Here is a 57048-nt window from a genome sequence, read left to right as displayed (position 1 = left end):
TTAATATGGCGAACGATCTGCTGCTGTTCAGCCAGCTGTGCGCCAGCGGGTGGATTCGCCGCGATGGCGGGTGTGATGCTGCTGCTCAGGCTGATTGCTGCCAGCGTCATGCGAAAGGTCTTGACCATTATCACTCCTTTACCCCAAAGAAGCGCTGCATCAGTCTGTTGCCGATGCAACTTGTGCAGGGCACTTTAGCGCAAATGGCTGACAGATAAATAGCTATTTTCCGCACACGGCTTTTCCGCTACTTTTAGTAAAACCCTTTGAGGAAATAACTATGTCGCCACTCCATCCACGTCCCCTGCGCGGCAAACTGGACGTCCCCTATCAGCAGTATGGCCGCTCAGTGCTGGGTGCGCCTCTGCTCTGGTTTCCGGCGCCGCTGGGCGATCCCGAGAGCGGGTTGATTCTGGCGGGTACCCACGGTGATGAGAATGCGGCCATCGCCACCCTCTCCGCCGCATTACGGACGCTGCCTGATGGAATGCGGCGGCACCACGTGGTGTTAGCGGTCAATCCTGATGGCTGTCAGCTCGGACTGCGCGCGAACGCTAACGGCGTCGATCTCAACCGCAACTTTCCGGCGGCGAACTGGCAGTCAGGCGAGACGGTATATCGCTGGAACAGCGCTGCCGATGATCGTGATGTGGCGCTCTCGACCGGCACTCATCCGGCTTCTGAACCGGAAACCCAGGCGCTCTGTGCGCTGATTCATCAGCTGAAACCACGCTGGATCGTCTCATGGCATGAACCGCTGGGCTGTATTGACGACCCGCATCAGGCAGAGATTGGGGGCTGGCTGGCCAGCCACACCGGCCTTCCGCGGGTCAGCAGCGTTGGTTATGACACGCCAGGCTCATTCGGCAGCTGGTGTAAAGATCTCAGTCTGCCCTGCGTGACTGCTGAAATGCCGGTGATTTCAGTGGATGAAGCCACTGAAACCTACCTGGAGATGATGGTTAATCTGCTGCGCTGGCAGCAATGATCAGCTGACCGTTTCGCACTTTAATCGCCGGTTCTGCATCTACCGCCAGCCAGGTCGGCCCGTCGAGATCGGCAAAGCGGGTCTGCGGCACCAGTGGCAGTGCGGCGCGTATCGCCCGCGAGGTGCAGAGCATGCAGCCGAGCATTACCGCAAAACCCTGCTGCTGAGCCGCATCGGCCAGCGCCAGCGCCTCGGTCAGCCCGCCCGCTTTATCCAGCTTGATGTTGACCATCTCATAACGACCTCGTAGTGCCGCCAGACTTTCGCGGGTGTGACAGCTCTCATCGGCGCAGATCGGTAATGGATGGATAAAGTTCTCCAGCGCCGCATCCTCACCCGCTGGCAGAGGCTGTTCCAGCATCGCCACATTGATGTCCGCCAGCAGCTGACAGCGCGCCGCCAGACCTTCGGCGTGCCAGGATTCATTGGCATCCACAATCAGGGTCGCGTCCGGCACGGCGGCGCGAATCGCCATCAGCCGTTCGGTAATGAAATTATCATCCAGCTTAATCTTCAACAGGGTTGCACCATGCTGCCACAGCGCCAGCGCACTGCTGGCCATCGCCTCGGGGGTATCAATGCTGACGGTCTGCGCGGTCACCACATCCTCAGGTACAGTGACGCGGCTAAGCTGCCAGAGGCTGCTCTGCTGCTGGTGTGCGGCGAGATCCCACAGTGCGCTGTCAATGGCGTTGCGCGCAGCCCCGGCGGGCAGCGCCTGTTGTAACGCCTCGCGCGTCATGCCCTGTTGCAGCGCGGGCAGCAGCGCGGCGATTTGCGCCAGCACCGAGGCCTCGCTTTCACCATAGCGCGCATAAGGCGTCGCTTCGCCAACGCCTTTTACTCCGTCTTCCTCAATTTCCACCACCACCACTTTGACTTCAGTCCGGGTTCCACGGGCAATGACAAACGGCGTATGCAACGGCCAGGCTTCGGGATAACTTTTTACCGTTCTCATTTCCACTCCACAATGTGCGACGCAGTGGCAGACCGCCACGTTAAATTCCACAATTGAACTCGTAAACCCTTAACATTTATGTCATAAACAACGGCTATCTTTAGCCGTTTTGTGTCAGATCTTTTTTATCATTAAAAGGAATCACTATGTCTCAGACTGTTCATTTTCAGGGTAACGCCGTACCGGTTGCGGGTCAGTTTCCTCAGGCTGGCGATAAAGCCAAAGCTTTCACGCTGGTAGCGAAAAACCTGGTCAACGTCGCGCTCTCTGAGTATGCAGGAAAACGCAAAATTCTGAACATTTTCCCGAGTGTTGATACCGGTGTCTGTGCTTCATCGGTGCGCAAGTTCAATCAGGCTGCAAGCGAACTGAATAACACCGTGGTGTTATGCATCTCTGCCGATCTGCCGTTTGCCCAGTCGCGCTTCTGTGGCGCAGAAAACCTGAACAACGTGGTGACGTTGTCGACCCTGCGCGGCTCAGAGTTTAAATATGATTATGGCGTGGAAATTGCCGATGGTGCGCTGGAAGGTCTGACCGCACGTGCCGTAATTGTGCTGGATGAGAACGATAAAGTGATCTACAGCCAGCTGGTTGATGAAATCACCACTGAGCCTGATTATGACGCTGCGCTGACCGCGCTGAAGTAATAAAAAAAGCGGATAACCAGGTTATCCGCTTCCCATCTTCTGTTTGCCGTTTACTCGCTTTCGGTGCGCTTCTGCCCCAGACCATACTCCCGCAATTTATTAGCAATCGCTGTATGCGACACACCAAGGCGTTTTGCCAGTTTTCGGGTACTGGGATAGGAGAGATAGAGCCGCGTCAGAATAGACCGTTCGAAACGACTGGTGATCTGATCCAGCGTCCCTTCCAGCGCCTCATCGCCCAGTGACACATCCAGAGCCTGTTCAGGCAACACGATATCCTGCGGACGCAGTTCGTAACCTTCCAGTTGGGTTAACGCCCGATAAAGCGCATTTTTCAGCTGACGCACGTTGCCAGGCCAGGCGTAGCGGGTCAGAAAAGCGTTAAGCTGCGGTGAGAGTCGCGGACGCGCCATCCCCTGCTCATCCGCAAAGCGGGCAACAAACATCTCGGTCAGCGGCAGAATATCCTGCGGACGATCGCGCAGAGGCGGCAGTTGCAGCGTCAGCACATTGAGCCGGTAAAAGAGATCCTCGCGGAACTCCCCGCGCTGCACCAGTTCAATCAGGTTTTTCTGCGTAGCGCAGATTACCCGCACATTGACATGCACTTCATGCTCTTCACCGACGCGGCGGAAGGTGCCATCATTGAGAAAACGCAGCAGCTTGGTCTGCATTCTCGGCGACATCTCACCAATCTCATCCAGCAGCACAGAGCCGCCATTAGCCTGCTCAAAAAAGCCCTTCTTACCTTCCAGCGCATTCGGATAGGCTCCGGCGGCATGACCAAACAGCTCGCTTTCGGCGACGTCGTCGGGCAGAGAGGCACAGTTCAGCGCCAGGAAGGGATTCTTGCCACGGGCACTGCGCAGATGGCAGGCGCGTGCCAGCATATCTTTCCCGGTGCCGGTGTCGCCAACAATCAGTAAAGGCGCGTCGAGCATCGCCAGTTTACGCGCCTGATCCACCACCTGACGCATCTTCGGCGTGACAGCAATGATATGGTCAAACTCCGATTCATCGGTGACCACCAGATTCTGCAACTGACGACCCATGCGGGCTGTCGACTTCAGCATCACCATCGCTCCCACCGGCCTGTCGTTCTGGCCCTCTTCGCCCGGCAGATAAATAGGACGCGCTTCCATCAGAAAATCGCGGCCCTCAATGACCACATGCTGCGCCTGCGCTTCAACCCGATCGCTCTCCAGCCAGCGCATGAAGTTGAAGCCGTTAATCAGATTACCGGCGCTGAAGTTGCGCATCTTCTCTTCATCGAGATTAAACAGGTTCTGTGCGGCCGGATTAGCCAGTTCAACCTTGCTTTTCAGATCGATGGAAAAAACCGGATCCGGCATCGCCACCAGCAGCGCGCTCAGCGCACGATGCTCGCGTTCAGAGGGCATGTACGCTACCGTGCGCACATCTGTTACGCCCGGTGTACGCCGGATTTCAGCCATCAGATTGCTGAAGGCGTCAAATTCCAGTGCAGAAAAGTTGAGGTAGATGCGGCCCAGCGCCGTGATTTCGATACCGCGTAAATCAATGTTGCGGGCCACCAGCAGATCGAGCAGTTCACGCGTCAGACCGAGTCGGTCCTGACAGAACACTTCCAGACGCATTGCGTTCGCCTTAATCAGGTTCAGATAAGACAATAATACGCTAAGTCGCGCACCTGCAGAAAGAGATCTGTCAGGAAAAGTTGACAGTTCCGACGCGTATGGCGGACTTTTGTACTGCCCTGCTGAATCATACGAACCCCCACTGATTGTCAGCCTTTGTCAGCACCACACTGTTGATTGATGGCGGATTGCTGTATATTTTTCCCAACCGATTAGAAATGATTATAAAATGCTGACTTTCTTCGCAAAATATCTGACTGTGGGTCTGGTAAATACCCTGATTCATTGGGTGACCTTTTTTATCTGCCTCAGTCTGGGGCTGTTCCAGTCGACCGCGAACCTGATTGCTTTTTGCCTGGCCGTTACCTTCTCTTTCTTTGTTAATGCGCGCTGGACATTTAAACAGCAGGCGACAGCGTGGCGATATATTCTTTACGTCTTTTTTATGGGCGCGATGGCATTCAGCGTCGGTTATCTGGCTGATCGATTCGGCCTCTATCCGATTATTACGCTGATCACCTCATCGGCTATCAGTCTGGCGTGTGGCTTTCTTTTTTCCCGCTTTATCGTATTTAAAGGAGAATAATGAAAATCTCTCTGGTGGTACCGGTATTTAATGAAGAGGAGGTCATCCCTCTTTTTTATGACGCGGTCAGAAAATATGAAGCGCTGGCAGCCTGGCAGGTTGAGATTGTTTTTGTTGATGATGGCAGCACAGATGCAACGCATGCGCTGATTACCCAACTGAGTCAGAGCGATCCGCTGGTACGTAGCCTGTCGTTTATTCGTAATTTCGGCAAGGAACCCGCGCTGTTTGCCGGCCTGGAAGCCGCAACCGGCGATGCTGTTATCCCGATAGATGTGGATTTACAGGACCCCATCACTGTTATACCTGAGATGATCAGCAAGTGGCTGGCGGGTGCTGATATTGTTCTTGCCAAGCGGATGGACAGAAGTGCCGATGGCCACCTCAAACGCAAAACCGCCCGCTGGTTTTACAAACTGCATAACAGCATCAGCCATCCGCAGATAGAAGAGAATGTCGGTGATTTCCGTCTGATGTCGCGTGAAGTCGTCGAAAATATTAAGCTGCTGCCCGAGAAGAATCTCTTTATGAAGGGGATTCTGAGCTGGGTCGGCGGAAAGACTGATATCGTAGAATATGTGCGTACTGAGCGGATCGCGGGCCATAGTAAATTCGGCGGCTGGAAGCTGTGGAATCTTGCGCTGGAGGGACTGACCTCATTCTCTACGGTTCCACTTCGCATCTGGTCATATCTGGGTTTTCTGGTGGCCTCGCTAGCTTTTCTATATGGACTCTGGATGATCCTGGATAAGCTGCTGTTTGGTAACCCGGTGCCAGGCTATCCCTCTATCCTGGTTTCCGTGCTGTTTCTTGGTGGCGTTCAGCTTATTGGGATTGGCGTGCTGGGTGAATATATCGGCCGCATTTACATGGAAACCAAAAATCGTCCTCGCTATATTTTGCGAAAATCCGCGCCGAAAAAAATTACCCCCCTCAGAATACCGACTAAATGCCCACTCAGGGGCAGAGAAGATGGACAGATTAATAAGGATGACAGATGATCGCCACTGATACCGGCATAACCCGCCGTCAGGTCTTTTTGCTTTTTGTGATAGTTTTCCTGATTGCTTACAGTCCTGCTTATTTAACCCATTACGCCTACACCGATGACTGGACAAACCTCTACTGGGCTAATTTTGACAAGCTGAGTATTTTAAACTGGGACACGTTATCCGGCAGGCCGGTATATGGCATTATTCAGTACAGCGCCTCTTTTCTGGTGGAAAGCGTAGAACGCCTGGCGCTGCTGCGTTCTGTCGCAATTGTTCTGCTCATCTTTACCGGATACTACATCTATAGCCTGTGTCAGAAATATGCGCTGCTGGAGAATCAGGCTCAGCGGATCACCTTTGCGTCATTGCTTTGTCTGCTGCCCTCCTTCCAGGTTTATATTGCATGGGCATCCTGCTTTCCCTATATCGCTGCAATTCTGCTGGCAGGTGCCAGCTACCGCTTCTCGATAAAACCGGGCATCACAGGTCGCATTATAGCGGTCTGCCTGCTGACCATAGCCTTCTGTCTTTATCAACCGGCTGCGATGAGCTTTACCTTCTTTGCCGCACTGGATTTGTGCCTTTCAGAGCGAAAAATCGATAAGAAGCGTGCGGTAATCTCTCTGATGGTGCTGGGCGCAGGAATGTTCGCAGCGCTCATTGCCTCGAAGGTACTGCCTGTCCAGATTTATGGCCATTCGCTGCCGCGTTCCGCATTCAGCTACGACGTCCCGGTTAAACTGAAATGGTTTTTCAGCGAATACCTTAAGAACGTTATCTGCAACTTTGACCTCGGCGCAAAATCCGTGTCGGTGATCATTTCATCGATCATTATTGGCTTTGGGCTTAAGAAAATTAAAGCAGCAGGCAACGACAAATTTTATCTGATGTTTATCTTACTGCTGATTGCCGCGCTGCCTAATCTGATTGTCAGTGAAAGCATGGCGGCCTACCGGACCCTGATTGCCGGTGCGCTGATCACCACCAGCGCGTTTATCCTGGGCCTTTTTGAAATCAGCAAAAAGTTAAAATGGAAAAAAACCTTTTATGCACTGCTGGTCATAGCTGCCGCCTCGCTGTCGATAAGTCACCTGATTAATGGCTACTCGGTACCCGCCCGCAAAGAATTTGCCCTGCTTGAGCAGGCAATCACTCAGCAGGTGCCTAAAGATTTTCAGGGTGCGCTCTATTATCGGCTGACCGGCGAGTATCTGCCGAAAGTTGCGACGTTAAGAAAATATGACGACTTCGGCGGACTGGGGTTAAGCATGTCATGGACATTCGGCGGGATGGCGCATTTTATCAGAGAGAAAAATGGAATGGCCTACACGCTGCCAGCGGATCCGGTGATCACTGATGAGTCGGGCTGTCCGGGTGAGTGTCTGGTCATCGACTCCCGACAGGTGCTGCGTCAGGCCCACTAATGAATAAAGGCGGCAATGCCGCCTTTAATTTGTCACGAGAGCGTCAGGCTGACTTATTGCCGCCCTTCTGCAACGCCTCTTTCAACTGGCCCAGCAGCTCACGACGGAAATCGCCGAGCCGTGGTTTATCCTGATCCAGCCACGGCAGTGGACGGCACAGCTCCATCGCTTTGATGCCCAGCCTTGCGGTCAGCAAACCTGCGCCAATGCCCTGCGCGGCGCGCGTGGAAAGCCGGGCGGCGATATCCTGCGACATCCAGTCCATACCCACTTCCCGCACCAGTTCGGAAGCTCCGGCAAAGGCCATATTGAGCAGCACCAGACGGAACAGCCGGATGCGGCTGAAGTAGCCCAGCTCAATGCCGTAAATAGCCGCGATGCGATTGACCAGCCGCAGATTACGCCAGGCGATAAACGCCATATCCACCAGCGCCAGCGGGCTGACCGCAATCATCAGCGTGGCTTCCGCAGCATGACGGCTGATTTCGCGCCGCGCCTGCCGATCCAGCACCGGCTGCACCAGTTGCGCATATAAGCGGACAATTTCACTGTCATTGTGGGTTTCGTGCAGCGAGGCATGCCAGCGCTGCAGGGCCGGATGCGCCTGATCCAGCTCTGCCTGCTGCGCCAGTTTTTCGCAGAATGCCCGGCCTTTGCCGATACCATGACTGTGCAGCAGCTCACGGCCCACATCCCGCTCCTCGGCGCGCTGACGCAGCTGATAGAGACGACGCCACTCGGTAGTCAGCGCACCCACACCCGCCAGGACGATCAGACCACCCGCCACGCCGCTACCCAGCGAAAACCAGTCGCGGGCCAGCCAGGCGTCATGTGTCCACTGGACACCCTGCGCAATCACGCTGACGCCAAACAGCAGCACGCCAGCGGTCACCAGTTTGCGCCACAGGCTGCTCTTAGGTTTCAGCGCAGCTTCCACCGCCCGTTCACCAGCGCCCTCCTCTTCGATAGCGACTTCTTCATCCTGCACCGCCAGAAACGCCGCCTGCGCTTCCGCTTCAAAAGTCTGCGCCGGGCGCAGCGGCGTGGTGCTGCTCTCATCCAGCGGACGGGCAAAATCGATACGCGGCTTTAGCGGATCACTCATCGCAATTTATCTCCCAATAAAAATTCCAGCGCGGCATCCATGCGGATATGTGGCAGCGGGCGATCGACATCAAGCTGCTGCGGCCGGAACTGTTCAAACTGAAAACCCTGCTGCTGCCAGAAGGCATTACCGGGCAGACGCGGCGGGACTTCGCCCGGATAGACGGTGAGCGGCTCACCATCATCCAGCCGGTTTCCGCGCAGGGCCGGGATCTTCTCGCCGCGGTGATCGACCAGTCCGCTCTGCGTCGCCTGCACCGACGCCAGTCCGATGCAATCCATGCTAATCCCCTCAAACGCCGCGTTCTGCCAGGCATCCTGCACCAGCTGCTGCAACAGTGACACCATATTGCCGTGCTGATCGCTGGTGATGTGATCGGCCTTGGTGGCGGCAAACAGCAATTTGTCGATTACCGGTGAAAAGAGCCGCCGAAACAGGGTTCGCTGACCGTAATGAAAACTCTGCATCAGCTGCGTCAGTGCCAGCCGCATATCGTTAAACGCCTGGGGTCCGCTGTTAAGCGGTTGCAGGCAGTCAACCAGCACAATCTGGCGGTCAAAGCGCAGAAAATGATTTTTATAGAAACCTTTCACCACATGCTGACAGTAGTAGTTAAACCGCTGCTGCAGCATGCTGAAGTTACTGCCCTTGTCCGCCTGCGCCAGCTTAGTAAGTTGCGTTTCATCAGCCGTCGGCCAGGGGAAAAACTGCAGCGCGGGGGCGCCCGCCATATCGCCAGGCAGCACGAAGCGACCGGGCTGAATAAAGTGTAAGCCTTCAGATTTGCAGCGATGCAGATAGTCGGTCCAGGCAGCGGCAATCTCTGCCAGCTGGGTTTCATCGGCGGGTGCAAGCGGGTCGAGTTTTTCGCAGAGGGTACGCCAGGGCTTTGCCCACTCAGCCCGATCGCCCTGCAGCAGACCGTTCATCTGCCGGGACCAGGCGAGATAATCCTGCGCCAGCATCGGCAGATCCAGTAGCCATTCGCCGGGATAGTCGACAATCTCCAGATAGAGTGTCGCGGTCTCTTTCAGGTGACGCAGCAGCGAATCATTGGGACGATAACGCAGCGCCAGACGCATTTCGCTGACGCCGCGTGTGGGGGTGGGCCAGGCAGGCGGCGTGCTATAGAGCTGTGCCAGCCCTTCGTCATAGGTGAAACGGGCCGTGCCCATGTCACGCTGGGGCACCCGCTTTACGCCTAACAGGCGCTCATCCCGCACCACGGAAAACAGCGGCAAACGCGCGCCGCTGTGAACGGTTAAAAGCTGATTAACCAGTGAGGTGATGAAGGCGGTTTTGCCGCTGCGGCTTAATCCGGTTACCGCCAGCCGCAGGTGGCGATCAACGCCACGGTTCATCAACGCCATCAATTCAGTTTGCAGTCTTTTCATCTTTCTCCCTGATGAAGCGCGATGCCACCCGGTTCATCACGCGTTTCAGCAATGGCTCAAGCGCCACAGCCAGCAGCAGACGTAACGGGCGTCGCGCTACCGATTTCACTGCCCAGCCAGTGACACCGGCGGGACCGTAGGTAACAGCATTAATAATGATGAATTTAGCGGCCGACTTCAATGCAGGTGCCGCGCGGTGACGAAAAGCAGTGGATCGCGAAAAAGACATCAACACCTCCATTGAGTGAGCGAACGGGCCTGAGACAGGCCCGGCAATAACAGTAGCAGAATCAAATCTGGCGGAAGCGGCTGCGCACGCTGAAGGTTTCAGACGTCACATAGCGTTCCAGGTCGCGCACGCTGCGCTCATCCCGTTGCAGGGTACTCTCCAGCTGATCCAGCAGCTCACTGGCGCTGGGCTGGTGCTCAGTCCGGGAGGCAGAGGCGGGTTTCACATCCAGCACAAAACCCAGCACAAAGTAGGCGATCACCGTAAAGAGAAACAGGCCAAAGAACAGTGATAACACCACGATGACACGCAGCAGACGAACCGGAATATCGAGATACTCTGCCAGGCCTGCGCAGACACCCATAAATTTCCCTTCATCTGGCTTGCGCCACAACTTGCGTCCTTTAATCATGGCTGCCTCCAGTTTGGATGTTCAGCGTCCAGAATCGCTTCCAGCGCGTCAATACGTTCGCGCATCCGCTGCGCGTCCTGGGTCACGCGCTGCAGGCGCTGGATTTCGCTTTGCGACAGTTCCGAACCGCCGTTGCGTTTGTTGTTGTAATGCAGCCATAACCAGATCGGTGCGACAAACAACACGAAGATCGTTAACGGTATGGCGAAAAAAAGTGCGCTCATTGACTCTCCTTAATCACTTATCGCAACGTCGATGATTACTCACTGCGGTTCATTTTGGCTTTCAGCGCATTAAGCTGCTGGCTGATTTCATCGTCCGCTTTCAGGTCAGTAAACTCCTGGTCCAGCGTTTTTGGTTTACCAAAACCGTGGCTTTCTGCTTCCGCTTCCATATGGTCGATACGACGTTCAAAAGATTCAAACCGTGCCATTGCTTCGTCGATCTTACCGCTGTCCAGCTGACGACGAACATCGCGTGATGAAGAGGCCGCCTGATGACGCAGCGTTAACGCCTGCTGACGGGCACGTGTCTCACTCAGTTTTTTCTCCAGCTCGCTGATTTCGCCTTTCATGCGCTCCAGCGTCTCTTCAACATGGCCCACTTCCTGTTTCAGAGAGGCGATAAGATCGGTGAGTTTCTGTTTTTCAATCAGCGCGGAACGGGCCAGATCATCTTTATCTTTGCGCAGCGCCAGCTCCGCTTTTTCCTGCCACTCAGCCTGCTGAATCTCCGCCTGCTCAATACGGCGTGACAACTGTTTCTTTTCAGCCAGTGCTCGTGCAGAGGTGGAGCGCACTTCAACTAAGGTGTCTTCCATTTCCTGAATCATCAGCCGGACCAGTTTCTGCGGATCTTCCGCACGCTCCAGCAGGGAATTAATGTTGGCATTAACGATGTCGGCGAAACGAGAAAAAATACCCATAATGATGTTCCTCTTTTAATGTTTTAAAACGTGAAGTCCTGCTGAGTTAATACAAAATGCGTGCCAATTTTATAATTTATTGATTTTTATGATATTTTAAATTTTACAGCCCTTCCCGCTTGTTTTAAGATAGTCAAAATGATTAAGGGGTGGCGAAATTCATCATGACAGGCACTAGCGATAATCTCCTGGGGGAGTCGAACAATTTTCTTGAGGTGCTGGAGCAGGTTTCCAAACTGGCTCCCCTTGAGAAACCGGTACTGGTGATTGGCGAGCGTGGAACGGGCAAAGAGCTGATCGCCAGCCGATTGCACTATCTCTCTGACCGCTGGCAGGGGCCGTTTATCTCGCTGAACTGTGCCGCGCTGAATGAAAATCTGCTCGATTCTGAACTGTTTGGTCATGAGGCTGGCGCCTTTACCGGCGCGCAGAAGCGCCATCTTGGCCGTTTTGAACGTGCTGACGGCGGCACGCTGTTCCTGGATGAGCTGGCAACGGCACCGATGCTGGTTCAGGAAAAGCTGCTCAGGGTAATTGAATATGGACAGCTGGAGCGGGTCGGCGGCAATCACTCCCTGCAGGTAAATGTGCGACTGGTCTGTGCGACCAACGAAGACCTGCCCGCGCTGGCGGCAGCGGGAAAATTCCGCGCCGATCTGCTGGATCGTCTGGCCTTTGATGTGGTGCAGTTACCGCCACTGCGCGAACGACGCAGCGATATACTGGTGATGGCCGAGCATTTCGCTATCCAGATGTGTCGCGAGCTCGGCCTGTTACTGTTTCCCGGCTTTACCCCACGGGCACAGCAGGCTCTTCTTGATTACCACTGGCCCGGCAACGTTCGCGAACTTAAAAACGTGGTGGAGCGCTCGGTCTATCGTCATAACAGCAGCGAGCAGCCTCTGGATAATGTCATTATCAACCCGTTTGCTTCACGCCCTGAACCGATTGCTGTCATCCGGACCAGTCATGACGCGGATAGCAGCGCGCTGCCTGCCCTGCCGCTGGATCTGCGTCAATGGCAGAATCAGCAGGAGCGGGATCTGGTGGAAGCCAGCCTGCAGCAGGCACGTTATAACCAACGCCGTGCGGCTGGCTTATTAGGTGTCACCTATCATCAGTTGCGCGCAATGATGAAGAAGCACGATATAAAAGCAGAGAGTTAATTAACGCCACCCCAACCTATGATTTTTTCCGGGCCTTGTGAATTAACAACCCGGTATAAACCGGGCTGTTTTTCACGTTGAGCCGCCTGTCCATTACGCATTGTGCGACTTAGTCCCCATTTTTTCAGGTTGCCGGATAGCAGGAACCAGACCGACGCCAGCGGTAGCCATCACCACGGCCAGTGCTGACATCAGCAATACAGCACTCATACCAAAGTGTGTTGCCAGCGGACCCGCGACCAGTTGTCCAAAGGGAATGGCGATAAAGGAACCCATTGCATCATAAGCGTACACGCGAGCCAGCTTATCCGGTGGGATATGTGTCTGTAATGAGTGCGCCCAGGTTACGCCGAACAGGCCCAATGACATGCCAGCAATGAAGAACCCCACTATCAGCAGTGCTGCTGACGCATCCTGGCTCAGCATAAATATTGGGAGTGCGTAAAGACCTGCCAGCATCGCGCCAATAAAGAGATCACGACGTGGATGCCATTTCATAGCCAGAAACGAACCTGCAATTAGACCCGCGCTATGGGCGGCCACAATAATCCCCCATCGCGCCCGTCCGAAAGAGACGTCGGCAATCATCGGGCCAAGTACCACCACAATACCATTGAACGCGACGTTGATAATGGCGAACTGAAGGACTATCGACCAAATCCAGCTTCGTCCGGCGAACTCTGCCCATCCCTCTTTGATATCGCGCAGGATATTGCCTTGCGAAGCCGCGGTTTTATTCGATTTCACACGGATCAGGAAATAGAGCGGTACGGAAACGGCAAAACCCAGCGCATCAATTGCCAGCCCCCAGCCCGGCCCGACAGCGCTGGTGATAATCCCCCCCAGCGATGCCCCCATCACCGTACCGCCATAAATCCCCAGCTGAATTAATGCGTTAGCCTGACGCAAATCCGTTGCTGGAACCACCTGCGGAACCAGCGCAGACGATGCAGGCAGCGCGATTCCTGCCGCCGCACCATTCAGGGCACCCAGCAAAGTCAGGCTAATTACAGTTGCTGAGCCATCAAGTACAGACCAGGCGACGATAGCCTGTGAAACAGCGGCAACCACTGCCGATGAAACTAATACCCGACTGCGTGAGTAGCGATCGGCGACAACACCGCCCACCAGCAGGAAAAGCACGTTACACAGTGAACGGGATGCAACCACTATTCCTAAATCAGAAGCAGACCCGCCAATATCCAGTACCGCAAAAGCCAGCGCAATGGGTGCAATCCCATTGCCCAGCACGGTGAACAGGCGCCCAAAAAAGAGATAGCGAAAGGATGTATGCTGAAATGCCTGAACGTTTTTTTGGAATTTATTCATTGCCAGGAAATGGATGACCAGAAGATGAGCTTATAGTACCTGCGTTTTTGTAATAGTTAAGTGCGGTTTAATTCAGGACCCGCTTAGCTAAACGGGAGGCCAGCAGAGATAACATCATCATTAACTCACTTTTCTCTCCCGTTTTTTCATCGCCACACCGCATTCAAAGCGCCGGCTCTTTCAGCAGCTTTCCCTTCCCCGTCCAGGCAGGCATGCCACTCTATAAAAACCAAAAAAAAGCCCGCCAAAAGGCGGGCAACAATACTGGAAGCAATGTGAGCAATGTCGTGCTCTTCTACGGCAGAGCCACCGTCGAAGCGCAGATGAATAATAATCATTCTTATTATCATCTGTAAACAAGTTATTGAGAATTTTTCTCATTACCACACCTTCTGTGCGCTCTTTTTACCGCCGCGATGATGAAAATCAGCCTTGCAGCGGTTGCAGGTTTTGGGACAATGCCCGCTTTGCGATACACTCTGTTTAATGCCTCAAAATCGTTGAGTTCTATGTCAAAACTAATATGTTCGCTGTTGCTAAGTCTCAGCGTGTTGAGTGCCCCTGCGTGGTCAGCGCCTGCGGGTGATATCCGCCAGACCGGCTTCGTCTATTGCGTCAGCGGCACGCTGAACACCTTTAATCCGCAGATGGCCAGCAGCGGGCTGACTGTCGATACGCTGGCGGCACAACTCTATGACCGCCTGCTGGATGTCGATCCTTACACCTATCGTCTCAAGCCCGATCTGGCGTCCAGCTGGGAAGTGCGCGATAACGGCGCAACGTATCGCTTTCATCTGCGCAGCGGCGTGCAGTTCCAGCAGACGAATCAGTTCCGCCCCACCCGGGCGCTGAACGCCGACGATGTCGTGTTCAGCTTCGCCCGGATGTTTGACCGCAATCACCCCTGGCACAACGTCAACGGCGGCAACTATCCCTACTTTGACAGTCTGCAATTCTCCGACTCCGTGCAGAGCGTGAAGAAAATCGATAACAGGACGGTTGAGTTCAGGTTAAACAGCCCGGATGCGTCTTTCCTTTGGCACATGGCGACCCACTATGCGCCAGTGCTGTCGAAAGAGTATGCCGACCAGCTTACCGCGCAGGGCCGGCAGGAAGAGATGGACAGACAACCGGTTGGCACCGGTCCTTATCAGCTCAGCGAATACCGCACCGGTCAGTACATCCGCCTGGCGCGCAATCCTCACTACTGGAAAGGGGTGCCGCGTCTGCAACAGGCGGTGATCGATCTCGGCTCGGGCGGCACCGGGCGGCTTTCCAAGCTTCTGACCGGTGAATGTGACGTGCTTGCCTATCCCGCGGCCAGCCAGCTCACCATCCTGCGCGATGACCCGCGCCTGCGGATGACACTGCGTCCCGGCATGAATATCGCCTATCTGGCCTTTAATACCCGCAAGCCGCCGCTCGACCGCCCTGAGGTACGGCACGCGCTGGCGCTGGCGATCAACAATGAGCGGTTGATGGAGTCCATCTATTACGGCACCGCCGAAACCGCCGCCTCGATATTACCTCGCGCCTCATGGGCATATGATAATGATGCCCGCATTACCAGCTATGATCCGGCGAAGTCCCGTGCCGCGCTGGCGGCTCTGGGCATCAGCGATCTGCATCTGCGGCTGGTGGTGCCTGCTGCGTCGCAGTCGTGGAATCCCAGCCCGCTGAAAACCGCCGAACTGTTGCAGGCGGATCTGGCGCAGGTCGGCGTCCGGCTGACCATAGTGCCGGTAGAGGGCCGTTTTCAGGAGGCGCAGCTGATGGCGATGAATCATGATCTGACACTGTCAGGCTGGGCCACCGACAGTAACGATCCCGACAGTTTCTTCCGGCCGCTGCTCAGTTGTGCAGCGATTCGCTCGCAGACCAATTACGCGCACTGGTGCTCGCCGGCCTTTGACGAAACGCTGCAGAATGCGCTGTTATCACAACAACTCTCTGGCCGCATCGACAGTTATGACAAAGCGCAGCAGATTCTGGCGCAGGAGTTGCCGGTGCTGCCGCTGGCATCCTCTCTGCGACTGCAGGCGTTTCGTCATGATATTAAAGGGCTGGTCCTGAGTCCGTTTGGCAACGCTTCGTTTGCCGGGGTTTATCGTGAAAACGATAAGGAAAAGTAAGTGATTATCTATATTTTGCGGCGCCTGCTGCTACTGATTATTACCCTGTTTCTGCTGTCGCTGGTGAGCTTCAGCCTGAGCTACTTTACGCCTGACGCCCCGCTGGAAGGCGCGGCGCTCTCGGACGCCTGGTGGTTCTGGTTTAAAGGGATGCTACAGTTTGATTTCGGCGTCTCCAGCACCAACGGTCAGGAGATTGACCTGCAGCTGCGTGAGGTTTTCCCGGCCACCATGGAGTTGTGCATCCTGGCGTTTCTGTTCGCGCTGCTGGTCGGGATCCCGCTGGGGATCTGTGCCGGCGTGATGCGCAATAAATGGCAGGACAAAACCATCAGTGCACTGGCGCTGATTGGCTTTTCTGCGCCAATTTTCTGGCTGGCGCTGCTGCTGACGCTGTTCTTCTCGCTGACGCTGGGCTGGCTGCCGGTGTCCGGTCGTCACGACCTGCTCTATCCGGTGCAGAGTGTCACTGGCTTTGCGCTGATTGATGCCTGGATGAGTCCTTCGCTCTGGCGACATGAGATGATAATCAGCGTCCTGAACCACCTGATTTTACCTGTGCTGGTGCTGGCGATGGCACCGACGACGGAAGTGATCCGCCTGCTGCGCAACAGCACCAGCGACGTGATGGACAAAAATTATGTCAAAGCGGCGGCTACGCGGGGTCTTTCGCCGTTTACCGTGATCCGCCGCCACGTGCTGCATAATGCGCTGCCGCCGGTGATCCCACGTCTGGGCCTGCAATTTTCCACGATGCTGACGCTGGCGATGATCACCGAGATGGTCTTTAACTGGCCGGGTCTGGGGCGCTGGCTGATTAACGCGATTCGTCAGCAGGATTACGCGGCGATCTCCGCTGGCGTGATGGTGATTGGCGGGCTGGTGATTCTGGTCAATGTGATTTCTGACGTGATTGGTGCGGCCATGAATCCGCTGAAACATAAGGAATGGTATGCCCTGCGCTAACGCTCAGGGCGCTAAGGCAGACACAAAATAAACATATGAATTTTCTCTTTCAGAAGTCGTTCTGAAAGCAGGCATTGATGTACACAAATAATTGTCCTGCAGAAAGCGATTTAAGTTCGAAGCGAAAAAATCGATGAGGTGATGAACATTTATGGATGAAGTTGATCTGGCACAGGAGCGTGAAGAAGCGCATCTCGCAGCCTCTCTGGCAGCTCGTAAGACCAGACTTAAAAGCCCAAACGGCTTATGCATCTGGTGTAAAGATGAGCCCGTAGTGGCTGAAACTGCTTTCTGTTCAAGCGAGTGTGATGAGGATTATCACAAGCATCGTCGGGAGCAAAGCCAGCGGATTGTCTGAGAGAGAATGAAGTCACCGGGTCAGGCTATTAGGCGGGTGACTCAGATAAACTTGATATAAATGTCAGACAGCCCTCACAAATATAAAGCAATTAAAACGACATCGCTTGATAGATTCTTGATATTTCCTTGCCTTTACGTTGATAAAAAAAACGCATAATGCCCTGACTAAAACGTCACAGCAGAGATATCTGCCCGGAGTTAGTGACAGAAAAAAATATCCCAGGGCGGCTGACATTCAGGAGCCATCTTTTTAACTCGGTTTATCAGAACAACTATCAGGTTTAACATTTTATATGAGCCACTTCAAAAGAATACTTTACGGCTGGGAAAAATCCGACGCTGACATTTATGAGCACTGCTTTAACCGTTTTGGCGGGAGTGTTAATATGCATCCTGACGTGATCAGGTTTTTCTCATCTCGCACAGGTCATGAGACAACGTATTTTCATAAAGAAAAGCAAGGTGGCTATACTGCCGCGTATGCCCTGCTGGATCACTCACGGATAGGTGTCGATCAATGGAAACAATTCCCGCTATCCTATGATGAGATCATGGTGCCGGCGGCTAAAAATGCCTCGATGCTTTTCCCTGAAAAAACCAATAAAATGTCACATTTCAACAAGCACAACTTCATAAATTTTAACTTTTCTTTTGCCCGAAAAAATAAAATATGCTTTGTAAAAGAGAGCTATTCAGTTAAAACAGAAAAAAATCGCCGCAACGAATACAACCGGTTCATACGTGCGGGTGGCCGCTGCTGTGATATGAATCAATTCAGCCCTGAAGAGCTGGCAGACTATTATATCTTCCTTTTTAAATCCCGTTTTTCTGACAGCGTAACCTGTTATTCCAGGGAGAACCTGATCACGCTTATCAATGCCATGAAAAGGATGCTCTTCGGCTATATTCTTTTTGTAGGGAACGAGCCCTGCGCGATGGATCTGCTCTTCATGGCTGAGAGTGAACAAATCATCTATTTTGATGTGCCAAACGGCGGCGTTAACACGAAATATTCGGATCTTAGTCCGGGTAGTTTACTTATGTGGAAAAACATTGGTGCGGCAAGGGACTACTGTAAGCAGACGGGCAAGGAGATGAGGCTTTCCATCGGCTCACTTGATAAAGAATGGACGTATAAGCTTCGCTGGGCGGATGCGCACTCTACGGGAAAAACAATTTTTTAATCTTTCAGTAGAGGCTGGCTTATTTTTTGCAACGGAGCGGCTGGAAATAAGCACAAAACCGCCGAATTATGAAATGCCAGGCACCAACGAAGGCTGTTTGAAGATAAAACGTTTAATCTCAGGGCCGATTTTAATTTTTATGCATCACTCTCCTCCCAGCCGTCCTGTTGATAATACTTCTCTGAGGATGCAATCAGGTAAACCTACGGCATTATGTAAGCTATCAACCGCTGCCTCAAATGGCGTCATCGCTGGGGAAACAGAGAGAGTTTTTATCTGATTTTTTTTGCAGCATCAGTAATTCGCCAGATGCCAGGAGGCATACCAAAATGTCGTGAGAAGGCGCGAGTGAACGTTTGCTGTGAGTCGTAGTTGAACTGATCAGCCACCTCTGCAATAGTGGCTTCAGTAAACCTTAAGCTCAGCGAGGCCGCCTGCATTCTGGTGTTATTAATATATTTCCCGAGGCTGACTCCGCAATGTTTTGTGAACATTCTGTTGAGGTGCCATTTTGAATATCCACTTTTTTTAGCCACTTTATCCAGGCTTATTTTTTCATCCGCATGATCATCAATCCATTCTGTTAATGCATTAAAGAAGTTTTTATCTGTCATGCCATTCCCCTTTTGCTTTTATTGCAGTACCTTTTAAAGGTAACTCATTGCCGCACTAAATTTAATTATAAACTGATCGTTTACACGTTTCTTTTCTAAGCTTTTTTACTCTATTCTCGCCACCGATTTATCTCCTTTAGTAAAGAGTTCCCACTCAGGACGCGACTATCCCACCAAGTCATCAATGAACAATCAGGAAATGATGAAGAATCTGTCAATGCTGCACAAAAAGTGATCTCTGTTAAGGCGAACCTCTTAGGTGTTGAATTATCCGTCTTCTGTGGGTGATCTACGGTGTATTACTCATGCAGCATCATGAACAATTTCCTGTGCAGGTTGCGGCAGGGTTTCAGTACTGAGCTAATCGCGTAGCTAGTCGCGTAGAGCGTCTGCACCTGAAACCGCCAGGCGGGTATGCGTCCATAGCGGTCTGAACACCGGGACACCTGAAGCCAGCCGGTAATCGCGGATAATATCGGCATGAAGTAATCCACTGAGATGTCTGATATTTTCAGGATAGGCTAAAATTCTTTATGTAAGCGTCAGCAACAAGCCTCGCGGTAACGACGCGGTTTATCAGAAAGAGGACGAAAAATGAAATTCGCTGTAATTTTTGAAGATACCGGCGTTGAAGAGGAACATGAGTTTGACACCAAACCTGTTGCCGGAGATTTAGTGACGTTAACGCGCGATGGGGTAGGTAAAGATTATATCGTTATCATTGAGCCGGATCCTGACCACACCCATGACGACGGGCCTGATGGACACCCGACAAAGGCCAGGGTCCGGCCAGCATAGCCTCCGCTAAGATCTAATCCGCCGCCCAACAGGGCGGTTTTTATTGCCTGTTATCCGGAGGTGAATATGACTTTTTTCACTCTGTTCAGGATGATATGCCGACGCGGATCATAACCCTTTGCAATCCAGAGTTGAAATTGCTGACGCCGTTTCCTTGCCTGTAACAGGGATATCGACGGATAATCCCCTGTAGTCAGCTGACGGGCTAAGCCTCCCAGCGCTAACGGTAGAAAAATATCACGTTGCCTCAAAGGGAGAGCCTGACATTCAGTCCGGACGAGTCGAAGATAACCTCTGCTTTGTCGCGGCGCTTACCCAGCGCTTTCCTGAGCTTAGTGTCTGTCTGCAATGTGGACATCTTCTTTGCGTCTACGCAGAGAAGCACACAAAACACATAAATTACCGCTACTCAGAGTCAGCCATGATAAAGAAACATAAAGCATATCCTCAGGATAACCCTCTGATATGAGTGATTTTTATAAAGAAACGTTATCCGAACTCAAGCACAATAAAGTGAAAGCGTATGCCCTCCGATAATATCTACGCCGAAAAACGCCTGCCCAGCGCGTTTCGTCAGAGCTGGCACCATTTTTATGGCAACCCGATTTCGATGGTCGGGCTGTATGGCTTTGGCGCACTGCTGCTGCTCTGTCTGTTTGGCGGGCTGATAGCGCCATACGATATCGATCAGCAGTTCCTGGGTTATCAGTTGCTGCCGCCATCCTGGTCACACTACGGCGATGTCTCCTTCTTTCTCGGCACCGACGATCTGGGTCGGGATGTGCTGAGCCGCCTGCTGAGCGGTGCGGGCCCGACGGTGGGTTCGGCGATTCTGGTGACGCTGTTCGCCACGCTCGGCGCGCTGGTGCTGGGCGTACTGGCGGGCATGACGCATGGCATACGCTCGGCGGTGATGAACCACGTTCTGGACACCCTGCTCTCTATTCCGTCGCTGTTACTGGCGATTATCGTGGTGGCGTTTCTCGGGCCACGACTCGAGCACGCATTGCTGGCGGTCTGGCTGGCGCTGATTCCACGTCTGGTGCGCGAGATTTACAGTGCCGTGCATGATGAGCTGGAAAAAGAGTATGTGGTGGCGGCACGTCTGGACGGTGCCAGAGGCCGCAACATCCTGCGCTACGCCATTTTGCCTAATATTTTACCGTTGCTGATCACCGAAATTACCCGCGCGCTGTCGATGGCGATTCTGGATATTGCCGCACTCGGGTTTCTCGACCTGGGCGCGCAGCTGCCTTCGCCCGAATGGGGAGCGATGCTGGGTGATTCGCTGGAGCTGATCTACGTCGCCCCCTGGACCGTTATGCTGCCGGGTGTGGCGCTGATGGTCAGCGTATTAATTGTTAACCTGCTCGGTGACGGCATCCGTCGCGCCGTCGAAGCGGGAGTGGAATAAATGCCGTTACTCGATATCCGTAATCTGACCATTGAATTTATGACCGCTGACGGGCCGGTCAAAGCGGTCGATCGCGTCAATCTGACGCTGGGCGAAGGTGAAATCCGTGGTCTGGTCGGTGAGTCCGGCTCCGGTAAGAGCCTGGTTGCTAAGGCGATCTGCGGCGTGACTAACGATAACTGGCGTGTCACCGCCGATCGCATGGTGTTTGATGATGTGGATCTGCTGCGCCTGTCGTCGCGCGAGCGCCGCCGCATTATCGGGCATAACGTCTCGATGATTTTTCAGGAGCCGCAATCCTGTCTGGATCCCTCTGAAAGCATCGGTCGTCAGCTGATGCAGGTGATCCCACGCTGGACGTATAAAGGTCCGTGGCTGAAACGCTTCTGGTTCTGGCGCAAAACCCGCGCCATCGAACTGCTGCATCGCGTCGGCATTAAAGATCACAAAGATATTATGCGCAGCTTCCCCTATGAGCTGACCGAAGGGGAATGCCAGAAAGTGATGATCGCGATTGCGCTGGCTAACCAGCCGCGTCTGCTGATTGCCGATGAGCCGACGAACGCCATGGAACCCACGACGCAGGCGCAGATTTTCCGCCTGCTGAGCCGTCTCAACCAGAACAACAACACCACCATTCTGCTGATCAGTCATGACCTGCGCACTATGAGCCAGTGGGCGGACCGCATCAACGTGATGTACTGTGGTCAGACGGTAGAAACCGCCCAGAGCGAAGATTTAATGAGTACGCCGCACCATCCTTATACTCAGGCGCTGATTCGGGCGATGCCCGATTTTGGACGATCCCTGCCGCACAAAAGCCGTCTCAATACCCTGTCAGGGGCGATCCCGTCGCTGGAGAGCCTGCCGATTGGCTGTCGTCTGGGGCCGCGTTGTCCCTATGCGCAGCGCAAATGTATTGAAACGCCACGGCTCACCGGCAGCAAAACGCATCTCTACGCCTGTCATTTCCCGCTGAATATGGAGGGCCAGTAGCATGGAGACTCTGCTGGAAGTGCGCAACCTGAGTAAAACCTTCCGTTATCGTACGGGCCTGTTCCGCCGTCAGCACGTTGAGGCGGTGAAGTCGGTCAGTTTTACCCTACGCGAGAGGCAGACGCTGGCAATAATCGGCGAAAATGGCTCCGGCAAGTCCACGCTGGCGAAGATGCTCAGCGGCATGGTCGCCCCTACCGAAGGTGAGATTCTGATAGACGATCATCCGCTGACCTTTGGCGATTATGGTTATCGCAGTCAGCGCATCCGCATGATTTTCCAGGATCCCTCAACCTCACTGAATCCGCGTCAGCGTATCAGCCAGATTCTGGAGTTCCCGCTGCGGCTCAATACCGATCTCAGCGCGGAGGAACGCGAAAAGCGCATTATCGCCACCCTGCGTCAGGTGGGATTACTGCGCGATCACGCCGGCTATTATCCGCACATGCTGGCACCGGGTCAGAAGCAGCGTCTGGGTCTGGCCCGCGCGTTGATTTTGCAACCCAAAGTGATTGTGGCTGATGAAGCGCTGGCCTCGCTGGATATGACGATGCGTTCCCAGTTGGTGAATCTGATGCTGGAACTGCAGGAGAAGCATGGGATCGCTTACATTTATGTTACCCAGCATCTGGGGATGATGAAGCACATCAGTGACAAGGTGCTGGTGATGCATCAGGGCGAAGTGGTCGAGCGCGGCGGCACCGCTGATGTGCTGGCCTCCCCGCTGCACGATCTGACCCGACGACTGATCAGCAGCCACTTTGGCGAAGCATTGAGTGCCGAAGCCTGGCGACGAGAGCGTTGATTTTTGCTGCATATCGCGGAAATTGCGGGGCGATTTACCTGATTTATGAGAGACGTGCTAGAATCCGCACGTCGATTAACGTCGGTCGCTTACTTTTTAACCATGCGGCCGCCAACTACAATGACCATAAGGATTACAGCTATGGGTTTTCTTTCCGGTAAGCGCATTCTGATTACTGGCGTTGCCAGTAAACTTTCCATCGCCTACGGTATTGCACAGGCGATGCACAAACAGGGCGCAGAACTGGCTTTCACCTACCAGAACGACAAATTAAAAGGTCGTGTGGAAGAGTTTGCCAAAGATTTGGGTTCAGACATCGTGCTGCCATGTGACGTAGCCGAAGATGAGAGCATCAAATCTCTGTTCACTGAACTGGCAAAAACCTGGCCGAAATTTGACGGTTTCGTTCACTCTATCGGTTTCGCCCCTGGCGAGCAGCTGGTTGGCGACTACGTGAACGCCGTTACCCGCGAAGGCTTTAAAATCGCGCATGACATCAGTGCTTACAGCTTCGTCGCGATGGCCAAAGAGTGCCGCGAGATGCTGAATCCACACTCTGCGCTGCTGACCCTCTCTTACCTGGGTGCTGAGCGCGCGATCCCGAACTACAACGTGATGGGTCTGGCGAAAGCGTCGCTGGAAGCCAACGTGCGTTACATGGCAAACGCCATGGGCCCGGAAGGCGTGCGTGTTAACGCCGTTTCTGCCGGTCCAATCCGCACCCTGGCAGCATCAGGCATCAAAGATTTCCGTAAGATGCTGGCACACTGCGAAGCGGTCACCCCGATTCGCCGTACCGTTACCATCGAAGATGTCGGCAACTCAGCAGCATTCCTCTGCTCTGACCTGGCTGGCGGCATCACCGGTGAAGTGGTACACGTTGATGGCGGCTTCAGCATCGCCGCAATGAACGAACTGGAACTGAAATAAGTCCTGCAAGGGCGAGCCTGGCTCGCCCTTCTCTTTGCTCCCGCCTCGCCCTTCCTGCCTGATTTCGCTGCCGTTATACCGTAACGCTATTAATTATCACCGATCAATCTTTTGCCCCGGACTGGCCATCAGCGACGATAAGCCTGCCCTTCGGTTTATGCACATTTTCAGATTCTGCCGCCTGCATACCGAACCCGAATTTGCAAAAGGATTGATCATGGAACAACGCCGCTATCCGGGCCATAACCACTGGTTTTACGAGAGCCAGACCAGTCCACGTACCTCACAGGCCGCACCGCTGGTGCCAGAGGCCGCCCATATTGATGACCGCTTTTTGCTGGGATGTTACGCCGATGACAACGTGGTGCAGTCACTGCTGCGCACCAATCAGCCGGCCCTGCTGGCGGCGCGCGATCTGGCACAGCTGCTGTTCCCCGATCGCGTCGTCACCACGCTCACACACACCTTAACGCTTTACGATCGCCTCAGCACGGCGCTGACGGTGGCGCAGGTGGCGGGTGTACAGCGGCTGTGTAATCACTACTCTGCCCGCCTCAATCCGTTGCCCGGGCCCGACTCCTCACGTGAAAGTAATAATCGCCTCACCCAGATTACGCAGTATGCACGCCAGCTGGCGATGCAGCCTGAGCTGATCAGCGCCAGCGCAATCACCGCCCTGGATGCGGTCGGCCTGACAGAGCCTGATATTGTGACGCTGAATCAGGTGATTGGCTTTGTCAGTTATCAGGCGCGGGTGGTCGCCGGTTTACAGGCGCTGCAGGCCCAGCCGGTACGCTGGCTGCCCGGCAGCACTGCACCACCCGATGCTGAGGCCACAGGTTTTGATCAGCCTGCCCGCTGGCAGCCGGTGCTGAAACCACTGGAGTTGCGTTATGCCAGTGCTGAGCAGCTCGCTGCTATTACCCGCTGTCAGTCACTGCCGGGAATGCAGGACGCGGTATGGCTCCTGGCCCACGATCCCTCGGTGCTCTATGGCTGGGCGCAACTGCGCCAGCATCTCACTCAGGACAATACCCTGGCAGAGGCGACGGCCGCCCGGATTCTGGGCAGTCGCTGGGCATTCGGGCTGCTGGCCGGAAATGAGATGTTAATTGAGGGCGTGGATGATGCGGGGGCAAAAGACCAGGAGCAGCAGATTATTGCGCTGGCGGCGCAGCTGACCCGTTCGCCAGAACGATTCAGCGCGGCCCATCTGCAACCGCTAATGGAGGCGGGTTGGGAGGCTGATGCACTGTTCGCGCTGATGCAGAGTGTTGCCATAGGCAACTGGAACAGCCGCCTGTTTTACGCACTGGGCGAATCGCAGTAGCCGGCTAAACCGGCAGCAGACCGCGCGCTTCGTCGAAAAAGTGCTGTGCCAGCGGTGTGGCACGGCCAGGCTCAGCGATGACCAGCGCCGCCTGGCGCGCCATCGGCGGCAGCGTGATGGCGCGCTGCTGCAGCCCCTGTAATGAAGCGGCCAGCAGATGACCGACCGGCGACACCAGCAGCCCCAGGCCGACCTGCGCGCACTGCATCAGCTGCATGACAGAGGCGCTCTCCACGATCACCCGGGGCACCAGCGCCGCTTCACGAAAAGCCATATCGAGATAACGCCGGAAATAACGCGTCGGCTCCGCCAGGCAGAGCGGCTGTTGTGCCACTTCATCAAGCGTCAGCGCGGTTTCCCCCACCAGCTCAGGAAAATGGTCGGGATGGAATATGGCTTCAACGCCCCGATCTGCCAGCATCTCGGTCTGAAAATGGAGTTCACGCAGGGTTGCCATCTCGAAAAAACCGATCCCGACATCCACGGTGTGGCTGTTGAGTGCTTCCAGCAACTGGTCAGCACTGAGTACCGCAATGCGATAGTCGAGCTGAGGATAACGCGCCTGCACCGCTTTCAGCAGCAGCGGCAGTGCCATGCTGCACTGCGGCACCACGCCAACCCGCAGCGTGCCGTTCACCCCATGTTTCAGCGATTCCACTTCCAGCTTCAGCCCCTGATAAACCGAAACAATTTCCCGCGCCCACGCCAGCACACGGTCGCCCTCCGGCGTAAATCCGGCAAAATTATTGCTGCGGTTAATCAGCGGCAAGCCCAGCTCGCGCTCAAGATTCTTCAGGCGCATAGAGAGGGTTGGCTGTGTAACAAAACTGGCTTCCGCGGCCCGCCCGAAATGGCGTTCACGCTCCAGGTTACATAAGTAAATCAATTGTTTAATGTCGATGTTAATTATCCATCAGCAGGTTGAAGGCTGTTCGCATTACTGTCTCGTTCGCAGGATCAACCAGAGTATAAGGCTGAATGTTACCCCGCGCAGGCTCGGATGTTTTAACCGCACGGTTCATTTGCACAGGCGGATCGATGAAATCAGGACTTCGCGCCGCCCTGGTTTAAGCAGCAGTGAGGGTTGCGCACTTAAATCATCGCGCCCTGTTGTTTTGCTGGCTTAGTAAAGATGGCATTCAGCGCCAGACAGATTAAACCAAACCCCACTGGCAGCAGGAAATCGTAACTGAGCAGTCGGTAAAGCCCGATTCCGGCCACCCCACCCGCCAGAAAAGCCAGCAGGGTCAGACAGTGCAGTCGCAGCCGGCCCAGATAGAGCGGCGCCTCTTTCGGTGACGCTTTACGCCGCAGCACCTCAAACAGCATTGCCAGCTCAATCCCGATATCGGTCGCCGTGCCGGAGATATGGGTGGTGCGAACGCGGGCATTGGAGATCCGCGTCACCACCGCATTCTGCAACCCCATTAAAAAACTCAGGCTCATGATTAACACGACACCAGGTGACCGCGGCGGAAAGTGATTTTCAATCACACCCAGTGCAATCAGCGCGCTGCCCTCAATCAGGATGACAAAGGCATAGATGGTGCGGATATTTCTGCGGTGCCCGGCATTAATGATCAGCGTTGAACACATGGAACCCGCAATAAACAGAAGCACGATCGACAGAAAAAACAGGCCAGGCCCCAGATTCGCTTTTGCCAGGTGATCGGACAGCAGCGAGACATTACCGGTCATGTTGGCTGAAAAAAAACCGACGATCTCAAAGGCTGCGGTATTCAGTGCGCCTGCGGCAGCGGCAAGCGTACAGGCCAGTCGGGTATCCGCGCTGTTGCTGCGGGCACTTTCCGTGCTGATTAGCATGACCACCCCATTTTTACTGGAAAGCCTTATAATCCGCCGATTAGCCCTGCGCCACAAGGCACTGAATCAAACTCTCCCTTCTTTGCCGGGCATTACTCAGCATCGGGACTCAGGCCTCCGCGCTGGATAAACTCAGCGCGGAGAGCGCTGATTAACTGTTTGCCAGACGGAAGGTGGAGACCGACTGCGTCAGATACTGCACCTGCTCTTCCAGCGAGGCAGATGCCGCGGCAGACTCCTGCACCAGCGCCGAGTTCTGCTGTGTAACGCTGTCCATCTCGGTAACGGCCTGCTCAATCTGACCGATACCGCGACTCTGTTCATCAGAAGCGGTTGAGATGTGCTCCATCAGCAGATTCACGCGGCTGACTGAGGAGATAATGGCGCTCATCGCCTCACCGGTCCGGCTGACCTGATCGGAACCGGCGTGAATGATCGAAACAGATTCCGCAATCAGCCCCTCAATCTCTTTGGCTGCGGTAGCGCTGCGCTGGGCCAGATTACGGACTTCCCCTGCCACCACCGCAAAACCGCGACCCTGCTCACCCGCCCTGGCGGCTTCGACTGCCGCGTTCAGTGCCAGAATATTGGTCTGGAAGGCGATGCTGTCGATCACGGTGGTGATCTCCTCGATCTTCTTCGAGCTGGCATTAATCAGCGCCATCGATGTCACCACTTCCTGCGAGACTTTTTCGCCACTTTCCGCGTTTTTCACCGCTTCACTGGTCAGGCGGCAGGCTTCAAAGACGTTTTCGGTGTTCTGTTTCACCGTTGCGCCCAGCTGCTCCATGCTGGCAGCGGTTTCCGTCAGCGCGGCAGCCTGCTGTTCGGTACGCGAGGCGAGGTCGATGTTGCCCGCCGCAATCTCCTGAGAGGCGGTGGAGACTGAGCGGGTTGAATCGCGCACCTGGAGAATAATGGCGGTCAGCGCGCTGCGCATCTGCTCCAGCGAGCCCATCAGCAACTGAATCTCACTGCGCGAACCGGCTTTGACCGGCACCGTGGTATCCAGGACGCCCGCTGCAATCAGCTTGCAGTGTTCCTGCGCATCATTGATCGGCGAAAGCACATAGCGCTTCATGAAGATGTAAATGGCAACGATGATGGCGAAAAACAGCACGCCAAACAGCCCCAGCAGAGCAATGCCGGAGGTGAAGTGACTCTGTGCATCGCTGTTAAGCTTTTTGGCATAGGTTTCATGCTGAGCCAGCACCCGGTCCAGAATGATTTCATACTGACGATCAAGACGAACCACGGTGGCAATCTGATTTTTAAAGCGCACCTGATCGTGCGCTTCTGCCGCCTCAATCAACGGCTGTAAACCCTGCTGACGATAGGCCAGATAAGCCTGGCTATAGGCGTCGGCTTCCGCCTCTTCGCCCGGCAGACGCGGCGCGTTCATATAGGCCTGAAATGCAGCATCCGCTTTGCTGGCCACGGTCCGAACGCTGTCCAGCGTGGCGGGATTATTTGCGTCACTGCCCTCAATCTCCTTCATGTACTCCATCAGACGCACACGCAGCGTGCGGCTGTGGTTGATGGGGTCAATCACCGAGAGCACCACACGGATCTCTTTGTTAACCGCATTCAGCGAGTGATTGCTCTGGATCAGCAGCCAGGTACTGATTGCCACGCTGGTGAGAAACAGCGCCAGCAGAAAGGAGAAGATAATCAGGGAGGATTTTTTTAACGACATCGCGGTGTTCCGAAAAGTAAGAGGATTAGTCGCTATATCGGCAGAAAGGAACGGCCCATTAGGGCTGGGCTTTTTTTAGTTACAATAAGCGGGACGGCAGCGGGCGGAGCGCTCCGGGGTACAGGGGCTAACCGCCCACGGGCGTCGGGCGGTTAGCGTCATGACTAAGAGTGAAACAGGCTGCCGTTAAGCGACGCCCAGCGCCATTTTTACCTCGTTAGCGATCTTCTCGACCTGCGGGCCGTAGATCACCTGAATGTCGTGCTCGCTGACGCGATTGACCCCATTGGCACCGGTGCTCATCAGCGTCTGATCGACCACCTGATTCATCTCTTTGACCCGTACGCGCAGCCGGGTAAAGCAGCAATCGACATCCTCGATATTGGCCTGCCCGCCCAGCCCGCTGATAATGACCTGAGTCCGTTCATCCGCGGCGACCTGTTGCGGTTTCTCATCCTCCGATTCACGGCCCGGCGTTTCAACATTCATCCGGGTAATCACCAGCCGGAAAGCGTAGTAGTAGATCGGCGCATAGATCACGCCCAGTGCCAGCGTCCACCACCAGTGGGTTTTTGCCCCACCCAGCATGCCGAACACCACCAGGTCGATAACACCGCCCTGCACGTTGCCAATCATCAGATGCAGCATCGACATCAGCATAAACGACAGGCCGGTCAGGAAAGCGTGCAACAGGTAGAGCACCGGTGAGACAAAGATAAAGCAGAACTCCAGCGGTTCGGTGATGCCGGTGGTGAAGGAGGTCAGCGCCCCTGCCATGACCAGTGCTTTGACCCGCTGTTTATGCTCGGGTCGGGCGGTGTGATAGATCGCCAGCGCCGCGGCGGGCAGGCCGAACATCATCACCGGAATCTTACCCTGCGCCAGAAACTGCGTGGCCGTGCGCAGCGTCTCATCGGGGATCGATCCCGGATGAGTCAGCGACGCGTTGAAGATGTTCAGTGCGCCAACCACGGTCTGACCATCGACGACCGCCATGCCGCCAATAGGCGTGAAACGCACGGTTTCGTTAAGGATGTGATGCAGGCCGGTGGGGATCAGGATGCGCTCAAAGGCCCCCAGCAGAAAAGCGCCATACTGCCCGCTTTTGCCAATCATCTGTCCAATCCAGGCGATACCGTCGCCAATGGTCGGCCATATCAGCGCCAGCAATACTCCGATCAGTGGCAGACAGACCACGGTCACAATCGGCACAAAACGCCGTCCGCCAAAGAAGCTGATTGCGGTAGGCAGTTGCTGGGTATAAAAGCGATTGTGCAGCGCCACCGTTATCAGTCCGGCAATCACCCCGCCCAGTACGCTCATGTTGTAGGTAAAGACGCCCAGCATGTTGATATATTCCGCCGAGGTCATCATGGCGGTGGTCTGATCCATCCCCGCCTGCTGCAGGGCTGCTGGTGTGGTAGTGGCGGCGGTGATCCCTTTGGCCGCCAGCGTCGCGCTGATACCGACGTTCATCACGATATAGCCAATCACCGCGGCAAAGGCGGCGGTAGGTTTTTCCGCTTTCGCCAGTCCGATGGCACTCGCTACCGCAAAGAAGACCGGCAGATTAGCGAATAGCGCTCCGGCAACCTTGCGAATAAAGCCGATAATTAACTGCGGCACCTGCATCTGCGCAAAGGCATCGCCGGTGACCGCCGGGTTCTGCATGGCCGCCGCAAGCCCAAGGAAGATACCGGCGGCAGCGATGACCGAGATTGGCATCATCAACGCTTTGCCAAATGCATGAATCTGGCTGGTCAGCTGTTTCATGGAGTCGCGCCCTTTCTGATTGTGAACAGCAAGTATTAGCCTGTTGTCGGGAGAACTCCCGTTATCAGCAGGTTAAAGGCGGGTAAAATCTGACCAGCATCACATTTCTGGCTTATGCACGATAAACGCCAGCTATCGCACCATTAAGTCAATCAATTAGACAAGGTCTGAGGATAGCTGCAGACTTCCTTTCACCATCAGGCTATAACCTGATAACAAACACCAAACAATAATTCCTACTATAAAAAGCCTGCACTCAATATGAAATTTAAACGCCAAATCAAACCCTATCGCGCGGCAGCGGGCGGCTGGGGTTCACTGGAAGCCACCACGCGTTTCGTTCTTGACAGCAAAGCGGCCCTGAAAAATATGCGCAACCTGATGCGCATGAACAAAGCACGCGGTTTTGACTGTCCGGGCTGCGCCTGGGGTGATGACAATAAAAGTACCTTCAGCTTCTGCGAGAACGGCGCCAAAGCGGTGACCTGGGAAGCGACACGCCGGATGGTCGACACCGACTTTTTCGCCAAACACAGCGTGACCACGCTCTATACCCAGAGTGACTACTTCCTGGAGTATCAGGGACGTCTGACCCATCCGCTGCGCTACAACGCGGAAACCGACCACTACGAGCCCATCAGCTGGGAGGACGCGTTTGCGCTGATCGCGCAGCACATCAAGGCGATGGATCATCCGGATCAGATGGAGCTTTACACCTCCGGTCGCGCCAGCAATGAAGCCTCCTGGCTCTATCAGCTGTTTGGTCGCCTGATGGGGACCAATAACTTCCCTGACTGCTCCAATATGTGCCACGAAGCCAGCGGCACCGGCCTGAAGCGCAGCATTGGCGTCGGTAAAGGCACCATTCGTCTGGATGATTTCGACCACGCAGATGCCATTTTTGTCTTCGGTCAGAATCCCGGCACTAACCATCCGCGTATGCTGCACAGCCTGCGTCACGCTGCCGATCACGGTGCGAAAATCGTCACCTTTAATACCCTGCGTGAACGCGGTCTGGAACGTTTTGCCGATCCGCAGAAACCGCTGGAAGTGGTGACCTCGAAAGCGGGCAACATCAGCTCCTCCTATTACCAGCCGAACCTGGGCGGTGATATGGCGGCGGTGCGCGGCATGGTGAAATCCCTGCTGGAAACCCACCGCGCGCGTCTGGCGGCTGGCGAAAGCGGCCTGTTCGATCAGACCTTTATCAATGCTAAAACCAACGGCATTGAGGCGTATCTCGACGCCGTGGATAACACCAGCTGGATGCAGATTGTGGCGCAGTCGGGCCTGACGCAGGCGCAGATCCGTGAAGCCGCGGCGATCTACCAGAGCGCTGACCGGGTGATCTGTACCTGGGCGATGGGCATCACCCAGCACAAACACTCTGTCGACACGGTGCGCGAGATCACCAACCTGCAGCTGCTGTTTGGCCAGCTGGGCAAAAAAGGCGCAGGCCTCTGCCCGGTTCGCGGTCACAGTAATGTGCAGGGCAATCGCACCATGGGCATTGATGAGAAACCAGCGAAAGCCTTCCTGGATGCGCTGGGGAATCATTTCAATTTCGAGCCCCCGCGTGCGGCAGGCCACAACACCGTGGAAGCGCTGAACGCGATGCTGCGCGATGAAGTGAAAGTGCTGATTGCGCTGGGTGGCAACCTGGCAGCGGCCGCACCCGACTCACCACGCACCGAAGAGGCGATGTCACGCTGTGGTCTGACCGTGCATATCAGCACCAAACTGAACCGCAGCCATCTGGTGCCGGGTCACGAAGGGCTGATTCTGCCGACGCTGGGCCGCACCGAGCGCGATCTGCAGGCCACCGGCAATCAGTTTATTACCGTGGAAGACTCTTTCAGCATGGTGCACGCCTCTGAAGGGATCGGTATTCCGCTGGCGGAAACACAGCGTTCAGAGACCTGGATTGTTGCCGGTATCGCCGAGGCGGTGCTGGGTGATGAAAAAGTGAAATGGCGCGAGCTGGCGGGTGATTACAACCTGATCCGTGAGCACATCGCCGCGACGATTCCGGGCTTTGCCGACTTTAACGCCAAATGTGATATCCCGGGCGGTTTCTATCTGGGCAACGCAGCAGCCGAGTTGCGCTTCAATACGCCGAGCCAGAAAGCGGAGTTCAACGCCTCGGCGCTGCCGACCTCACTGTTCCCGAATCTTGATCAGGACGTGCCTTTTACCCTGCAGACGCTGCGTTCGCACGACCAGTACAACACCACCATTTACGGCCTTGATGACCGTTACCGTGGCGTTTTTGGTCAGCGTGAAGTGGTGTTCATCAACCCGGACGATATGGCAGACCTGGGCTTTACTGAAGGCCAGAATGTCGATATCGAAACGCTGTGGAATGATGGCATTACCCGTCGCGTCAGTGGATTCAAACTGGTTCCCTACAATATTCCGCGCGGTAACCTGGCGGCCTATTATCCGGAAACCAACCCGCTGGTGCCGCTGAACAGCTTTGGTGATGACAGTGGTACACCGACCTCAAAATCGGTGCCGGTGAAGCTGGAACTCTCTGAGGCACTGGCCGATCAGCGCATCGCCTGACAGCCCTTTCACTCCCCCCTAAAAAGCCGGCTCGTCCGGCTTTTTGCCTTGCCGCGCGACGTCGATTCGCGTAAAACTGTCAGCCGCAATCAGCCAACGAAACGTAAAAATTATGTTCCAGGATAACCCGCTGCTCGCGCAGCTGAAAGAGAAGCTCCATTCGCAAACGCCTCGTGCTGAAGGCGTCGTAAAAGGCACTGAAAAAGGCTTCGGCTTTCTGGAAGTCGATGCGCAAAAAAGTTACTTCATTCCGCCACCGCAGATGAAGAAAGTGATGCACGGCGATCGTATCACCGCCGTGATCCACAGCGATAAAGATCGCGAAAGCGCTGAGCCGGAAACCCTGGTTGAGCCGTTCCTGAGCCGCTTTGTTGGCCGGGTTCAGAAGAAAGACGATCGCCTGTCGATTGTGCCGGATCATCCCCTGCTAAAGGATGCGATCCAGTGTCGCCCTGCGCGCGATGTCAGCCATGAGTTTGAAAATGGTGACTGGGCCGTAGCGGAGATGCGTCGCCATCCGCTGAAAGGCGATCGCGGCTTTTATGCCGAACTTACCGATTTTATTGTCAAAGCTGATGACCATCTGGCGCCGTGGTGGGTGACGCTGTCGCGTCATAACCTTGAGCGTGAAGCGCCCGATGTCAGTTTTGGCGAGATGCTGGATGAAAATCTGACGCGTGAAGATCTGACCGTGCTGGATTTCGTTACCATCGACAGCGCCAGCACCCAGGATATGGATGATGCGCTCTTTGCGGAAGCCCTGGACGATGGCGCCCTGCGTCTGACTATCGCTATCGCCGACCCTACCGCCTATGTGCCGGAAGGCAGTCAACTCGATAAGCTGGCGGCGCAGCGTGCGTTTACCAACTACCTGCCGGGCTTTAACATCCCGATGCTGCCGCGCGAACTCTCTGATGATGTCTGTTCGCTGCGTCCGAATGTGCGCCGTCCGGCCCTGGCCTGCCGCGTGACCGTGGCAGCCGATGGCAGCTTAGGTGATGACGTTGAGTTCTTTGCCGCCTGGATCGAATCCAAAGCCAAGCTGGCATATGACGACGTCTCTGACTGGCTGGAAAACAGCGGCGCATGGCAGCCGGAAAGTGAGGCGATTGCTGAACAGATTCGCCTGCTGCATCGCCTCTGTCTGGCGCGCAGCGAATGGCGTCAGACCCACGCGCTGGTGTTTAAAGATCGCCCGGATTACCGCTTCCTGCTGGGTGAAAAAGGTGAAGTGCTGGAGATCGTGGCTGAACCGCGCCGCATCGCTAACCGCATTGTCGAAGAGTCTATGATCCTGGCCAACGTCTGCGCGGCGAAAGTGCTGCGTGACCGTCTCGGTTTTGGTATCTATAACGTCCATGCCGGTTTCGATGCCACCAATGCTGAACAGGCCGCCGCCGTGCTGGCCAACCATGGTATTACCGTGGATGCGCAGGCAATTACCACGCTGGAAGGCTTCCGGGTGCTGCGTCGTGAGCTTGATGCCCAGCCGACCCAGTTCCTCGACAGCCGGATCCGTCGCTTCCAGACCTTCGCTGAGATCAGCACCGAGCCTGGCCCGCACTTTGGCCTGGGACTTGAGGCTTACGCCACCTGGACCTCACCGATTCGTAAGTTCGGCGACATGATCAACCATCGTCTGCTGAAAGCGATTATTCGCGGTGAGCAGATCGCTCGTCCGGATGATGCGCTGACGGTGACAATGAGTGAACGCCGCCGCCTGAACCGCATGGCGGAACGCGATGTGGGCGACTGGCTCTACGCCCGTTATCTGGCGCCGTTTGCAGCCACCGACCGTCGCTTCAGCGCCGAGATTATCGATGTGTCCCGTGGTGGCATGCGTGTTCGCCTGCTGGAGTTTGGCGCGGTCGCCTTTATCCCGGCTCCGTTCATTCACGCGGTGCGTGATGAGCTGGTTTGCAGCCAGGAAAATGGCAGCGTACAGATCAAAGGCGAAGTGGTTTACCGTGTGACCGATGTGATTGATGTCACCATCGCCGAAGTCCGCATGGAAACCCGCAGCGTCGTGGCACGTCCTGCCGTCTGAGTAGTAATGTCCTGAGCAGTCAATCGGGCGGGATAACTCCGGTTATCCCGCCTGTTTCCGCCCCGCCCGCATTGCAAAAAAGTTAAATTTGTACCCCGCTTCACACTTCTCCACTGATTAACTTTCACTTACATTCCATTACATTAAGTTTGACTCGTTGTTTTCGATCGCTTTCCTCTCGGTCCTCACAAGGAGTTAGTCATGAAAAACGTCAAAACCAGTGCGATCTGGTTAGTGGTGGCGTTAATCGGCGCGGGCGCTTTCGCCATGCTGGCCCTCAGCCGCGGCGAACACGTCAACGCAGTCTGGCTGGTGATAGCCGCTGTCGCCTGTTACAGCATCGCTTATCGCTTCTACAGCCTGTTTATCGCCCGCAATATTTTCGAACTGGACGACCGCCGGATGACGCCTGCCGAGCGGCTGAGCGACGGGCTCGATTATGTCCCGACCAATAAATGGGTGCTGTTTGGCCATCACTTTGCGGCTATCGCTGGTGCCGGCCCGCTGGTGGGTCCGATTCTGGCGGCGCAGATGGGCTTTCTGCCGGGCACCATCTGGATCCTGGTCGGGGTGATGCTGGCGGGTGCAGTACAGGATTTCCTGATCCTGTTTATCTCGACCCGTCGTGATGGCCGTTCACTGGGCGAGATGGCGCGGCAGGAGCTGGGTGCGTTTGCCGGTGTGGTGACCATGCTCGGCGCGCTGGGCGTCATGATCATTATTCTGTCGGCGCTGGCGCTGGTAGTGGTCAAGGCGCTGGCGAACAGCCCGTGGGGACTCTTTACCATCGCGGCCACCATTCCGATTGCGCTGTTTATGGGCGTCTACATGCGCTTTATCCGGCCCGGTAAAATCGCCGAAGTTTCACTGATTGGCTTTGTGCTGATGATGGCGGCGATTATCTATGGCGGTGACGTAGCCCAGCATCCTTACTGGGGGCCCTTCTTTACCCTGAAAGGCACCTCACTGACCTGGGTGCTGGTGATCTACGGCTTTATTGCCTCCGTGCTGCCGGTCTGGCTGCTGCTGGCTCCGCGTGACTACCTTTCGACCTTTCTTAAAATCGGCGTGATTGTCGGGCTGGCGGTGGGGATTGTCTTTGCCATGCCAGAGATGAAAATGCCGGCGGTCACCAAATTTATCGACGGCACCGGCCCGGTCTTCTCCGGCGCGATGTTCCCGTTCCTGTTTATTACTATTGCCTGCGGTGCCATCTCTGGCTTCCATGCGCTGGTCTCCAGCGGCACCACGCCAAAACTGGTGGAGCGGGAAAGTCATATCCGCTTTATTGGCTATGGCGCGATGCTGATGGAATCCTTTGTGGCGATCATGGCGCTGATTTGTGCCTCGGTGCTCGATCCGGGCGTCTACTTTGCCATGAACTCCCCGGCTGCGCTGATTGGTACCACCGTTGAAAGCGCCTCTCAGGTGATCAACGGCTGGGGCTTTGTCGTCACGCCGGAAATGCTGAGCGGCATCGCCCGTGATGTGGGTGAAGGCTCGATCCTGTCCCGCGCAGGCGGCGCGCCAACCTTCGCGGTGGGGATGGCCCACATTATTACCGAGATCTTTAACAGTCGGGCGATTATGGCCTTCTGGTATCACTTCGCCATCCTGTTTGAAGCGCTGTTCATTCTGACGGCGGTCGATGCCGGTACCCGCGCCTGCCGTTTTATGGTGCAGGATCTGGTGGGCACCGTGGTGCCTTCTATGGCGAATAACCGCTCCTGGCTGGGCAATATGGCCGGCACGACCGTGGCGGTCGCAGGCTGGGGCTTCTTTGTCTATCAGGGCGTGGTCGATCCGCTGGGCGGCATTAACACCCTGTGGCCGCTGTTTGGTATCGGCAATCAGATGCTGGCGTCCATGGCGCTGATCCTCGGCACCGTGGTGCTGTTCAAAATGAAAAAGCAGCGTTACGCCTGGGTAACTATCCTGCCAACCGTCTGGCTGTTTATCACCTCGATGACTGCCGGCTGGCAGAAAATCTTCCATGAAAAACCGTCGATCGGCTTCCTGGCACAGGCGAATAAGTTCCGTAAAGGGCTGGATGAAGGGGTGATCATCGCCCCGGCAAAAAGCGTGGCGGATATGCAGACTATCGTCTTCAGCAATCAGATTAATGCGGCCCTGTGCGCCTTCTTTATGCTGGTGGCGGTCACGATGCTGATCTCTGCGTTCTTTGTCATTCGCCGGGCGCTGCGCAGCGATCTTCCTACTACGCATGAGTCCGTTGTGACGCTGCGCAACAAGGAGGTGCGTCATGTCTGATGCTATTCATCAGTCCCGGCGTCCTCAGGGAGAGTGGCAGATTATCCGCTGCCAGCGTGCCGCCGCCCCGCAGCCACAGGCATTCAGCTGGCGGGGATTCTGGCGCGGCCTGCAACAGTGCTTTCGCTTAATGGTCGGGGTGCAGGATTATCAAAAATATCTGCAGCATATGCGACTGCATCATCCCGATCAGTCGCCGATGAATGAGCGCGATTTCCACCGTTACTGTCTTGATGCCCGCTTCCCCAGCCAGGCAGGCAAACTGGGTAAATGTCCCTGCTGACCGCACTAAACAGCCCCGCACAGTCGGGGCTTTTTTGTGCCATTCTTATCTGGATGGGAAAATATATTCGGTTTGCATCTTGTGCTGGCGTCAGATGATGAATACTGTTGCTAAAATAATGAGATAACGCCTGCAGAGCACTTCCCGGAGGAAGTTTCCATGACCGATGAACAAGGGCAAACGTTGTTGTACACCCTTTTCGGTACAACCAGCCCTCATTGGCGTCTGACCGCGGACAGCGATGCGTTGCATTTTGCCGAAGATGAGTCGTCACAAACTAATATCGCCCTGCCGTTAACTCCCGGCCAGGCAGCCATGATACGCGCGATGCCGGTCATCACTTCAAGCATCAATCTGACTATGACGCTGCAGGGCATTGATGTTCCGATGCATTTTGTCGGACGCAAAGTGAACCAGGCGACATGGGCAGGAACCGCTTCTGCCTGGGGCGATACCTCAGCGGTCGCCCGCGACTTAACCCTGGGTCTTTCATTCGCCGAACAGGTGGTTTCTGAAGCCAACTCGGTGATAGTGATCCTCGATCAGCGCGGCAATATTCAGCGTTTTAACCGTCTTAGTGAAGAATATACCGGTCTGAATGAGCATGAGGTTATTGGCCGTAACGTCTTTCAGCTCTTTATGACTAAACAGGAGGCTTCTCAGTCACGACGCAACATTGCGGGCTTCTTCCGTGACGGCAACTCCTATGAGGTTGAGCGCTGGGTTAAAACCAAAAAAGGTCAGCGACTGTTTCTGTTTCGTAATAAGTTTGTTCACAGCGGCAGTGGCAAAAATGAAATTTTCCTCATCTGTTCTGGCACCGACATAACCGAGGAGCGACGCGCCCAGGAACGCCTCCGGGTGCTGGCAAACACCGATACGGTGACCGGTTTGCCTAATCGCAACGCAATTCATCAACAGATTAGCCTGGCGCTGGAGCGATCTGAGCGCGATGAGACCGGCGTGGTCTACCTCGATCTCGATAATTTCAAAAAAGTGAACGACGCCTACGGTCATATGTTCGGCGATCAGTTACTGCAGGCGGTCTCACTGGCGATTCTTAGCTGTCTGGGTAAAGACCAGACCCTGGGCCGGCTGGGTGGCGATGAGTTTGTGGTGCTGGCTGAGCATACCAGCCAGGCTGCGCTGGAGGCGATGTCCTCCCGCATTCTTGAGCGGCTGCGTCAGCCTTTCCGTATCGGACTGATCGAAGTGTACAGCGGCTGCTCTATCGGGATCGCTTTCGCGCCGCTGCACGGTGAAGATCGCGAGAGCCTTATTCGCAATGCTGACACCGCGATGTATCACGCCAAAGAGAATGGTCGCGGCAAGTTCTGCGTTTTTGCGGCAGAGATGAACCAGCGGGTCTTTGAATACCTGTGGCTGGACACCAATCTGCGTAAGGCGCTGGAGCTGGATCACCTGCTGGTGCATTACCAGCCGAAAATCGACAGTGATGGTGAAGTCCGCAGTGCCGAAGCGCTGGTACGCTGGAACTCACCCGAGCGCGGCCTGGTCTCCCCCGCTGATTTCATTCCCTATGCCGAAGAGTCGGGGCTGATTGTGCCGCTGGGACGCTGGGTCATGCTCAATGTGCTGAAACAGATTATCGTCTGGCGACAGCAGGGCATTTTTCTGCGCGTCGCCGTCAACGTGTCGGCACGTCAGCTGATTGATCAAAGCATCTATACTGACCTGAAACAGGCACTGCATGAGGCGAACATCACCGACTGTCCTATCGATATTGAGCTCACAGAAAGCTGCCTGATAGAGAATGAAGCTGAAGCCCTGCGGCTGATGAAGCAGTTTCAGGAGCTGGGCGCACAGGTTCATCTGGATGACTTCGGTACCGGTTACTCATCGCTTTCTCAGCTCGCACGTGTGCCGATCAATGCCATTAAGCTCGACCAAAGCTTTATCCGCGATATTAATAAACAGCCCGTCTCACAATCGCTGGTACGAGCTATCGTCGCCGTCGCCAAGGCGCTCGATTTGCAGGTGATTGCAGAGGGTATTGAAACCCCGGATGAAGAGAAGTTTGTCCTTAATAGTGGTGTCGATGGGCGTCAGGGCTACTACTACGCAAAACCAATGCCCGCGGAACAGTTTGGGCATTGGCTGGCTAAGCATCCTGCCCGCGTTTAACGCTAATTCAATTAACCCGCTTTACGCAGTGATGCGCTGTGGCGGTTTTGTAGCTGAACCAGGCGTTCCATGTAAGCAATGTCTTTAGGTTCGATGGTAAAGGCGTAATCGACCCAATCTTCGGTAATATCCATCAGCTCAGCGCGTGACAATTGCAGCACGCGCTGACGCGCTTTTAGCATAGCCCGCACGCCGTTGAGTTTAGGACGTAACGTATCGATAAAGGTGCGGGTGGCGCGGTAACTGTCGCCAGGCTGGAAGACTTTATCCACCAGTCCGCGCGTTTCATACCACTCAGCGCTGTGGGACTCCCCTTCACAAATTAACTCCTCTGCCAGTTTCATGCCGGAGCGACGCGCGACCAGTGAGTAGCCGCCCATGCCGGGAAAGAGGTTAAACGCAATTTCCGGAAAGCCCATCCGCGCGTTGTTCTGCGCCAGAATGAAGTGATGCGCCAGCGCCGCTTCGAATCCGCCGCCTAACGCACTGCCCTCAATCATCGCCAGCGTCACCGCGCCGGTATCAAACCCCCGTGCTGCCGAATGGATGCAGTCAACGCAGGCACGGGCATAGGCCCGCAGCGCCTCGCGGCGGTTGTTGCGAATGCACTCGACGAAGAAGCGCAGATCGCCACCGGCGTTGAACATCTGTGGCACCAGAGAGCCGGTAACCCAGAAGTCGATCGGCAGACCAGAACGCTGAGCGGCGTAGCTCAGATTCATGATCTCCTCAATCAGTTCATGGTTGAAGCTCGGACGGGGTTGTGCACGCAACATCATCCACATAGTACGACGCCCTTCTTCGTAATAGGCGACTAACTGCGTGGTGTTGCCGACTTCGGTAAATAATCTGCACGTTGCTTGGTTAATAACTGTCATTGTCTCATCCTCTGTTTATATTTGATGCGTTAAATACGCCACATCAGCGTAATGCAGAGTGAGGCCAGACCAAATGAGAGATTGATTTACAACACAAAATCCAGAGTGATCCCCGACTCGCGCGTCGGGGATTGATTAGGCGGGTTACTTAATAGCGGCACGCTGCTCCACGGCAACATGAAGACGCTTAACACGTTTTGAATAGATGGCCGTGATGATTGGCACCAGCACGGAGGTCACAATAACGGAGGTCGCCACCAGCGCCGTGGCAGCAGGGGCAATCGGTTTAAACTGCGGCAGCATTTCGGCAATCAGCACCGGTGTCGCCACCGCTGCACCTGCCGTACTGGATGCAGCCACGCCAGCCGTGCCATCTCCGCCACCAATCAGCCGATCGGTCAGAATGAGTGGGATACCGGTAATGATGATCACCGACACGCCCAGCATGATGCCCAGCAGTCCGGTTTCCGCAATGACCCCCAGGTTAATGGTGTTACCCAGAGCAAAGGCGAAGAAAGGAATCAGCGTATGGACCGCTTTTCCGAAGAAGTCGCGCAGCTCCGGATCAAGATTCCCTAATGCAAATCCCACAATAAATGGCAGGACCGCCCCCACAAACACGTGCGGCTCGAATGAGGCGATGCCGGCGGTGCCCAGGATAACCATGGTCATTAATGGCCCGGACTCCAGAGACATCAGCACAAACGCACCTGCCTCCTCTTTGGAACCATATTGCTGCATGATCGAGGCATAAAGGCCGCCATTGGTCATATCCATTGCAGCCACCAGCGCCAGCGTCGACAACCCGGCAAACATCCCTACTTCTACGCCATTCTCCGGCATCACCCGAGAGGCGATGGCAGCTACAACCCATGCGACGGCAATCTTGGTAAGCACCAGCGTGCCCGATTTTCGCAGTACCGTACCGGTGGCGCTGAGTTTAATCGACGCGCCCATACAGAAAAACCAGACGGCCAGAATGGGCACCGTGCCGGTCATCAGGCCATTGGTGAAAGAACCGAAATATTTCCCGGCGCCCGGAGAAAACGTATGACAGAGTGCGCCGATAAAGAGCGGAATGAGCATCATACCGCCCGGAATTTTGTCTATTGCACGTTTGATATGCATATGGATGTCACCTTTGCTATGCCAGAGAGTGGAGCAGGAAGTGCCCGAAGGCGATGCAAGCAAAGTAGTGACTTGAGGTAACCAAAACAGTGATCGCTTCGATAAAATGAAACGCTGTTTTATTTTTAATGAGGGGTTGTTTTGATAACTATGATGGAGATCGCCATACCAGTCTCAGATGAGACTAAAAAAACGGGACGCCGTGGCGTCCCGCTTGCTATTTTTGCCCATACCAGGCGTTCTCGCCATGCTTTCGCAGGTAGTGCAGATCAAGCAGCGTCTGGTTAATCGGCGGCAGATTAGCGGTCAGTTGCTGACTGAACAGGCCCATATATGCCACCTCCTCCAGCACAACCGCGCTGTGTACCGCTGCATGGGCGTCTTTCCCCCAGGCAAACGGGCCATGAGAGTTGACCAGTACCGCCGGAATCGCCGAAGGAGACAACCCGCGTTGCGCAAAAGTCTCGATAATCACCTCACCGGTGTTCCACTCGTAGTCGTGCTGAATCTCTTCATTGCGCATCGACCGGGTACAGGGGATCTCACCATAGAAGTCATCGGCGTGGGTGGTTCCCCAGGCAGGAATCGGTCGTCCTGCCTGGGCCCAGATGGTCGCATGCCGCGAATGGGTATGGACAATGCCACCCACCTCCGGCCAGGCGAGGTAAAGCGCGCGGTGCGTCGCGGTGTCCGATGAGGGGCGTTTATCCCCTTCCACCACGTCGCCACTCGCCAGATCGACCACAACCATGTCATCGCGCGTCATCACTTCATAGCGCACGCCGGAAGGTTTAATCACCAGCAAACCCTGTTCGCGATCAACAGCGCTGACATTGCCCCAGGTGAAGGTCACCAGGTTGTATTTGGGTAGATCCAGATTCGCTTCCAGAACCTGTTGTTTCAGGTGTTCCAGCATCTATTTTCTCCTGCTGACAATCGTCCCTGAATTTTGCGGAGTCGGACGCGAAAGAGTTATGGAGCAAATGGCTATAAACGCAGAAGGAATGGCTGTGAATGCAAAAATGTGTCGTGATTTCAGAATTTTCTATCTTCGGAATTTAACCAGAACGCTTAGAATCCTCTCAGGCAATGCGTGGCCCTGTCGGGTTTGCATTGTGACTCTCCCGCTACAAACGGTTTGTCCATGGTGATCACATTTCCATGCCGACACGGATGCGGCAATGATGCGACACAAGCGGGCTGAGGAAATATCGGAGCTATACTAAGAGTGTTGCCTCTGTGAGCACATCAAAGGAGAAGTGTATGACAACAACAATGAAACGAATCACTGCCGTTGTACTGGCGACCACGTTAGCTGTTGCACTGAGCGGCTGTTCTAACTGGTCTAAACGTGACCGCAACACCGCTATTGGCGCGGGCGCGGGTGCGATTGGGGGTTCAGTATTGACCAATGGTAGCGCACTCGGCACAGTCGGTGGCGCCGCTGTCGGTGGTATTATCGGTCATCAGGTCCACTAAAGACCTTATTAAAAGAATAATCGGCTACGCTAAGCATCTACACGACAATCGGGCTACTTCGGTAGCCCGATTTTTTTATTCAGCCGCCCGCCAGTTTGACCTTCATGCCTTTGGCTTCCAGCAGGCTTTTCAGTAAATCGCGCTTATCCCCCTGAATCTCGATAACACCCTCTTTCACCGAACCCCCGCAGCCGCACTTCTTTTTGAGTTCGGCCGCCAGCAGGGTCAATGCCGCGTCGTCCAGGTCGATACCGGTAATCAGACAGACGCCTTTTCCCTTGCGGCCACTGGTCTGGCGCTGGATACGCACAATACCATCCCCTTTTGGCCGCTCCTTCGCTGGCTCCGGCTGGGTAATGCGTCCGCTGTCGGTTGAGTAAACCAGTGGATTATCCTTCGCCATTATTGTGTCTCCAGACTGTGCAGGATCGCCTGCAGAGTGGCGGCGGGATCGGCGGATTGGGTGATCGGACGCCCGATAACCATATAGTCCACGCCCGCCTGCTTCGCCTGCTCAGGTGTCATGATGCGACGCTGATCGCCTGCATCACTGCCTGCCGGGCGAATCCCCGGCGTGACCAGTGCAAAGTCCTGACCTAAAACCTGTTTGAAGCGGACAGCCTCATGGGCGGAACAGACCACACCATCCAGCCCGCACGACAGGGTCAGCTTCGCCAGTCGCTCTGCCTGTTCGGCAGGCGAAAGCGTAATGCCCAGCCCTTTGAGATCCTCTGCATCCATACTGGTCAGTACAGTCACCGCAATAAGCAGGGGCGCATCCTTACCAAAGGGAAGCAGCGCCTCACGCGCCGCGTTCATCATCCGTGCCCCGCCACTGGCATGGACGTTGACCATCCAGACCCCGAGATCGGCAGCGGCCGCCACGGCATGAGCGGTGGTGTTGGGAATATCGTGGAATTTAAGATCGAGGAAGATTTCAAAGCCGCGCTGCTGCAGAGTATTAACCAGCGAGGGGCCAAATAGCGTAAACATCTCTTTGCCCACTTTAAGGCGGCAACTGCGGGGATCGATCTGGTCGACGAAACGCAGTGCGCTGTCGAGGTCATGGTAATCCAGCGCTACCAGAATCGGCGAAGCGGTCACGTTGTGGGGTGAAGGCATGGCATTTCCTCTGCAACAGGCGCCCGCAGGCGCAATAGACAAACGGCAAGCATTCTACCTGCGGTGTCTGACCATCACAATCGCCATTGCCCTTCTGCCTGGCAAATTATGCACTGTTGCTGAGGTCTGTAAGCTAACCCGCCCCTTAGTATGTTGTAACTATAATAAGCTAGTAACAGCGCGTCTGTAACGGCCGGTTTACTGGCCGTCGAGGCCGCGGATAGGCTTAACCGAAGACCAGGTGCGGCAGGATGGGCAGTGCCAGTAGAGTGCGTGGGCGGTAAAGCCACACTTCTGGCAGCGATAGCGCGGCTTGGTGCGGATTTGTTCGCCAACCATGTCGCGCAACACCATCAGGCTCTCTTTCGCGCGGCCATCTTCCGCCTCATGCAGATTCAAATCCATCAGGCGGTGGAACACACGCATGGTAGGATGACGCTGCAGCTGACGGCTGATGTAATTCTGGGCCGCTTCGGGTCCCTGTTGCTGCTCAAGGATGTCAGACAGATAGAGCTCCGCAGCCGCGCCGGTGTTCTCTTCAACACAGCGATGAAGAAACTCTGACCAGGCGTCTGGCTGATTGAGCTGCTGGAAACAGGTCTCCAGCATTCCCAGCGTTTCACTCACCAGCTCTTTATCCTGATCCAGCACCCGCTGCAGATGGCCCACCGCTTTGGCGTAATCCCCTTTTTCCATCAGGATACGGCCCATCATGATCGAGATACGTGCGCTGTTGCGATCGGCCGACTCCCCTTTCTTCAGCAGGTTCATGGCACGATCGAGATCGTCGCTGCTCATCGCCTGCAGAGCCAGCTCGCAGTAGAAGTGGGCTATTTCGCCTTTCTGCTTCTCTTTGCCAAGCTTAACCAGCCGCTCTGCGACCTCAATCGCCTGCTGCCAGTCGCTGGTTGCCTGGTGGATCAGCAGCAGTTGCTGCAGCGCACCCACCCGAAAGTCAGTTTCATCGGTGAGCTGCTTAAACATATCTTCCGCGCGGTCATATAAGCCCGCCGCCATATAGTCGCGGCCCAGTTGCTGTACGGCGAGCAGTCGCTGCTCATAGCTCAGGGAAGCGCTTTCCATTAAAGCCTGATGGATGCGGATAGCGCGGTCGACTTCCCCGCGCGAACGGAACAGATTGCCCAGCGTCAGGTGCGCTTCAACCGTGCCGCTGTCCTCTTTCAGCATATCAAGGAAGAGGTCGACCGCTTTGTCCTGCTGATTGGAGAGCAGGAAGTTTACGCCAGCGACATATTCACGTGACAGTCGGTTGGCTTCCTGTTGCTTATCCTGATGCGCGCTGCGACGGCCCATATACCAGCCGTACGCTGCCGCCACCGGCAGTAACAGAAACAGCAATTCATGCATCAGGGATTATTCCCGGCCAGCCGGAGAAGATGGCGTAGTCGCCAGGGCGGTACTCTGCTCGATTTGGGTCTGCATACGCTTAATTTTCCGGTTGGCATTCGCCAGGGAGACGCGGGTCCGTAACCAGAACAAACCGCAGATAATCCAGCCAAGCACGAAACCTGCGCCAAACAGGGATGCCAGTAAGGTCGAGATGCTGAACTCACCCTGCGCCAGCAGATAGTTAAAAGTAATGACCTGATCGTTATGCGCACCCAGGGTGACGGAAATAATGAAAATGACCAGTACCACTAAAAAAATCAGCAAATATTTCACAGTGCATCCTGTTGTGAGGTTGTCGGGTAGAATTATGCCAAAACTCCAGCAAAAATGCTGCTCCCAGCAGCATCGGGCGAGTCGCTTTTACGCAGACCCGTCTAATAATATGGGGTCTTACGGGTGAATTACAATCAGGGCTCCCGCTGTGCCATCTCTTTTTGCTCTTCCGGCGGCAGCGTCAGCGGGCCACAGAATCGCTGCGCCAGCCAGGTGGCAATGGTGACCAGTAGCCAGGAGAGTATGGTTGCCATCGCCAGATCCCGTGGCCAGTGCATACCCAGCAGCAGACGACTCGCCATCACGCCGGCGGCCCACAGAAAGATCACTACCACGGTTTTATAGTGCCGACGCGGCCAGAGCAGACCCAATGCCAGCAGCGCCCAGCTGGCGGCAAACATAGTATGTCCCGATGGGAAAGCGAAACCGGTTTCAAACGCCCAGTGCCGTTTCAGCCAGCCTGGGATCTGCGTCTCATCGGCAATCAGTGAGGTTACCATCTCGCCACGCTGTTTGCGCTTCAGCTCGTAGAAGGTCTTTTCATCCAGCCCGTGATGCTGTTCCAGCCAGATCACATAGGGACGCGGCTCCTGAATCTGCTCTTTGATATAGGATTTAGTGTATTGCCCGGCCAGAATGGTGGCGTTCATGATCAGCAGCAGCAGGATGGCTGGCTTCAGCCGAAAGCGCAGGCACCAGAGCATCCAGGCACTCAGCACGACGCTGGTAACAATGCCCCAGGGGTTGGTGACGGTCTCGGTCATCCAGAAGAGACCTTTCAGCAGCGCATTGCTTTCATCTGGTTGCCAGCGCCAGCCGCTCAGCCAGACCGCAACCGGCATAATCAGCAGCAGCAGCATTCCAAAGGTGGTACGACGTGAAATCTTAAACATCCTCTTCCCTTATCCCGGCGTCAAAAGAGAGCAATTGCATAACTTTAGCTTAAAAAAGAATAACATAACCGTTGCCGATTGGATAATTGTGCTTTATCACTGCAATTGGTATCAGAGATTACCAGCCCGCTAGCGGGTTGTGGCACAATATTGCACGTTTGTCGGGCCACACTGGCCTGTGCACTATCATGATGATAGTGCATCCTCTGAAGGTTCTGGAGAGTCACATGCAGCTTAAACGGGTGGCAGAAGCCAAACTGCCCACGCCATGGGGAGATTTCCTGATGGTTGGTTTTGAAGAACTGGCAACCGGACATGACCACGTTGCACTGGTTTTTGGCGATATTAATGATAATGAGCCGGTACTGGCGCGCGTTCACTCTGAATGCCTGACCGGCGATGCACTCTTCAGCCTGCGTTGCGACTGTGGTTTTCAGCTGGAAGCCGCCCTCAATGCCATCGCAGAAGAGGGTCGCGGCGCTCTGCTCTATCACCGTCAGGAAGGCCGTAACATCGGTCTGCTGAACAAAATCCGTGCCTATGCGTTGCAGGACAAAGGGTACGACACGGTAGAAGCGAACCATCAGCTGGGCTTTGCCGCCGATGAGCGCGACTTCACGCTGTGCGCCGATATGTTCAAACTGCTGGGCGTTAATGAAGTGCGACTGCTGACCAATAACCCGCGTAAAGTGGAGATCCTCAGCGAAGCCGGGATCAACATTGTTGAACGCGTGCCGCTGGTCGTGGGACGTAATCCGAAGAATGCGCACTATCTGGATACGAAAGCGGAAAAGATGGGGCATCTGCTGCCGAAGTCATAATTAAGCTGGGACTCACTGGCATCTGCCCCCTGAAGAAGCCAAATCTGAGAGAATCCTGAAGCAACGGATTAGCTCAACGCGCAGGATGCACAGTCAGAAGAGGAAAGCGTCCCGCCGCCCGGATAAAAACGCCGGGAGCGTTTTTGAACAACGCAAAGCGTTGGCCCGGTACGGGCGCACCTCCGGGATGAGGTGCGTAATTGCGCGGGCCGGGCATGTCATGGATGACGGCTTTTGCGTCTTTCCGATCTGACCGTGTTCCTGTGCAGCCACGGTCTCACAGCTTCTTATTACAGACTTTGTAAGCTACATAAAAAAGCCGGGTCTCCCCGGCTTTTTTTTCAGTCCAGCATATTGCGGATAACGTAGTGCAGGATGCCGTCATTGCGATAATAGGTCAGCTCATTACCGGTATCGATGCGACAGCGAGTGTCCAGCTCTTCCTTACTGCCGTCAGCTCGGGTCAGCGTCACTTTAACGCTGCAGCCTGGCGTCAGTGCCTGAAGATTTTCCACGTCAATGCGCTCCTCACCGGTCAGCCCAAGGCTTTTGCGAGTCACGCCCTGCGGAAACTCCAGTGGCAGGATGCCCATCCCAATCAGGTTTGAGCGGTGAATACGCTCAAAAGATTCCGCAATCACTACCCTGACCCCCTGCAGACGTGGTCCTTTCGCCGCCCAGTCGCGGCTTGAACCAGAGCCATACTCAAGACCCGCGATGACCGCCAGCGGCACGCCTTCCGCCTGATATTTCATTGCCGCATCATAGATGGCCAGCTGTTCGCCACTTGGGTAATGTCGGGTATAACCACCCTCCACGCCGGGCACCATTTCATTGCGGATACGGATGTTGGCGAACGTGCCGCGCATCATCACTTCATGGTTACCGCGACGCGAACCATAGGAGTTAAAGTCTGTACGCTCCACGCCGTGTGACAGCAGATACCGGCCAGCCGGACTTTCCGCTTTGATGCTGCCCGCCGGTGAAATATGGTCAGTGGTAACCGAGTCGCCCAGCATGGCCAGCACCCGCGCACCGCGAATATCCTGCACCGGCTTAGGCTCTTTCTCCATATCGTCAAAGAAAGGCGACAGACGAATATAAGTCGATCCCTCATCCCAGTCGTAAGTCGCCGCTTCACTGACCTTAATCTCCTGCCACTCTGGCGTACCGTCGAAGACTTCAGCGTACTCTTTATGGAACATGTCGCTGGTGACCTGCTGCACGGCCGTCGCGATCTCTTCCGGCGAAGGCCAGATATCTTTCAGGTAGACCGGCTGGCCCTGACGATCGTGGCCCAGCGGCTCGGTCTGCAGGTTGATCTTCATGTTACCCGCCAGCGCGTAGGCCACCACCAGCGGCGGCGACGCCAGCCAGTTGGTTTTAATCAGCGGATGAATACGGCCTTCAAAGTTGCGGTTGCCGGACAGCACAGCACCTACTGTAAGGTCGCCTGCTTTAATTGCAGACTCGATCTCATCTTTCAGCGGGCCGGAGTTACCGATACAGGTGGTGCAGCCATAACCAACCAGATTAAAGCCCAGCTCGTCGAGATAGGAGGTCAGTTGCGCGACGGCCAGGTAGTCTGAGACAACTTTAGAACCGGGTGCCAGTGAGGCTTTGACCCAGGGCTGACGTTTCAGACCCCGCTCGACCGCTTTCTTCGCCAGTAAACCGGCCGCCATTAAGACGCTGGGGTTGGAGGTGTTAGTACAGGAGGTAATCGCACTGATCACCACCGCCCCATCGGTCAGCTTATGCGTCAGCCCGGTATCACTGTCGGTATACTCAACATTTTTATGGGGTTTCTGCGCCTGATTCACTTCCAGCTCGTTGCTGGCATCAAACGCGGCGGGCACATCGCCCAGTGACACCCGATCCTGCGGACGTTTTGGTCCTGCGAGACTCGATTCCACCTCGTTCATATCCAGCGCCAGAGTGCTGGTAAAACGCGGCTCATCGCCAGGATTGCGCCACAGCCCCTGCGCTTTGGCATAGGCTTCCACTAATGCTACCTGTTCGGCATCACGTCCGGTCAGGGTCATGTAGCTCAGCGTGACGTCATCAACCGGGAAGAATCCGCAGGTCGCGCCATATTCCGGTGCCATGTTGGCGATGGTCGCGCGGTCTGCCAGCGGCAGATCGGCCAGGCCATCACCGTAAAATTCAACGAATTTACCGACAACGCCGTGCTTACGCAGCATCTGGGTAACAGTCAACACGAGGTCGGTTGCCGTAATGCCCGCCCGCAGTTTGCCGGTGAGTTTGAAACCCACCACATCCGGGATAAGCATTGAGACAGGCTGACCGAGCATAGCGGCTTCGGCTTCGATTCCCCCTACTCCCCATCCCAGCACGCCAAGCGCGTTGATCATGGTGGTGTGAGAGTCCGTACCGACCAGGGTATCGGGCCAGGCATACTCTTCACCCACGGTTTCATGCCAGATCGCCTTGCCGAGATATTCCAGGTTCACCTGATGGCAAATACCGGTGCCAGGCGGCACCACGCGGAATTTATCAAACGCCTTCTGGCCCCAGCGGAGAAAGACGTAGCGCTCATGGTTTCGCTCCATCTCCAGCCGGACGTTCTCTTCAAAGGCGTCATCATCGCCAAAATGGTCAACCGTGACCGAGTGGTCGATGACCAGATCAACCGGGGACAGCGGATTAACTTTCGCCACATCGCCGCCTAGCCGATTCACTGCTTCTCGCATCGCAGCAAGGTCAACTACCGCAGGCACGCCAGTAAAGTCCTGCATTAATACACGGGCTGGCCGGTAGGCAATTTCACGATCGGCGTGGGCATCTTTTTGCCAGTCAACCAGCGCCTGGATGTCCTCCGTCGTAACAGAGTCACCATCCTGATAGCGCAGTAAATTTTCCAGCAGGACTTTAAGGGATTTTGGCAGGCGATCGATATTGCCAAGGTGTTGAGCAGCATGGGGAAGACTGAAGATGTGATATTTTTTGGTGTCGACCTGCAGTACTTCCTGACTCTGCTCGCGTAGGGTAGACGACATAGCTCCTCCTTTCATTCATGGTCTTTAAACCTTAGAGAGACAAAGGTTTATGTTAAAGATAGACCACAAATTCGTTAACGTTTTGATTACAACACAAATTGCTACAATCGCTCGCAAACGAAAATGCCCCGTGAAGTCACGAGGCATCATAAAAAGGTGTTTTAATTCAAATTACAGGGTTATCCACACCGCCGCAGACCAGAACGCAAAGGAGAATGCATACGCGCTGAGCCAGGACATTTTAATGATATTCATTTGGTTCACTCCTTCGCCGGAATCGGGCGTAAAAGTTTTTGCGGTCACCTTATAGAGGCGACACCCTTTGGTCGTACAGGATGTGGTGAAGGGCATTTAAACGCCCACCGGAAAATCCGGCTATTAAAGAACAGTGACTATTAAATGGTCTGACAACGTTATTTGTTTTTAGGGTCCAGAAATGACTCAATAAAAAGTCGCTGGTTATCACTCAAATCCCACGAATCGGGGATAGACACTTTTTCGTCCTTTGCAAGGGGTTCTTTTCCTTTACAGGAGACCGTCTTGTGCTGACCCGAGGTCAGGGAACGTTTATGGCTGAGTGTATTTGCCCACATGGCTTTAGCCCCAGATACGCCAAATCATTAACGCGACAACTACCCAAAACAGCGCAGAGGCAGCGAATACGGTTAACCAGGCTTTGCGACGAGTATTGCCGGTACGCTCAACCTTGGTGCTTTTTGCCGGGAAACCCGGTTGTACAGTCAGTCGTGTATTCATAGTTTTTGATAATCACTCTCAACAAAATGATTGATAACATCGATTAAGATTTAGGAGGAATCCTAAACGCGTTAAGGCCAAAAATCCAGTTATTTTTATTGAGTAAAACGATTAACGGTATTAATCAATGAGCTTAAGTAACGTAAGAAATCATTAATCCCGGAACCAATATTTAATTAAAAGACCCGCTTAAAAATTTGAGTTAATTTAAAAACAGATCCACTTAAAACTATAGAGACAACTTAAGAACCTTATGTTTACTGGCTTCCCACATCAGCTCTTAACTGGAGTATGGGAATAATCCTGGCAAGCCGCAAAGTAACATAGTTAAAAATGTGTTGTAATTCGCATTTAAGAAAGACCGATGGAGAAACATGTGATCAATGTTTCATTTACAAAAAAATCATAAAAACTTTTGATTCTCATTTGGCGCTAAAGCCTGGAGACAGAAAAGGCTGCACCAGGCAGCCTTATGTTTACGTGGGGAGGTTAAATTCTATTTAAACGGTAGTTTGATATCTTTAAACATCGCCTCAATGTCTTCATTGGAGCGCAGCGCAACCGCGGTATCTACCACATCGCGCGTCAGGTGTGGCGCAAAACGTTGGATAAAATCATACATATAGCTACGCAGGAAGGTGCTGCGGCGGAAACCAATCTTAGTGGTGCTGTTGGTAAAGATATCGGCGGCTTCAATGCGAATCAGGTCAGGATCGGCTACCGGATCCACCGCCATGCTGGCGATGACGCCAACCCCCAGACCTAAGCGGACATAGGTTTTGATCACATCGGCGTCGGTAGCGGTAAAGACGATGCGTGGCGTTAATCCTGCACGATTGAAGGCCGTATCCAGTTCTGAACGCCCGGTAAAGCCAAAGGTATAGGTTACCAGCGGATATTCGGCCAGCTCCTCAATGGTGACCTGTCCTTTTCCTGCCAGCGGATGGTCGGCAGTCACTACAATCGCCCGATTCCAGTGGTAGCACGGCAGCATGATTAAATCGTCATAGAGATGCAGAGCTTCGGTGGCGATGGCAAAATCTGCATTACCTTTGGAGACGGCTTCAGCGATCTGGGTCGGAGAGCCCTGATGCATGTGCAAAGAGACGCGAGGATAGCGCTCAATAAATCCTTTGATTACGCCAGGCAGCGCATAGCGAGCCTGGGTGTGCGTGGTTGCGACATAGAGCGAGCCTTTATCAGGCCAGGTGTGTTCACCGGCTACCGATTTTATCGCATCCACTTTGGAGAGAACTTCACGCGCTATACGGATAATCTCTTCCCCTGCAGGCGTGACCTGGGTGAGATGTTTACCGCTGCGGGCAAAGATTTGCACGCCCAGTTCATCTTCCAGCATACGCACCTGTTTACTGATGCCGGGTTGAGAGGTGTAGAGACCTTCCGCCGTCGAAGAGACGTTGAGATTGTGATTGACCACTTCAACGATATAGCGCAACTGCTGTAATTTCATATCTATTCCATCCCGGTAAGTTACAGAGTCGCATCCCCGGTTGACGTATAGTCGCGAGGGTAAAAAAATGCTATGCATCAGGAAAGGTCGGAAATGCTATAACAACTATATCAGTTTAAGTGAGAGAGTAGAACGGATTGATATAAGGCTCAGAAAAAGGCCAGCGAGCGCTGGCCTTCAGGGATTACTTTTTCGCTTCCTGCCATTTGCCATCTATATAGAAGGCGGACCAGCCGGTTGCCTTGCCCTCTTTTTCTGAGGAGACATACTGCTGTTTGGTCTTGCGGCTGAACCGCACCAGCGTTTTGTTGCCTTCCGGATCGGCTGCTGGCGCGTCGGCCAGATATTTCAGCTTCTCAGGCAGACGATCTTTGAAGCGCTGAAGCTCTTCCACCAGCGGCGCACGCGTCTCGCGTGATTTCGGGAAGGTGTTGGCCGCGAGGAAAACGCCCGCCGCACCGTCACGCAACACGAAGTAAGCATCTGACTTCTCACACGCCAGCTCTGGCAGCGGAACCGGATCCTCTTTCGGCGGTGCAACTTCACCACTGCGCAGGATCTTGCGGGTGTTTTTGCACTCTTCATTGGTACACGCCATGTACTTACCAAAGCGTCCCATCTTCAGGTGCATCTCCGAACCACACTTCTCGCACTCCACCACCGGGCCGTCATAGCCTTTGATGCGGAATTCGCCCTTCTCAATCTCGTAACCATCACACTCCGGGTTATTACCACAGACATGCAGCTTACGTTCGTTATCGATCAGGTAGCTGTCCATGGCCGTGCCACACTTCTGGCAGCGACGACGGGCACGCAGGGCGTTGGTTTCAGCATCATCCCCTTCCAGAATATTGAGAACTTCATTTTCCGGGATCAGGTTGATGGTCTGTTTGCAGCGCTCTTTAGGCGGCAGCGCATAGCCGGAACAGCCCAGGAAGACGCCGGTACTGGCAGTTCGAATCCCCATCGGACGGCTACAGGTCGGACAGTCAATCGAGGTCAGCACCATCTGGTTCGGCTGCATCCCGCCCTCTTCAGGATCTTTCTCAGCCAGTTCAAGCTGCTGGGTAAAATCGGTGAAGAAGTGGTCGAGTACCGCTTTCCATTGCGCCTGGTTATTGGCAACCTGGTCAAGGTTGCTTTCCATACGGGCGGTAAAATCATAATTCATCAGTTCGCGGAAGTTCTCTTCCAGACGATCGGTGACGATTTCACCCATTTTTTCCGCATAAAAACGGCGGTTTTCAACCCGTACGTAGCCACGATCCTGAATCGTCGAGGTAATGGCGGCGTAGGTAGATGGACGACCAATTCCGCGCTTCTCCAGCTCACGCACCAGTGACGCTTCGCTGAAGCGCGCCGGTGGTTTAGTGAAGTGCTGACCGGGCAGCAGTTGCTGCAGGTCCAGAACATCGCCCACGCTTACCGCAGGCAGCGTACGATCTTCATCATTCTTACGCAGCGCAGGCATCACTTTGGTCCAGCCGTCGAAACGCAGAATACGGCCTTTCGCTTTGAGCCGGAAATCACCGGCGGCGGCAGTAATGGTGCTGGAGTCATATTTCGCTGGTGTCATCTGACAGGCAACAAATTGACGCCATATCAGCTGATAGAGTTTCTGCGCATCCGCTTCCATATCTTTCAGCTTTTCCGCCACCACTTCCACATCAGAAGGACGAATCGCTTCGTGCGCTTCCTGGGAGTTCTCTTTGCTGGCGTAAGTTATGGCGTTTTCAGGCAGATACTTTTTACCGAAATTGCTTTCGATATAACCACGCGCCATGGCGACTGCATCCTGACTCAGGTTGGTCGAATCGGTACGCATATAAGTAATGTGGCCCGCTTCATACAGCCGCTGGGCCATCATCATGGTCTTCTTAACGCCAAAGCCGAGACGGGTGCTGGCAGCCTGCTGCAGTGTCGAGGTGATATAAGGCGCGCCCGGCTTGCTGCTGGTCGGCTTATCTTCACGATCCACGATCTCATAGCGCGCTTTTTCCAGCAGCGCGACGGCAGCATACGTTTCTTCGCGGTTGACCGGACGGAAGGCTTTATCGCCTTTGTGCGTCACGTCCATCGACAGCTCATCGCCTTTCGGCGTGGTCAGCGCGGCATTAACTTCCCAGTACTCTTCGGGAACAAAAGCTTTAATCTCACGTTCACGTTCCACCACCAGACGAACGGCAACGGATTGCACACGTCCGGCAGAGAGACCACGGGCGATCTTTTTCCACAGCAGTGGCGAGACCATGTAGCCCACCACGCGGTCCATAAAGCGACGCGCCTGCTGAGCATTCACCCGATCAATATTCAGTTCGCCCGGCTTTTCAAACGCCTGACGAATCGCATTCTTGGTTATTTCGTTAAACACGACGCGACTGAAGCGCGAGTCATCACCACCAATCACTTCCCGCAGGTGCCAGGCAATGGCTTCCCCTTCGCGGTCAAGGTCGGTTGCGAGATAGATGTGGTCAGCATTGGCGGCTAACGCCTTCAGTTCGGCAACCACTTTCTCTTTGCCGGGCAGAATCTGATAGTCCGCTTCCCAGCCGTGGTAGGGGTCAACACCCATACGGCTGACGAGTGCGGCCTTCTCATCTTTTTTAACTTTTTTGACTTTCTTGTCAGTCGAAGCGTCTTTGACTTTTTTATCTGTCGAGGCGTCAGCACTTTTCTTCGCGGTTGAACCACTGGTCGGCAGATCCCGGATATGACCAACGCTGGATTTAACCACGTAATCACTACCCAGGTATTTATTGATTGTTTTAGCCTTTGCCGGGGACTCAACAATAACGAGTGCTTTACCCATATTTACCTTTACCTAATGAAAACATCCTGCTTAACGGGAGAGGATTGGATGCCCAAAAACCCAATGGGTTCAATATTGCTGCGCCTGTTTAACATTTCAAGGCGGAGGGGTCAATCTCAGATCAGATGATGTGGCGTTATGCAACTGCATGATAAAGAGTGCTTTTTCTATCTGAACTCATCGCACATCCTGGTGCAAAATCCCTGAAATCGGAATCGCCCACACTCTACCTGATAAAATCTGTTACGCAACTTAATTAGCACTCAGCCCGGACTTACGCCAGGTTTTCATCGATTACACCGATTTGTCACACCGCGTGACTCGCCAGTAATATAGAAAGGATTAGAGTGCTGTCAAACAGGAGTGAATAAATGCAGAGTTCAACTCAGGCTATTTCCCGCCAGGCGTTGCTGGAAAAGGCCAATGCGCTGATCAAAGAACATGATGATTATTTAGCGGGAATGCAGGCGGATGAGGTGATTCAGCAGGGAGATGTGCTGGTATTTCGCGGACCGTTTTTTCTTGATGCCGATGGACTGCCGACGGCTAAAACCACGGCGGTGTTTAACGTGTTCAAACACCTTGCCGTGGTGCTGTCGCCGCTCTACCACCTGGAATAAAAAAACCCGGCGCAGGCCGGGTTTCGCATCATCAGAGCAGAGGCTTCTCGCCGCGCTGCCAGAGTTTCAGCAGCAGGCGCTCTGCCACCGAGCCGGCGCTCTGCGTAAAGCGATCCATCACCTTACGGCGGCGGGCATAATGCACGCCGAGCACGCTGAACTTGTCCATCTGACCGATGATCAGATCATCGCTGGTGCCGATTTCGTCAATCAGGCCGAGGTCCAGCGCCTGGCGGCCATACCAGTGTTCACCGGTTGCCACCTGATCGATGTCGAGTGACGGGCGCATCTGGTGGACAAACTGCTTGAACAGCAGGTGCGTTTCGTCGAGATCTTCCTGGAACTTCTCACGTCCCTCTTCGGTGTTTTCACCAAACAGCGTCAGCGTGCGCTTGTACTGTCCGGCGGTATGCAGCTCAATATCAATATCGTTCCGTTTCAGCAGGCGGTTGAAATTGGGG

At 54.7% G+C, this 57048-nt stretch carries 54 protein-coding genes (2 of these 54 running past the window's edge); 24 read left to right on the top strand and 30 right to left on the bottom strand.

Translation table 11 applies throughout. From position 1 onward, the window contains the following. Nucleotides 1-128, bottom strand: partial view of a peptide ABC transporter substrate-binding protein gene (locus ACR8BN_RS09265; protein WP_115758483.1) — the start only. It extends 1492 nt beyond the left edge of the window; 128 of the gene's 1620 nt are visible here — the first part of the coding sequence; its start codon is at nucleotides 126-128; the stop codon falls past the left edge of the window. A 152-nt stretch (nucleotides 129-280) separates the two neighbouring features. On the opposite strand from ACR8BN_RS09265, the gene mpaA reads away from it, so the two are divergent. Then, nucleotides 281-988 (top strand): murein tripeptide amidase MpaA, encoded by a 708-nt coding sequence (gene mpaA / locus ACR8BN_RS09260; protein ID WP_033757784.1) that lies wholly within the window; start codon nucleotides 281-283, stop codon nucleotides 986-988. Here mpaA and ycjG read toward each other — a convergent pair. Then, the gene (ycjG, locus tag ACR8BN_RS09255) at nucleotides 963-1946 is read right to left on the bottom strand and encodes an L-Ala-D/L-Glu epimerase (protein WP_424996410.1); all 984 of its coding nucleotides are present in this window, start codon (nucleotides 1944-1946) and stop codon (nucleotides 963-965) included. The two genes, mpaA and ycjG, sit on opposite strands and share 26 nt — an antisense overlap. Before the next feature lie 146 nt (nucleotides 1947-2092). Between ycjG and tpx the strand changes: the two genes are divergently transcribed. Next, nucleotides 2093-2596, top strand: a complete 504-nt coding sequence (gene tpx, locus ACR8BN_RS09250) for a thiol peroxidase (RefSeq protein ID WP_010244619.1) — start codon at nucleotides 2093-2095, stop codon at nucleotides 2594-2596. A 50-nt stretch (nucleotides 2597-2646) separates the two neighbouring features. Here the strand turns inward: tpx and tyrR are convergent, their stop codons facing one another. Continuing rightward, a complete protein-coding gene (tyrR, locus tag ACR8BN_RS09245; protein WP_031591537.1) occupies nucleotides 2647-4212 on the bottom strand; it encodes a transcriptional regulator TyrR in 1566 nt (521 codons plus the stop codon). Between the two features lie 229 nt (nucleotides 4213-4441). On the opposite strand from tyrR, the gene ACR8BN_RS09240 reads away from it, so the two are divergent. From ACR8BN_RS09240 to ACR8BN_RS09230, 3 genes are read left to right on the top strand one after another with little or no spacing between them, the layout of a single operon-like run. After that, nucleotides 4442-4798: a GtrA family protein gene (locus tag ACR8BN_RS09240; RefSeq protein ID WP_039386343.1), complete on the top strand. Its 357-nt coding sequence runs from the start codon at nucleotides 4442-4444 to the stop codon at nucleotides 4796-4798. Continuing rightward, nucleotides 4798-5799, top strand: coding sequence for a glycosyltransferase family 2 protein (locus tag ACR8BN_RS09235; protein ID WP_434747556.1), 1002 nt, complete (start codon nucleotides 4798-4800; stop codon nucleotides 5797-5799). Before ACR8BN_RS09240 ends, ACR8BN_RS09235 begins: the two co-directional genes overlap by 1 nt. Further along, entirely contained in the window at nucleotides 5796-7214 is a 1419-nt protein-coding gene (locus ACR8BN_RS09230) for a hypothetical protein (RefSeq protein ID WP_434747555.1), read from the top strand. The genes ACR8BN_RS09235 and ACR8BN_RS09230 overlap by 4 nt, the downstream gene beginning before the upstream one ends. Before the next feature lie 43 nt (nucleotides 7215-7257). Here ACR8BN_RS09230 and ACR8BN_RS09225 read toward each other — a convergent pair whose 3' ends face one another. From ACR8BN_RS09225 to pspA, 6 genes are all read right to left on the bottom strand, one after another. Then, the gene (locus tag ACR8BN_RS09225) at nucleotides 7258-8319 is read right to left on the bottom strand and encodes a YcjF family protein (protein WP_434747554.1); all 1062 of its coding nucleotides are present in this window, start codon (nucleotides 8317-8319) and stop codon (nucleotides 7258-7260) included. Further along, the gene (locus ACR8BN_RS09220; RefSeq protein ID WP_069026332.1) at nucleotides 8316-9713 is read right to left on the bottom strand and encodes a YcjX family protein; all 1398 of its coding nucleotides are present in this window, start codon (nucleotides 9711-9713) and stop codon (nucleotides 8316-8318) included. Before ACR8BN_RS09220 ends, ACR8BN_RS09225 begins: the two co-directional genes overlap by 4 nt. After that, complete coding sequence (gene pspD, locus ACR8BN_RS09215) at nucleotides 9694-9942, bottom strand: phage shock protein PspD (protein WP_010670225.1); 249 nt, start codon at nucleotides 9940-9942, stop codon at nucleotides 9694-9696. Before pspD ends, ACR8BN_RS09220 begins: the two co-directional genes overlap by 20 nt. A 61-nt stretch (nucleotides 9943-10003) precedes the next feature. Further along, entirely contained in the window at nucleotides 10004-10354 is a 351-nt protein-coding gene (pspC, locus tag ACR8BN_RS09210; protein WP_031591545.1) for an envelope stress response membrane protein PspC, read from the bottom strand. Next, nucleotides 10351-10578, bottom strand: coding sequence for an envelope stress response membrane protein PspB (gene pspB / locus ACR8BN_RS09205; protein ID WP_010244592.1), 228 nt, complete (start codon nucleotides 10576-10578; stop codon nucleotides 10351-10353). The genes pspC and pspB overlap by 4 nt, the downstream gene beginning before the upstream one ends. Before the next feature lie 35 nt (nucleotides 10579-10613). After that, entirely contained in the window at nucleotides 10614-11279 is a 666-nt protein-coding gene (gene pspA, locus ACR8BN_RS09200; protein WP_031591548.1) for a phage shock protein PspA, read from the bottom strand. 164 nt (nucleotides 11280-11443) lie between these two features. On the opposite strand from pspA, the gene pspF reads away from it, so the two are divergent. Continuing rightward, nucleotides 11444-12445 carry a phage shock protein operon transcriptional activator gene (gene pspF / locus ACR8BN_RS09195; RefSeq protein WP_115388092.1) on the top strand — a complete coding sequence of 334 codons (1002 nt, stop codon included), beginning with the start codon at nucleotides 11444-11446 and terminating at the stop codon, nucleotides 12443-12445. A gap of 93 nt (nucleotides 12446-12538) precedes the next feature. On the opposite strand, the gene ACR8BN_RS09190 is transcribed toward pspF, so the two are convergent. Both ACR8BN_RS09190 and ACR8BN_RS09185 read right to left on the bottom strand, forming a co-directional pair. Continuing rightward, nucleotides 12539-13774 (bottom strand): MFS transporter, encoded by a 1236-nt coding sequence (locus ACR8BN_RS09190; RefSeq protein ID WP_083067948.1) that lies wholly within the window; start codon nucleotides 13772-13774, stop codon nucleotides 12539-12541. A gap of 146 nt (nucleotides 13775-13920) precedes the next feature. Then, on the bottom strand, nucleotides 13921-14112 hold the full coding sequence (locus ACR8BN_RS09185) for a hypothetical protein (RefSeq protein WP_346454251.1): 192 nt from the start codon (nucleotides 14110-14112) through the stop codon (nucleotides 13921-13923). Nucleotides 14113-14283: 171 nt separating this feature from the next. Between ACR8BN_RS09185 and sapA the strand changes: the two genes are divergently transcribed. The 4 genes from sapA (at nucleotide 14284) to ACR8BN_RS09165 (ending at nucleotide 18416) form a co-directional block, all read left to right on the top strand. After that, complete coding sequence (gene sapA / locus ACR8BN_RS09180) at nucleotides 14284-15906, top strand: ABC transporter substrate-binding protein SapA (protein WP_207090818.1); 1623 nt, start codon at nucleotides 14284-14286, stop codon at nucleotides 15904-15906. Then, on the top strand, nucleotides 15907-16872 hold the full coding sequence (sapB, locus tag ACR8BN_RS09175; RefSeq protein WP_434747553.1) for a putrescine export ABC transporter permease SapB: 966 nt from the start codon (nucleotides 15907-15909) through the stop codon (nucleotides 16870-16872). 151 nt (nucleotides 16873-17023) lie between these two features. Then, entirely contained in the window at nucleotides 17024-17230 is a 207-nt protein-coding gene (locus ACR8BN_RS09170) for a hypothetical protein (RefSeq protein ID WP_031591555.1), read from the top strand. Nucleotides 17231-17525: 295 nt separating this feature from the next. After that, on the top strand, nucleotides 17526-18416 hold the full coding sequence (locus ACR8BN_RS09165) for a hypothetical protein (protein WP_434747552.1): 891 nt from the start codon (nucleotides 17526-17528) through the stop codon (nucleotides 18414-18416). A 272-nt stretch (nucleotides 18417-18688) separates the two neighbouring features. Here the strand turns inward: ACR8BN_RS09165 and ACR8BN_RS09160 are convergent, their stop codons facing one another. Then, complete coding sequence (locus ACR8BN_RS09160) at nucleotides 18689-19030, bottom strand: helix-turn-helix domain-containing protein (protein WP_031591558.1); 342 nt, start codon at nucleotides 19028-19030, stop codon at nucleotides 18689-18691. Between the two features lie 594 nt (nucleotides 19031-19624). Between ACR8BN_RS09160 and ACR8BN_RS09155 the strand changes: the two genes are divergently transcribed. Next, nucleotides 19625-19828 (top strand): hypothetical protein, encoded by a 204-nt coding sequence (locus tag ACR8BN_RS09155; protein WP_031591561.1) that lies wholly within the window; start codon nucleotides 19625-19627, stop codon nucleotides 19826-19828. A 50-nt stretch (nucleotides 19829-19878) separates the two neighbouring features. Here ACR8BN_RS09155 and ACR8BN_RS09150 read toward each other — a convergent pair whose 3' ends face one another. After that, nucleotides 19879-20079, bottom strand: coding sequence for an integrase arm-type DNA-binding domain-containing protein (locus ACR8BN_RS09150; protein WP_376716205.1), 201 nt, complete (start codon nucleotides 20077-20079; stop codon nucleotides 19879-19881). A 272-nt stretch (nucleotides 20080-20351) separates the two neighbouring features. On the opposite strand from ACR8BN_RS09150, the gene sapC reads away from it, so the two are divergent. The 5 genes from sapC to ACR8BN_RS09125 all read left to right on the top strand — a co-directional run bounded on the left by sapC (nucleotide 20352) and on the right by ACR8BN_RS09125 (nucleotide 25303). Beyond that, the gene (gene sapC / locus ACR8BN_RS09145; RefSeq protein ID WP_010670235.1) at nucleotides 20352-21242 is read left to right on the top strand and encodes a putrescine export ABC transporter permease SapC; all 891 of its coding nucleotides are present in this window, start codon (nucleotides 20352-20354) and stop codon (nucleotides 21240-21242) included. Further along, nucleotides 21243-22238, top strand: coding sequence for a putrescine export ABC transporter ATP-binding protein SapD (sapD, locus tag ACR8BN_RS09140; RefSeq protein WP_010244553.1), 996 nt, complete (start codon nucleotides 21243-21245; stop codon nucleotides 22236-22238). Nucleotide 22239: 1 nt separating this feature from the next. After that, nucleotides 22240-23043: a putrescine export ABC transporter ATP-binding protein SapF gene (sapF, locus tag ACR8BN_RS09135; protein WP_031591565.1), complete on the top strand. Its 804-nt coding sequence runs from the start codon at nucleotides 22240-22242 to the stop codon at nucleotides 23041-23043. Between the two features lie 141 nt (nucleotides 23044-23184). Further along, entirely contained in the window at nucleotides 23185-23973 is a 789-nt protein-coding gene (gene fabI / locus ACR8BN_RS09130) for an enoyl-ACP reductase FabI (RefSeq protein ID WP_010244547.1), read from the top strand. Nucleotides 23974-24190: 217 nt separating this feature from the next. After that, nucleotides 24191-25303: a CMD domain-containing protein gene (locus tag ACR8BN_RS09125; RefSeq protein ID WP_115758653.1), complete on the top strand. Its 1113-nt coding sequence runs from the start codon at nucleotides 24191-24193 to the stop codon at nucleotides 25301-25303. Between the two features lie 4 nt (nucleotides 25304-25307). Here the strand turns inward: ACR8BN_RS09125 and ACR8BN_RS09120 are convergent, their stop codons facing one another. From ACR8BN_RS09120 to ACR8BN_RS09105, 4 genes are all read right to left on the bottom strand, one after another. Beyond that, nucleotides 25308-26204, bottom strand: coding sequence for a LysR family transcriptional regulator (locus tag ACR8BN_RS09120; protein ID WP_031591567.1), 897 nt, complete (start codon nucleotides 26202-26204; stop codon nucleotides 25308-25310). Between the two features lie 191 nt (nucleotides 26205-26395). After that, the gene (locus ACR8BN_RS09115) at nucleotides 26396-27127 is read right to left on the bottom strand and encodes a YoaK family protein (protein ID WP_163843675.1); all 732 of its coding nucleotides are present in this window, start codon (nucleotides 27125-27127) and stop codon (nucleotides 26396-26398) included. 151 nt (nucleotides 27128-27278) lie between these two features. Next, the gene (locus ACR8BN_RS09110) at nucleotides 27279-28823 is read right to left on the bottom strand and encodes a methyl-accepting chemotaxis protein (protein WP_434747551.1); all 1545 of its coding nucleotides are present in this window, start codon (nucleotides 28821-28823) and stop codon (nucleotides 27279-27281) included. Between the two features lie 186 nt (nucleotides 28824-29009). Beyond that, nucleotides 29010-30596: a PTS transporter subunit EIIC gene (locus ACR8BN_RS09105; RefSeq protein ID WP_064704263.1), complete on the bottom strand. Its 1587-nt coding sequence runs from the start codon at nucleotides 30594-30596 to the stop codon at nucleotides 29010-29012. A gap of 261 nt (nucleotides 30597-30857) precedes the next feature. Between ACR8BN_RS09105 and ACR8BN_RS09100 the strand changes: the two genes are divergently transcribed. The 5 genes from ACR8BN_RS09100 to pdeR all read left to right on the top strand — a co-directional run bounded on the left by ACR8BN_RS09100 (nucleotide 30858) and on the right by pdeR (nucleotide 39907). Beyond that, entirely contained in the window at nucleotides 30858-33161 is a 2304-nt protein-coding gene (locus tag ACR8BN_RS09100; RefSeq protein WP_143990254.1) for an FdhF/YdeP family oxidoreductase, read from the top strand. Nucleotides 33162-33273: 112 nt separating this feature from the next. Further along, nucleotides 33274-35208 carry an exoribonuclease II gene (locus tag ACR8BN_RS09095; RefSeq protein WP_434747550.1) on the top strand — a complete coding sequence of 645 codons (1935 nt, stop codon included), beginning with the start codon at nucleotides 33274-33276 and terminating at the stop codon, nucleotides 35206-35208. 201 nt (nucleotides 35209-35409) lie between these two features. Beyond that, entirely contained in the window at nucleotides 35410-37479 is a 2070-nt protein-coding gene (locus ACR8BN_RS09090) for a carbon starvation CstA family protein (RefSeq protein ID WP_434747549.1), read from the top strand. Continuing rightward, nucleotides 37472-37762 carry a YbdD/YjiX family protein gene (locus ACR8BN_RS09085; RefSeq protein ID WP_425016629.1) on the top strand — a complete coding sequence of 97 codons (291 nt, stop codon included), beginning with the start codon at nucleotides 37472-37474 and terminating at the stop codon, nucleotides 37760-37762. The genes ACR8BN_RS09090 and ACR8BN_RS09085 overlap by 8 nt, the downstream gene beginning before the upstream one ends. 159 nt (nucleotides 37763-37921) lie before the next feature. Next, nucleotides 37922-39907, top strand: a complete 1986-nt coding sequence (pdeR, locus tag ACR8BN_RS09080; protein WP_010244518.1) for a cyclic di-GMP phosphodiesterase — start codon at nucleotides 37922-37924, stop codon at nucleotides 39905-39907. Between the two features lie 11 nt (nucleotides 39908-39918). Here pdeR and ACR8BN_RS09075 read toward each other — a convergent pair whose 3' ends face one another. The 3 genes from ACR8BN_RS09075 to araD all read right to left on the bottom strand — a co-directional run bounded on the left by ACR8BN_RS09075 (nucleotide 39919) and on the right by araD (nucleotide 42829). Further along, nucleotides 39919-40785, bottom strand: coding sequence for a crotonase/enoyl-CoA hydratase family protein (locus ACR8BN_RS09075; protein ID WP_003853843.1), 867 nt, complete (start codon nucleotides 40783-40785; stop codon nucleotides 39919-39921). A gap of 144 nt (nucleotides 40786-40929) precedes the next feature. After that, a complete protein-coding gene (kdgT, locus tag ACR8BN_RS09070) occupies nucleotides 40930-41913 on the bottom strand; it encodes a 2-keto-3-deoxygluconate transporter (protein WP_031591580.1) in 984 nt (327 codons plus the stop codon). 217 nt (nucleotides 41914-42130) lie between these two features. Next, nucleotides 42131-42829: an L-ribulose-5-phosphate 4-epimerase gene (araD, locus tag ACR8BN_RS09065; protein WP_031591582.1), complete on the bottom strand. Its 699-nt coding sequence runs from the start codon at nucleotides 42827-42829 to the stop codon at nucleotides 42131-42133. Between the two features lie 347 nt (nucleotides 42830-43176). On the opposite strand from araD, the gene osmB reads away from it, so the two are divergent. Then, nucleotides 43177-43392 (top strand): osmotically-inducible lipoprotein OsmB, encoded by a 216-nt coding sequence (osmB, locus tag ACR8BN_RS09060; RefSeq protein ID WP_003853848.1) that lies wholly within the window; start codon nucleotides 43177-43179, stop codon nucleotides 43390-43392. A 79-nt stretch (nucleotides 43393-43471) separates the two neighbouring features. On the opposite strand, the gene yciH is transcribed toward osmB, so the two are convergent. The 5 genes from yciH to pgpB form a co-directional block, all read right to left on the bottom strand. After that, entirely contained in the window at nucleotides 43472-43795 is a 324-nt protein-coding gene (gene yciH, locus ACR8BN_RS09055; RefSeq protein ID WP_010244495.1) for a stress response translation initiation inhibitor YciH, read from the bottom strand. Then, entirely contained in the window at nucleotides 43795-44514 is a 720-nt protein-coding gene (pyrF, locus tag ACR8BN_RS09050) for an orotidine-5'-phosphate decarboxylase (protein ID WP_109650484.1), read from the bottom strand. The genes yciH and pyrF overlap by 1 nt, the downstream gene beginning before the upstream one ends. Before the next feature lie 198 nt (nucleotides 44515-44712). Next, the gene (gene lapB / locus ACR8BN_RS09045) at nucleotides 44713-45882 is read right to left on the bottom strand and encodes a lipopolysaccharide assembly protein LapB (protein WP_031591586.1); all 1170 of its coding nucleotides are present in this window, start codon (nucleotides 45880-45882) and stop codon (nucleotides 44713-44715) included. A 6-nt stretch (nucleotides 45883-45888) separates the two neighbouring features. Continuing rightward, a complete protein-coding gene (locus tag ACR8BN_RS09040) occupies nucleotides 45889-46197 on the bottom strand; it encodes a LapA family protein (RefSeq protein WP_010244487.1) in 309 nt (102 codons plus the stop codon). A 134-nt stretch (nucleotides 46198-46331) separates the two neighbouring features. Further along, entirely contained in the window at nucleotides 46332-47090 is a 759-nt protein-coding gene (pgpB, locus tag ACR8BN_RS09035; RefSeq protein WP_064704260.1) for a phosphatidylglycerophosphatase B, read from the bottom strand. A gap of 227 nt (nucleotides 47091-47317) precedes the next feature. On the opposite strand from pgpB, the gene ribA reads away from it, so the two are divergent. Next, nucleotides 47318-47911, top strand: a complete 594-nt coding sequence (ribA, locus tag ACR8BN_RS09030; protein ID WP_010244482.1) for a GTP cyclohydrolase II — start codon at nucleotides 47318-47320, stop codon at nucleotides 47909-47911. 341 nt (nucleotides 47912-48252) lie between these two features. Here ribA and acnA read toward each other — a convergent pair whose 3' ends face one another. From acnA to topA, 4 genes are all read right to left on the bottom strand, one after another. After that, nucleotides 48253-50931, bottom strand: coding sequence for an aconitate hydratase AcnA (gene acnA, locus ACR8BN_RS09025; protein ID WP_434747548.1), 2679 nt, complete (start codon nucleotides 50929-50931; stop codon nucleotides 48253-48255). A gap of 597 nt (nucleotides 50932-51528) precedes the next feature. Further along, nucleotides 51529-51687: a YmiA family putative membrane protein gene (locus ACR8BN_RS09020; protein ID WP_071778593.1), complete on the bottom strand. Its 159-nt coding sequence runs from the start codon at nucleotides 51685-51687 to the stop codon at nucleotides 51529-51531. Between the two features lie 496 nt (nucleotides 51688-52183). Continuing rightward, nucleotides 52184-53158 carry an HTH-type transcriptional regulator CysB gene (cysB, locus tag ACR8BN_RS09015; protein WP_003853865.1) on the bottom strand — a complete coding sequence of 325 codons (975 nt, stop codon included), beginning with the start codon at nucleotides 53156-53158 and terminating at the stop codon, nucleotides 52184-52186. A 184-nt stretch (nucleotides 53159-53342) separates the two neighbouring features. Continuing rightward, entirely contained in the window at nucleotides 53343-55967 is a 2625-nt protein-coding gene (gene topA, locus ACR8BN_RS09010; protein WP_031591590.1) for a type I DNA topoisomerase, read from the bottom strand. Nucleotides 55968-56338: 371 nt separating this feature from the next. Between topA and ACR8BN_RS09005 the strand changes: the two genes are divergently transcribed. Beyond that, complete coding sequence (locus tag ACR8BN_RS09005; protein ID WP_031591591.1) at nucleotides 56339-56587, top strand: YciN family protein; 249 nt, start codon at nucleotides 56339-56341, stop codon at nucleotides 56585-56587. Nucleotides 56588-56618: 31 nt separating this feature from the next. Here ACR8BN_RS09005 and sohB read toward each other — a convergent pair whose 3' ends face one another. After that, nucleotides 56619-57048, bottom strand: partial view of a protease SohB gene (gene sohB / locus ACR8BN_RS09000; protein ID WP_031591592.1) — the 3' end only. Its footprint extends 617 nt past the window's final position; 430 of the gene's 1047 nt are visible here — the last part of the coding sequence; its start codon lies off the right edge, out of view — the gene reads right to left on this strand; the stop codon is at nucleotides 56619-56621.

Origin of the sequence: Pantoea sp. Lu_F5_004 (genome assembly GCF_051136245.1) — a bacterium.
Classification (GTDB): domain Bacteria; phylum Pseudomonadota; class Gammaproteobacteria; order Enterobacterales; family Enterobacteriaceae; genus Pantoea; species Pantoea agglomerans.
Note: the sequence above shows the minus strand (reverse complement) of the source record. Positions and strands in the feature narration are given on the sequence as shown.

Bases quoted from the DNA above. Each gene is read 5' to 3' on its own strand.
- mpaA (WP_033757784.1), top strand. From the start codon at position 281: ATGTCGCCACTCCATCCACGTCCCCTGCGCGGCAAACTGGACGTCCCC.
- ycjG (WP_424996410.1), bottom strand. From the start codon at position 1,946: ATGAGAACGGTAAAAAGTTATCCCGAAGCCTGGCCGTTGCATACGCCG.
- tpx (WP_010244619.1), top strand. From the start codon at position 2,093: ATGTCTCAGACTGTTCATTTTCAGGGTAACGCCGTACCGGTTGCGGGT.
- tyrR (WP_031591537.1), bottom strand. From the start codon at position 4,212: ATGCGTCTGGAAGTGTTCTGTCAGGACCGACTCGGTCTGACGCGTGAA.
- ACR8BN_RS09240 (WP_039386343.1), top strand. From the start codon at position 4,442: ATGCTGACTTTCTTCGCAAAATATCTGACTGTGGGTCTGGTAAATACC.
- ACR8BN_RS09235 (WP_434747556.1), top strand. From the start codon at position 4,798: ATGAAAATCTCTCTGGTGGTACCGGTATTTAATGAAGAGGAGGTCATC.
- ACR8BN_RS09230 (WP_434747555.1), top strand. From the start codon at position 5,796: ATGATCGCCACTGATACCGGCATAACCCGCCGTCAGGTCTTTTTGCTT.
- ACR8BN_RS09225 (WP_434747554.1), bottom strand. From the start codon at position 8,319: ATGAGTGATCCGCTAAAGCCGCGTATCGATTTTGCCCGTCCGCTGGAT.
- ACR8BN_RS09220 (WP_069026332.1), bottom strand. From the start codon at position 9,713: ATGAAAAGACTGCAAACTGAATTGATGGCGTTGATGAACCGTGGCGTT.
- pspD (WP_010670225.1), bottom strand. From the start codon at position 9,942: ATGTCTTTTTCGCGATCCACTGCTTTTCGTCACCGCGCGGCACCTGCA.
- pspC (WP_031591545.1), bottom strand. From the start codon at position 10,354: ATGATTAAAGGACGCAAGTTGTGGCGCAAGCCAGATGAAGGGAAATTT.
- pspB (WP_010244592.1), bottom strand. From the start codon at position 10,578: ATGAGCGCACTTTTTTTCGCCATACCGTTAACGATCTTCGTGTTGTTT.
- pspA (WP_031591548.1), bottom strand. From the start codon at position 11,279: ATGGGTATTTTTTCTCGTTTCGCCGACATCGTTAATGCCAACATTAAT.
- pspF (WP_115388092.1), top strand. From the start codon at position 11,444: ATGACAGGCACTAGCGATAATCTCCTGGGGGAGTCGAACAATTTTCTT.
- ACR8BN_RS09190 (WP_083067948.1), bottom strand. From the start codon at position 13,774: ATGAATAAATTCCAAAAAAACGTTCAGGCATTTCAGCATACATCCTTT.
- ACR8BN_RS09185 (WP_346454251.1), bottom strand. From the start codon at position 14,112: ATGATTATTATTCATCTGCGCTTCGACGGTGGCTCTGCCGTAGAAGAG.
- sapA (WP_207090818.1), top strand. From the start codon at position 14,284: ATGTCAAAACTAATATGTTCGCTGTTGCTAAGTCTCAGCGTGTTGAGT.
- ACR8BN_RS09170 (WP_031591555.1), top strand. From the start codon at position 17,024: ATGGATGAAGTTGATCTGGCACAGGAGCGTGAAGAAGCGCATCTCGCA.
- ACR8BN_RS09165 (WP_434747552.1), top strand. From the start codon at position 17,526: ATGAGCCACTTCAAAAGAATACTTTACGGCTGGGAAAAATCCGACGCT.
- ACR8BN_RS09160 (WP_031591558.1), bottom strand. From the start codon at position 19,030: ATGACAGATAAAAACTTCTTTAATGCATTAACAGAATGGATTGATGAT.
- ACR8BN_RS09155 (WP_031591561.1), top strand. From the start codon at position 19,625: ATGAAATTCGCTGTAATTTTTGAAGATACCGGCGTTGAAGAGGAACAT.
- sapC (WP_010670235.1), top strand. From the start codon at position 20,352: ATGCCCTCCGATAATATCTACGCCGAAAAACGCCTGCCCAGCGCGTTT.
- sapD (WP_010244553.1), top strand. From the start codon at position 21,243: ATGCCGTTACTCGATATCCGTAATCTGACCATTGAATTTATGACCGCT.
- sapF (WP_031591565.1), top strand. From the start codon at position 22,240: ATGGAGACTCTGCTGGAAGTGCGCAACCTGAGTAAAACCTTCCGTTAT.
- fabI (WP_010244547.1), top strand. From the start codon at position 23,185: ATGGGTTTTCTTTCCGGTAAGCGCATTCTGATTACTGGCGTTGCCAGT.
- ACR8BN_RS09125 (WP_115758653.1), top strand. From the start codon at position 24,191: ATGGAACAACGCCGCTATCCGGGCCATAACCACTGGTTTTACGAGAGC.
- ACR8BN_RS09115 (WP_163843675.1), bottom strand. From the start codon at position 27,127: ATGCTAATCAGCACGGAAAGTGCCCGCAGCAACAGCGCGGATACCCGA.
- ACR8BN_RS09110 (WP_434747551.1), bottom strand. From the start codon at position 28,823: ATGTCGTTAAAAAAATCCTCCCTGATTATCTTCTCCTTTCTGCTGGCG.
- ACR8BN_RS09105 (WP_064704263.1), bottom strand. From the start codon at position 30,596: ATGAAACAGCTGACCAGCCAGATTCATGCATTTGGCAAAGCGTTGATG.
- ACR8BN_RS09100 (WP_143990254.1), top strand. From the start codon at position 30,858: ATGAAATTTAAACGCCAAATCAAACCCTATCGCGCGGCAGCGGGCGGC.
- ACR8BN_RS09095 (WP_434747550.1), top strand. From the start codon at position 33,274: ATGTTCCAGGATAACCCGCTGCTCGCGCAGCTGAAAGAGAAGCTCCAT.
- ACR8BN_RS09090 (WP_434747549.1), top strand. From the start codon at position 35,410: ATGAAAAACGTCAAAACCAGTGCGATCTGGTTAGTGGTGGCGTTAATC.
- ACR8BN_RS09085 (WP_425016629.1), top strand. From the start codon at position 37,472: ATGTCTGATGCTATTCATCAGTCCCGGCGTCCTCAGGGAGAGTGGCAG.
- pdeR (WP_010244518.1), top strand. From the start codon at position 37,922: ATGACCGATGAACAAGGGCAAACGTTGTTGTACACCCTTTTCGGTACA.
- ACR8BN_RS09075 (WP_003853843.1), bottom strand. From the start codon at position 40,785: ATGACAGTTATTAACCAAGCAACGTGCAGATTATTTACCGAAGTCGGC.
- kdgT (WP_031591580.1), bottom strand. From the start codon at position 41,913: ATGCATATCAAACGTGCAATAGACAAAATTCCGGGCGGTATGATGCTC.
- araD (WP_031591582.1), bottom strand. From the start codon at position 42,829: ATGCTGGAACACCTGAAACAACAGGTTCTGGAAGCGAATCTGGATCTA.
- osmB (WP_003853848.1), top strand. From the start codon at position 43,177: ATGACAACAACAATGAAACGAATCACTGCCGTTGTACTGGCGACCACG.
- yciH (WP_010244495.1), bottom strand. From the start codon at position 43,795: ATGGCGAAGGATAATCCACTGGTTTACTCAACCGACAGCGGACGCATT.
- pyrF (WP_109650484.1), bottom strand. From the start codon at position 44,514: ATGCCTTCACCCCACAACGTGACCGCTTCGCCGATTCTGGTAGCGCTG.
- lapB (WP_031591586.1), bottom strand. From the start codon at position 45,882: ATGCATGAATTGCTGTTTCTGTTACTGCCGGTGGCGGCAGCGTACGGC.
- pgpB (WP_064704260.1), bottom strand. From the start codon at position 47,090: ATGTTTAAGATTTCACGTCGTACCACCTTTGGAATGCTGCTGCTGCTG.
- ribA (WP_010244482.1), top strand. From the start codon at position 47,318: ATGCAGCTTAAACGGGTGGCAGAAGCCAAACTGCCCACGCCATGGGGA.
- acnA (WP_434747548.1), bottom strand. From the start codon at position 50,931: ATGTCGTCTACCCTACGCGAGCAGAGTCAGGAAGTACTGCAGGTCGAC.
- ACR8BN_RS09020 (WP_071778593.1), bottom strand. From the start codon at position 51,687: ATGAATACACGACTGACTGTACAACCGGGTTTCCCGGCAAAAAGCACC.
- cysB (WP_003853865.1), bottom strand. From the start codon at position 53,158: ATGAAATTACAGCAGTTGCGCTATATCGTTGAAGTGGTCAATCACAAT.
- topA (WP_031591590.1), bottom strand. From the start codon at position 55,967: ATGGGTAAAGCACTCGTTATTGTTGAGTCCCCGGCAAAGGCTAAAACA.
- ACR8BN_RS09005 (WP_031591591.1), top strand. From the start codon at position 56,339: ATGCAGAGTTCAACTCAGGCTATTTCCCGCCAGGCGTTGCTGGAAAAG.